This window comes from Bacillus sp. FSL L8-0358, from assembly GCF_038593095.1.
Taxonomy (GTDB): Bacteria; Bacillota; Bacilli; order Bacillales; family Bacillaceae; genus Bacillus; species Bacillus subtilis.
In genome coordinates, this window is sequence record NZ_CP151962.1 from 1,091,374 (window position 1) to 1,149,044 (window position 57,671).

The window sequence follows — 57,671 nt, forward strand, 5'->3', positions numbered from 1 at the left end:
AACGCCATCGTAAAGATTAACGTTAACGCAAACAACAAGCTGATCCACAATTTTTTGCTTCTCACTCTTTACCCTCTCCTTTTAAAAAATTCAGAGTAGACTTACTTAAAAGACTATTCTGTGAATTTATTGTAATAGATGGAATAATATTTTAGTAGACCCATTTTTTTGAGATGATTTTATCTCTATTTAGGTATATCATCTCTCGCTATTTCCGTAGAGACTCGAAATAACTACTTTCATACAGAAAAGAACGAAAATAGACATGAGTAAATGTTCATTATGCTGAAATGTCATGCTTTTTTAGGTTAAATGCTCCTGAGTCCCGGCAAAATCCTGTCGAAAAAATTCGTTCAAATGACCTGCATGTGTTTCCGTGAGAACAATGGATATTATCGTGATATTTTTTCAATGCATGATGATAAAAGTATTCTGGAAAATAAACTTTACAGAAAATTCTATTAGGGATAGAAGAGGGAGGAAGAAATGAGATGAACATTCGCCAAGCAAAGACATCAGATGTGGCCGCCATTGCGCCGTTGTTTAACCAATATCGGGAATTTTATAGACAGGCATCTGATTTGCAAGGGGCAGAGGCTTTTTTGAAAGCTCGTTTGGAAAATCACGAGTCTGTTATTTTGATAGCAGAAGAAAATGGAGAATTCATAGGCTTTACCCAGCTCTATCCAACGTTTTCTTCTGTGTCAATGAAAAGGATCTACATATTAAATGACTTATTTGTCGTTCCTCAGGCGCGTACAAAGGGAGCCGGTGGCCGGCTTCTTTCTGCCGCAAAGGATTATACAGGGGGGCAAAATGTTTAGCACTTCAGACTGAGCACCACAACCGGAAGGCAAGAAGCTTGTATGAGCAAAACGGCTATGAAGAGGATACCGCATTTGTCCATTATCGTCTCAATGTGCCGGCGAAGTGAAAATGGCGGCTTGATGATTTGGTTTTTTGAACGTTCTTCGGTTACGATATAAATGAAAAGGAGTGTGCCGAATGTCAACGTTATTTCAAGCATTGCAGGCAGAAAAAAATGCCGATGATGTTTCAGTCCATGTGAAAACCATATCAACAGAGGATTTGCCGAAGGATGGTGTCCTGATTAAAGTTGCTTATTCCGGCATCAATTACAAAGATGGTCTGGCCGGAAAAGCAGGAGGCAATATTGTCAGAGAGTATCCGCTTATTTTAGGCATCGATGCTGCGGGTACGGTCGTCTCTTCCAATGATCCGCGTTTTGCGGAGGGGGATGAGGTGATCGCGACAAGCTATGAGCTCGGTGTCTCCCGTGATGGCGGATTAAGTGAATACGCTTCGGTGCCTGGTGACTGGCTGGTGCCTTTGCCACAGAATCTTTCGTTAAAAGAAGCGATGGTGTACGGAACGGCGGGATTTACTGCGGCGTTATCAGTGCATCGGCTTGAACAGAACGGTCTGTCTCCGGAAAAAGGCAGCGTGCTAGTCACAGGAGCAACTGGCGGTGTCGGCGGAATTGCGGTATCGATGCTGAACAAGCGGGGCTATGATGTGGTGGCAAGCACCGGAAACCGGGAGGCGGCTGATTATTTGAAACAGCTCGGTGCAAGCGAAGTAATCAGCAGGGAAGATGTCTATGACGGAACGCTTAAGGCGCTGTCCAAGCAGCAATGGCAGGGAGCGGTTGATCCAGTCGGCGGAAAACAGCTTGCCTCGCTTTTAAGCAAAATTCAATACGGCGGATCTGTCGCGGTGAGCGGCTTAACCGGAGGAGGAGAAGTTCCGGCAACGGTGTATCCTTTTATTCTTCGCGGAGTAAGCCTGCTCGGAATCGATTCAGTATACTGTCCGATGGACGTCAGAGCCGCTGTTTGGGAGCGCATGTCTTCTGATCTCAAGCCTGATCAGCTGCTGACCATCGTAGACAGGGAAGTATCATTGGAAGAAACGCCGGGTGCGTTAAAAGATATTTTGCAAAATCGCATTCAAGGAAGAGTGATTGTGAAGCTTTAACAGGATCAGCTTGCAGAGAATGTTATTTTTCTGCAAGCTTTTTTGTGGACAGGATGATCAGCTGCTGAACTGCTGTGTCGCGAAACAAGATTTTCCTGTAAGCCGAACTTTCTCTTCTCATTTTAAAATAATTGGTGATAATGATTCTCATTCCGTGTTATACTACTCTTGGACATCTTAACCATAGAAACTACCAACAGGAGAGACTGGAACATATGAAAAAAACACTGATTATTCTTACAGTTTTACTTCTTTCTGTCTTACCGGCTGCTTGCTCGTCTTCAAGCGGCAATCAAAACAGTAAAGAACATAAAGTGGCGGTAACACATGATTTAGGGAAGACAGATGTGCCTGAGCATCCGAAGCGGGTTGTTGTTCTTGAGCTTGGTTTTATTGATACACTGCTTGATCTCGGCATTACGCCTGTCGGGGTTGCCGATGACAACAAAGCGAAGCAGCTGATCAACAAGGATGTGCTGAAGAAAATTGACGGCTACACATCTGTCGGCACTCGCTCACAGCCAAGCATGGAAAAAATCGCTTCATTAAAACCCGATTTAATTATTGCCGACACGACCCGGCATAAGAAGGTGTACGATCAGCTGAAAAAAATAGCGCCGACGATTGCGCTTAATAATTTAAATGCTGATTATCAGGATACAATTGACGCTTCACTTACGATTGCAAAAGCAGTCAGCAAGGAGAAGGAAATGGAGAAAAAGCTGACGGCGCATGAAGAAAAGCTTAGCGAGACAAAGCAGAAAATCAGCGCGAACAGCCAGTCCGTGCTTTTGATCGGAAATACAAATGATACGATTATGGCCAGGGATGAAAACTTCTTTACATCAAGACTTTTAACACAGGTCGGCTATCGATATGCAATCAGTACGTCAGGTAATAGCGATTCAAGCAATGGCGGCGACTCTGTGAATATGAAAATGACACTGGAGCAGCTGCTGAAAACAGATCCGGATGTGATCATCCTGATGACAGGAAAAACAGATGACCTCGACGCCGACGGTAAACGCCCGATCGAAAAGAATGTCCTTTGGAAAAAGCTGAAGGCAGTGAAAAATGGGCATGTATACCACGTGGACCGTGCGGTGTGGTCTTTGCGCCGCAGTGTAGACGGGGCGAATGCCATTTTGGACGAGCTTCAAAAAGAGATGCCGGCTGATAAGAAATAAAAGAAAAGACAGGCAAACACCTGTCTTTTTCTTATTTGATAAAGCCGGATAAGTGGCTGTTGATATTATAGTCTTTTATCCGCCATTTTTCTTCTGCAAATTCAATGTTGCTGAGGCAGGCGTTGACGAGGCGCGTGCTTTGAAGCTCCGGGTCACCGCCCGATATTTCCGTCAGCAGTGCGTGAATTGCCGCACCGTGCGCCACGATCAGTACCTTCTTGTTTGGGTACGCCTGGTTCACTTTTGCCAAACCGCCCATCAGCCTGTCAGTGAGTTCTTCTAACGTTTCCATATTCGGATAGATGTTATCCGGATAGCGCTTTGTCCGTTCCTCCAGCGGCATGCCCTCCGCGTCGCCGTAATCGCGCTCCTTAAAATCATCCATCTCGACAATCGGAAGATGCAGATATTCATTAATAATTTCCGCGGTTCTTTTCGCTCTTTTCAGCGGGCTCGTCACGATAATATCCCAAGAAAAGTCCTTTACATATTCTCCGGTTTCTCTTGCTTGGCGTTCACCTGTTGCGTTTAGCGGAATATCGGTTTTGCCTTGGCATTTTTGCTGCAGGTTCCAATCGGTTTCTCCATGTCTTACTAAGCAAACGGCTGTCATAAAATCCCCTTCCTGACTTTATTCATATCACTATTATACTAAATCGAAAGCGTGCATCCTATGAAAAAGCCTATGCAAGAACTTCAAATAATAACGCCAGCCCGATTCCGCCGCCGCTTCCGATGGCTGCAACAGCATATTGACAGTTTGTCCGTCTTTTCGCTTCATAAAACAATCTGGTTACCAGAGCTGCACCTGATGCACCGTATGGATGGCCAAGAGCTAATGCGCCGCCGCGCACATTGATTTTTGAAAAGGGAATTCCGAGTTCTTGCGAGCAGACACAAATTTTGACGGCAAAGGCTTCATTGATTTCAAATAAACCGATATCCTCAGGTGTTACATCGTGTGTATATAAGAGGTTACGGATCGCATCAACCGGTGCCGCGGGCGGATAGTTGGGGTGAATCCCGCTGACTGCGCTGCCGATAAACCGGAGAACAGGCTTAAGTCCCAGGGCTGCCGCTTTTTCTTCTTTCATTACCAAAAGAGCCGCTGCTCCGTCTGCTATGCCGCTGCTGTTGGCTGCTGTGACTGTTCCGGAGCTGGTGTCGAAAACCGGCTTTGCGCGGGGAATAATCGCTTTTATCGGACGTGTTTTCAAAAATGCTTCGTCTGTCTCCAATTCCCCGAGAGTAACAATTTCTTCACGGTAAAATCCTCCATCATGCGCGTTCCTGCTGCGTTGATGGCTGAGAAGCGCGTACTCATCCTGCATGTTTCTGCTGATGGAATAACGTGCTGCCGTATATTCTGCTGCGATTCCCATGTCGGGATCGCCGATGGCATCTGGAGAAAAGCGGGCCCGTTCTGAAAAAGGGGATTGGCTGCTGCTTTCTGAGCCGCCCGCGATATACATCGTGCCGGCTCCCGCTTGAATAAGGCTGCAGGCATAGCGCACAGCTTCAAGGCCGGAGCCGCACTGTCTGTCAATTGTCATTCCGGGAACCGATAAAGGCAGTCCGGCTTGAGGGGCTGACAGTCTGGCGAGGTTGCCGCCTCTGCCGGTAGCGTTTCCGAGAATGACCTCGTCAATTTGATCCTCTAGCTTTCGGCTGAGACAGCGGATGATGGGAGCCGCCAAATCCTCCGGCAGGAAGGGCTTCAGCAGTCCGTTTTGATTTCCAAAGATCGTTCGTTTTGCATCAACAATAACCGCATTCATTTATACTGTACACCCTTTTCCAGCCATTTTTTCACTCTGGAACGGGCAATTTTTCCGCTGCTCGTTTCCGGCAAGCTGTCTGCAAACACCCATTTTTTCGGGATTTTGTAGGAGGCTAATTTCTGTTTACACCAGGCTTTCAGTGTTCTGGCATTAGCGTTTCCAAGAATGACAGCTACAGCGATTTCTCCCCAATACTCGTCGGGAATGCCAACGACAGCCGCGCTTTCAACCTCTGGGCAGGCGAGAAGCACACGTTCAATTTCTTCTGGGAAAATATTTAATCCTCCGTACACGATCATCCCGTTTTCTCTTCCTGATATGTATAGAAAGCCATCCTCATCAACATAGCCCATATCATCCACAGTCATCCATTCATCTGGTGTGCTGCCGTTCACATAGCCGGAAAACCGCATCGGGCTTTTGACAAATATTTTTCCGACTTCCCCTGGCTGACAGCGTTCTCCTCCAGCGTTGCGGATTTCGATCCGGACATTATGAAAAGGGCGGCCCGCTGACTGCGGCTTCCGTTTGCTGTCTTCCGGTGAAGAAAACGTCACAAAACTAAGCTCTGATGTGCCGTAAAAATCGTACAGCTTGAGATGAGGCCATGCAGCGGCAAGCTTCTTCTTGGATTCTGCCGGCCAGTCTGCGCCGGATGAAATGATTTTGACGGGACTGTCGGGAAAACCCTCAATCCTTGCGAGGGCGTCTGTCATCGTCGGTACGGTATAGAGAACACTGATGGATTCACGGCACAGCCATTCCTTCGCTTTGGCAGGAGAAAACTTTTTCAGCAAACAAACGGTTCCTCCGAGAAACAAAGTGCTGACAGCCCCATATAGGAAGTGAGAGGACATTAACGTCCCGGGAATCAATACCGTGTCATTTGATGAAATTGAAAAATCTGTTTCTGTACAGGTAAAGCTCTCTATCCATGAGCGGTGAGATCGCGTAAAGGCCTTCGGTTTTCCTGTCGAGCCCGACGTAAATCCCATATAAAAAGGGTGCTCCGGATCAATGGTAGGCAAGGGATCAGCGGTTGCTTCAGAAATATCTGCCATACAGTTATCCAGCAAAACAACAGGTATCTGGCTATCTGTCAGTTTGTTTTTAAAAAAGGCTAAAGTAACCACAAGATCCGCATTGCTTATGGACAGCCTCTCCTTGCATTCAGCCGGGCTCCAGCGTGTGTCGATGGGAATTGCCGTACATCCAGCCGCTGCTGCTCCGGCAAACAGCTGTAAAAACGCCAGACTATTTGGGAGCAGGATCGCCACACGATTCGGCATGCTCGGCTGTGACCGCAGCCAATTTGCGGTTTGAAAGACAAGCCGATCCCAATCCTGGTACGTGATTTGCTCCGATTCAGTCTGGATCGCCACACGCCCGGGCGATGTTGCGGCAATAGATGAATAGGTATGAGTAATTGTCATAAAATCAGCCTCCTTTCGTAAACATCGTATCAGAAAGAGACAAGGCTTGAGTGATTTTTATCGCCAGAAATGCAGATACAGCCGCTTTTATCAAATCACCGGGCACATATGCAAGGCTCATGAAGGCGGCCTGTGACAAATCAATATGCATGATAAAAGCTTGTACCGGTATACCAAGCAGATAAATAAAGATGATGCCGAATACAATATGAGTGAAAAAGAGACGCAATACTGTCACCTTCCGCATCCTGTTAGCGGCTAAACTGATAAGCCATGAAGCGAGGGGATAAGCAATCAAAAAGCCTGCGCTCGGTCCGAAAAACACACCAAAACCGCCTCGTCCGCCGGGCAACAGCGGCGCTCCGAAGGCGACGAGCAGCAAAAAGACAAGCTGGCTTAAGAAAGCAGACTTTGGCCTGAGGATGCTGCCTGCCAGCATGACACCAAGCGTTTGCAATGTAATCGGAACAGGTGTAAAGGATAAGAAGAGAGGGGGCATAAAGCCGAGCACTGCCATCAGTGCGGTGAAAATAGCAATATGCATCATGTCGATTAATTTCAGCATGTGAAATCCTCCAAACAGTAATCAAATATGGTTATACAATAAATGCAGGTAATTATTATGTCAACTGATTTTTAATTTAAGTTTACATAATGAACGCAAAAAAACCGGCCGTATGGCAGACCGGTTTTTGATGGTTATTCTTCTGTCAGGATGACAAGCGAATCAACGGAAGCGGCCACATGGGAAACGGCGCGGCTGACTTCCTGAAGCCCTCCAAGAAAGGCTTGCAGATCGACGTCGATTTTGCCTGATTGCTCTTTGCTGATTTTCATGCTGTGGACGATTTCATCGAATAAGCGGTTAATTTGCGTCATTTTTTCTTTACTGTCGCTGACTAGCTCATTCACGTCTTTGATATGCTTGGATACAATGTTGATTTGTGTATTCGTATTGTTCACAAGCTCAGAAACAGTAGAGACGGTTTTTTTCGTGTCCTCAGAAAGCTTCCGTACTTCATTTGCCACGACAGCAAAGCCTTTGCCGTGTTCTCCGGCGCGGGCGGATTCAATAGATGCATTAAGCGAGAGAAGGTTTGTTTGTTCAGCTATGCCTGTGACGATGCCGAAGATTTTTTCAATTTGCTGCGCGATTTCATCCAGCTTGACCATTTCTTTTTCGATTTGGACAAGGCTTGTGTCAATTTTGTTCATCTGTTTTTGTTGGACTTCTAGCTCTTTTTTTCCGCCGATCGACTTTTCTTCAACAGTGCTGGATGTTACAGTGCCGGCTTTGGATGCTTGAGAAATGCCTTCAGATTTGTCCACAAGCTCTTGAACTGATCTGCTTGTTTCTGAAAACAGATTGGCAATCGATCCAGAGGTTTCTTGAATTTTCTGATGAAGAAGGTTTTTCTTTTCTTCTTGTTCATCGCGGGTTTGGTTGTACTCGCTTTGAAACGCTTCAAGGACAAGCTGCTGTTCTAAGTTCAAGATTTTTGTTGTTGCTTTAATGGCTTTCAGCAGTTCTTGCTGATTTATAATGGACGCTTCGCAAATGTCAATCATTGACAAAAGGAGCTCTTGAAACGCACCCATATACCATTTTGGCAAAAGGCCGATTCTTAAATGGATGGAGGCGATTCGGTTACGCTTTTCAATAAATTCATCATCGATAACGCCTGCAAACATTTCCTGAATATGCCGTTTTAACGTTTGTTTTAATCGGTCAACTGAGCTGTGATCATTAATGATATCCATCAATGAGCTTTCATGGTCAAGGTTTTTATAAAACGCATCAACGATGCATACGATATTTTCTTGAATGAGTGGCTGAAGCTGCTCTAACACGTAAAGCTCAGCATCTCCCAACCTGACCATTTTGAGCTGTTTTTTGACATCTGCATGTTTGTTTGTGAGCTGAATGCGGTTTTTTTGTTGTCCGTTTGAATCTGAAAAGTAAGCTGTTTCTTGTTTTCTGTCTTTTTTAAATAACAATACAATGATCCCCCTTGGGAAAAATATAATTTTTACTTTTTGGCTTTTTAAGCCTTTTTCTTTTTTATCGGCCAAGGGAAACATGAATGAAGCTGCAGATGAAAAATATTTGAAAAACCGTTCATTAAAATGAACGGTTTAATCGAGATCTATTTGTTTTAATGGTTTAATGGCCGGACCCTCTACAACTTCGCCAGATGGCTTAAAGCGTGATCCGTGGCACGGACAATCCCACGTATGCTCACTGTCGTTCCACTCGACCTCGCAGCCTAAATGGGTACAAGTCGTATCAACGAGATGGAGGCAGCCTGTCTCATCCCGAAATGCTCCCGCTCGCCTGCCGTTTATGGAGACGGCTTTCCCTTCTCCTGGCGAAATGTCTTCAAATTGGACATCAGGCTTTTCAAGCTTTCCTTTAATCAAATGCTTGGCGACATCGGCATTGTAGGAAATCACTTTCTGCAACCCGGGATTCAGATGGAAACGGGACGGAGTGAAAATGCTTTCGTATGGATTGTCTTTTTTCTCCACAAGGTCTGACAATAAAGTAGCTGCGACTGCTGAGGACGTCATGCCCCATTTTTTAAACCCGGTCGCTACTAGAATATTGTCCTCATTTTCCGACATCGGCCCGATAAACGGGATTTTATCGATCGTCACTAGATCTTGGGTGGACCAATAATATGGAATGCTTTCGATGCCGATGGTGCTTTCGGCCAGTTGTCTTAGTGTTTCATAATGTGTAGACATGGCTTTTCCCTGGCCTGTTTTATGGCTTACTCCGCTGAAGAGAATCAGCTTTTCACCGTTTACAACCGTATAGCGGAGCGCCACTGACGGTTGATCGATACTCAAATACATGCCCTCGGGATACTCGATCTTCGGCTTGATGGCAAGGACATAAGATCTGTCGGAGTACATTCTCGCAGCATATAATCCGCCTCCGTCATAAAAAGGGAAGTGGGAACAGCATATGATAAAGCGGCTCTTAATAGCGTGCCGGCTTTTTGTTACCACTTCGGGCCTTTCGCCTTTTTTGATATCAAGCGCAACGGTCTCTTCATAAATTCGGCCGCCTTTTTGAACAATTTGCTCCAGAAGCGCTTTTAAGTATTGAAGCGGATGAAATTGAGCTTGATTCTTCATGACAAGCGCCAGCTTAGAACCTAAGGGAATTGGAAGATCCTTGATAAGGTCTCTTTCAATTCCGAGTTTTGTGTATGCCTCATGCTCGGTGCGGATTTTTTGAACAGCGTTTTCATTTGCCGTATAAAGATATGCGTCTTGCTCGATCCATTCACAATCAATTTGATGTTCATCCACAATGCCTTTTATGTAATCAATTGCGTTTTGGTTTGCTTCATAATAAAGCCTCGCATGGTTTAATCCGAAATTGCGGATAAATTCGTCGTATATCATGTCATGCTGTGCGGTAACTTTAGCAGTTGTATGCGCAGTGGTTCCGTTAAGAACCTGATTTGCTTCAATCAAAACGACACGGAAGCCTCTCTTCGTAAGTTCATATGCCGTTGTGATTCCTGTAATCCCGCCTCCGATAATGGTGACGTCACATTCAGTGTCCTCTTGAAGCGCATGAAAAGAAGGCAGGTCAGTTGATGTTTTCCAGTATGTTTCAGGTGCTTCCTTTGCAAAATGTTGATTAGCCAAGCCGTTATACCTCCAATCAGATTTATTCTTAATTTTTCCATATTCTATCTTTTCATACATAGGAAGCAGGCATTGTTCATAACATAATAAGGTTGAAAAGGAGTGATTTCATTGGCGAATCAAAAAAAGAAAACATTACCGCCTCAGCACCAGAACCAGCAGCCTGGTTTTGAATATCTCATGGACCCGCGTCCGGTTTTTGATAAGCCGAAGAAAGCGAAAAAATTAGAGGGCAAAACCGCTATTATTACTGGAGGAGACAGCGGGATTGGACGCGCTGTCTCGGTGTTATTCGCAAAAGAAGGGGCTAATGTGGTCATTGTGTATTTGAATGAACATCAGGACGCCGAGGAAACAAAGCAGTATGTAGAAAAGGAAGGGGTAAAATGCCTGCTGATTGCAGGAGATGTCGGGGATGAAGCGTTTTGCAATGATGTGGTCGCGCAGGCAAGCCAAGTGTTTCCATCCATTGATATATTGGTTAACAATGCAGCTGAGCAGCATGTCCAGCCCAGCATTGAAAAAATCACCAGCCACCAACTGATCAGAACCTTCCAAACAAACATTTTTTCCATGTTTTACTTAACAAAGGCCGTGCTGCCTCATTTAAAAAAAGGGAGCTCTATTATTAATACCGCTTCAATTACCGCCTATAAAGGCAATAAAACGCTGATTGATTATTCAGCGACAAAAGGCGCGATCGTTACGTTTACAAGGTCTCTTTCCCAGTCGCTTGTTCAGCAGGGCATACGGGTCAATGCAGTGGCACCGGGTCCCATTTGGACACCGCTTATCCCGGCCAGCTTTGCCGCAAAAGACGTGGAAGTGTTTGGTTCAGACGTGCCGATGGAACGCCCGGGACAGCCGGTCGAAGTGGCGCCAAGCTATCTATACCTTGCCAGCGACGATTCCACATACGTCACAGGACAGACGATTCACGTCAATGGCGGAACAATTGTGAACGGATAATAAAAAGCCAATCCTTGAAGGATTGGCTTATTCGCTCTGCTTGAGCGCTGCATATTCTTTAGAGAGCGTAAGAAACGCATCTTTATCTTTTTCGTCCAAGGCTTTGTTAATTTGGTCCGTCAGCATGGCAAGCCGACGGTTATACAAGGATTCATCGAGCACCATTTGAATGTAAATATCCGTCATTGTGACATCGAATTCTTTTGTTTTTTGCGTGTTGCGGGACTTCATGAGCTCAGTGTACGATTTTTTCTCTTTCATAAAGAATCCCCCCAATGCCTTTTTTATAGTATATGGATAACGGTCGAAAAAATCAATAAATTTTTATAATTTTTAGACAACTAATACTTGGCAATCTATCGACATATCCTGCAAAATGCCGTAAACCGGCAAGTCTTATGAAAGTAAAATCGGTTTATTACTAGTCATTTAGTACCATTAAATATCATTAAAAGATGATTTTATCTTAAATGTTAAAAAAACCTGTCGTTTTACAAAAACAGATGATAGATTATTAGTATAAATTTTGCAGAAAAAGGATGGAGGCCATAATATGAGTCAGAAAACAGACGCACCTTTAGAATCGTATGAAGTGAACGGCGCAACAATTGCCGTGCTGCCAGAAGAAATAGACGGCAAAATCTGTTCCAGAATTATTGAAAAAGATTGCGTGTTTTATGTCAACATGAAGCCGCTGCAAATTGTCGACAGAAGCTGCCGATTTTTTGGATCAAGCTATGCGGGAAGAAAAGCAGGAACTTATGAAGTGACAAAAATTTCACACAAGCCGCCAATCATGGTGGACCCTTCGAACCAAATCTTTTTATTCCCTACACTTTCTTCGACAAGACCCCAATGCGGCTGGATTTCCCATGTGCATGTAAAAGAATTCAAAGCGACTGAATTCGACGATACGGAAGTGACGTTTTCGAATGGGAAAACGATGGAGCTGCCGATCTCTTATAATTCGTTCGAGAACCAGGTATACCGAACAGCGTGGCTCAGAACCAAATTCCAAGACAGAATCGACCACAGCGTTCCGAAAAGACAGGAATTTATGCTGTACCCGAAAGAAGAGCGGACGAAGATGATTTATGATTTTATTTTGCGTGAGCTCGGGGAACGGTATTAGAAAAATAGGAAGGAGCTGACCGAACAGGGCAGCTCCTTTCATAAAGCTATGCCGTCGGAATTCCTCCGGTGATGCCATATACCTGAGATGTCACATAGCTTGAATTCTCTGAAGCTAGAAATACATAAACATCGGCCAATTCCACTGGCTGTCCAGCGCGATGTAATGGAGCTGGCGGCGTGCCTTGTCCGAATTTCGGGATGTTTTCCGTCGGCTGTCCGCCGGAAATTTGCAGCGGTGTCCAAATTGGTCCGGGCGCAACTGAATTTACTCTGATGCCTTTGGAAGCAAGCTGTTTTCCCAGTCCGACGGTAAAGCCGATAATGGCGTTTTTCGTTGCTGCGTAATCTAACAGCATCGGGCTTGGATGATAGCCTTCAACTGAGGTAGTTGTGATAATTGAAGCTCCCTCCGGCAAATACGGAAGCGCCGCTTTTACAACCCAGTAAAGGGAAAAGACGTTCACTTCAAATGTTTTATAGATTTGTTCAGTAGGCAGATCTTCGATGTTTTCGACCGCTTGCTGTTTGCCTGCAACGAGCGCTAGCACATCAAGTCCGCCGAGTTCGTGATGCGACTGTTTGACTAGATCTTGGCAAAAGGATTCGTCGCTCAAATCTCCGGGGATCAGCACTGCTTTTCGGCCTTCTGCTTCAATCAGTTCTTTTACCTCTTCAGCATCTGGCTGTTCCTCGGGCAAGTAGTTAATGGCCACATCGGCACCTTCTCTGGCGTAAGCAATCGCGGCAGCGCGGCCGATACCGGAATCGCCGCCCGTGACAAGCGCTTTTCGACCCGTTAGTTTACCTGATCCTTTGTAGCTTTTTTCTCCGCAATCAGGGACAGGCTTCATGTTCTTTTGCAGGCCTGGCGGTTCTTGATATTGTTCGGGAAATTCATCATGAAAAAATGCTTTTATAGGATTCGTAAGATTTGAATCAGACATCAGCAACGCTCCTTTTCTGTTTGGTGTACATTCGTATGTGTACCCCTGAGCATAAGCAGAAAAACATGTGTTGGCAGTTTGAACACTGAAGGACCAAAGAAAACAAGAAAAAACAAAGCCTTCTTCCATATTTATCTTGTCAAATAAGACTATATGAATTATGATAAATTCGAGCTATAAATCAACTAAATATTGGGTATTGGGAGAGTGAATCGTCATGAAAAAAGCGGCGGCGATTTTGCTGTCACTCGGTCTCGTTTTCGGTTTTTCATACGGAGCTGACCATGTGGCGGAAGCCAAAACAAAGGTGAAGGTTTATAAGAACTGCAAGGAGTTAAACAAAGTATACAAAGGCGGAGTGGCCCGCACTTCGAAGGCGAAAAACAAAGGCGGAAAAACAAAGTACAAGCCTTACGTCTCTAAGGACCTTTATGATGCCAATAAAAAGAAAGACCGCGATAAAGATCTTATCGCCTGTGAACGGTAAATAAGAAAAAGCAATCTGGTGTCCAGATTGCTTTTTCTATTGCTTAAGCTGCCTGATCGGCCGCAGCGCTTTTCGCCTTCCTTGTCATAAGGCTGACTGCCATCATGACCGTGATATTCAAAAGCAGGGCGACGATGCCTACATTCAAGTCTTTTGCGGCTTGCGGCAGCGCCGGAAATAAAGTGCCGATGGTCGTTTCCGTCATTGTAATATAAGTAACTGCTCCGACACCTGCAATAATGCCGGCGAAGGCTCCTTGCTTTGTCACCATATTATGCTTGAACAGGCTGAACAAAAGGGCGGGGAATAGCTGTGTGACAAGGCTGTAGCCCATCAAAAGCAACGTAACGATGGTATTCCCGCCTTTGAAGGTAAAATACACCGAAATCAGCGCAATCACCGGCACTAAAAACTTAGCAAGCGCCGATACTTGCAGTTCTGTCGTGCGGGGCGCGATTACCTTGTACACATTTTTTGCAAACAGCGTGGAGGCGGACATTAAGATCATAGACCCTGGCACAAGTGCTGTCAGCAGTCCGGCAGCACCGATAATTCCGACAAACCAAGGGTCAAATGTTTGCAGAGACAGTCTCAAAAGCGACAGATCCCCGTCTGCGCCTTTCAGATCTGGAACTTGCAGGATAGCCGCAAAGCCAACGAAAAGGACGAAGAGCAGGACCAGCTGGTACAAAGGCATGATGATGGCGTTTTTGCGAAAGACTTTTGGATTTTCAGCTGAATACGAGGCGGAAAAGGTGTGAGGCCACATGTAAAACCCGAGCGCTGTCAAGAGTACGGTTGAACTGAACCAGGCCACACTTTGTCCCGATTCGGGGAGCGTAAGAAAGCCAGGCTTTGCCGTTTCAATCTGCTGAAACATGTCTTGAAATCCGCCGTAGTAATGAATTGGCAAATACACACCTAAAAACAGAACGACAACCAGAATCATGATGTCCTTCACAACCGATATCCAGGCAGACCCGTGAATGCCTGAAACCATAACATAAACCGTGATGGAAACAGCGCCGATCCAGATGGCGGCGGTCGGGGTGATTTTGCCGTACGAGGTTTCCGATACAATCAGCCCGAGGCCTTTCAGCTGCAGTACAAGATAGGGAATGAGTGCGGCGATGCCGACCAGTGAAACGAGAATGCCGAGCAGCGGACTGTTGTATTTTTTTGTGAAAAAATCAGACTGCGACATCAGTTTATGCTGTTTCGCGTACGTCCAAACTGCCGGAAGAAGCCAGTAAGAAAGGATGTAGGCCAGACATCCGTAGGCGATGATATAAAAGGCTGGACCGCCTTTTCCGTAGGCCCAGCCGCTGCCGCCGAGAAACGTAAAAGTAGTATAAATTTCGCCTGCCATCAAAAGGAAGACGAAAACAGTTCCGAAGCCGCGCCCTCCGACCGTCCACTGCTCCAGGTTCATGTCTTTTCCTTTTTGGGCGCGTATACCGAGAAAAATACTCAAGAGCAGGACACCGAAAATGATGATGAGTGCTGCATTCATTCTGCTTCCTCCTTTTTATTTTCCTTGTCGAGGACATATACAATCGCCATCAGCGCAGAGGTCAAAAGAGCCCACATCACAATATAGGCAAGAATAAACGGCATGCCGAACACATAGGGGGTCACCTTATTTGCAAAAGGGATGCCGAGTAAGATTCCGATAAAGGGCAAAGCGGCAAGAACGTGAATCAGTTTCATAGAATCCTCCTTCTATTTAGGAATGGGGTGTACAAGCCCAAGCGTACTGAAAATGATGTCGCAGATATGGCAGTACATGTCACTTTTTAGGGTGAAAGGCTGTGGTTCGAATTATAAATAAATTTATTTTGTTTGCATAGTGTGAATTGTCTGAAATTAGTACTCTGAATCGCCCGAAGAGGGAACGGGCAGTATGATTCAAAAGGCTCAGAGTCTGTCTGGGGCAAATAGATAGTATGTTAATAATTCGCTGACCTGCTCACGGATTCGCGGATTAAAATAGCGGTGGTTTTCTTCATAACCGTCGATGACAAATGTATAGAGCGTAAAGGCCTCATCGCGTTCCGTCTCGCGGATTGCAATTTTTCTTTTCCTCAGTTCTTTTCTGACTTCCATCAAATCCTTTTGTGCTATTTTTAATGATTCGCTGATAAGCTGTTTATAAGGATGCTTCAATTTTAATGTGCTTTCTTCAATTCCGGCGAGATCACGGTTAAAAATCGTAATGGCCATGGGCAAAAAGAGAGCCCGTTCAATTAAATCGTATATTTCCTCCTGCAGATTTGGCATGTTGACTCCTTCCTTCTAAGGGAACGTTTGTTCTATTTGTATTCTATATCGGCTGGTGAAATGTTTCAAGACAGAAAAAATCACCAAAACTTTTTAGTTTTCTGCTGATAATGTGTAGAATAAGGATAGACAAACCTGGTAAGGAGTATAAATGTTGGAGCATTTTTTATCCTATTTGACACAAGAACATTTAACTGAATTATTTCAAAGCTATAGGGCTTTCGGTCCGCTCATTGCTGTGCTGCTGCCTTTAATTGAAGCATTTCTCCCGTTTTTGCCGCTAATCGTGTTTGTGGTGGCGAATACGAACTCGTTTGGCTTGTGGGAAGGATTCATCCTGTCCTGGGCGGGATCAACTGCTGGTTCCATTCTCGTATTTTTAATTGTGCGTCAATACGGACAGAGAAAATTGCTTGGATTTATCCGCAGTCATCCGTCTGTCAGAAAGCTGATGTTATGGGTGGAAAGACACGGCTTCGGTCCCATGTTTCTTCTGCTTTGTTTTCCATTTACACCGTCAGCCGCGGTGAATGTTGTTGCCGGTTTGTCAAGGATCGGAACGCGGCCGTTTATTTTGGCGGCAGCCTCGGGGAAGCTTGTCATGATTTTTATGATCAGCTTCATCGGATATGATCTGCACGCGCTGATTACACAGCCGATTCGAACGGTCATCGCCGTATTGGTGATCACTGTCTTATGGTATGTCGGCAAAAAGGTGGAGCGGTATCTGCATGTAAGAGCCAGTCAGCGTGAGCATGATGGAGGGAGACAGTAACATGAAAAAACGGTTTTGGTTTCTTGCCGGTGTAGTGTCCGTTGTTCTCGCCATTCAGGTTAAAAATGCTGTCTTTATTGATTACAAGGTAGAAGGCGTCAGTATGAACCCGACCTTCCAGGAAGGAAACGAATTGTTGGTCAATAAATTTTCGCATCGATTTAAAACCATCCATCGTTTTGACATCGTCCTTTTTAAAGGCCCTGATCATAAAGTGCTGATTAAACGGGTAATCGGCTTGCCCGGTGAAACGATCAAATATAAAGATGATCAGCTGTATGTGAACGGAAAGCAGGTTGCTGAGCCATTTTTGAAGCATTTGAAATCTGTTTCTGCCGGCAGCCATGTAACGGGTGATTTTTCTTTGAAAGATGTGACGGGAACAAGCAAGGTGCCGAAAGGAAAATATTTTGTCGTTGGAGATAATCGCATATACAGCTTCGACAGCCGGCATTTTGGTCCGATAAGAGAAAAAAATATTGTCGGTGTGATTTCTGATGCCGAATAAAAAGACGCTAATGGAAGAGGCGTCTTTTTGTATGCCGTTTGGAAAAATGTGTTGAAGAAAAATTTGTAAGGAGCTATAATCAATATTGTTACCTGTGTAACAAAATTTATACATTTTTTGATTGGGGGGCTGTTTTTATTGGTTTTTGTTCGTTTTTCATGAAACAAAAGGAGTGGTGAATGATGATGAAATATGAAGCAGTGATTATAGGAGGAGGGCCGGTTGGATTTATGCTGGCTTCTGAGCTTGCGATGGCCGGAGTGGGAACATGTATGATTGAACGGCTTGAAAAACCTGTTCCGCATTCCAAGGCGTTGACGCTGCACCCCCGAACGCTGGAGCTCCTTGAGATGAGAGGGATTTTAGAGCGGTTCGTATCCAAGGGAAGCAAGATACCTTCCGGACATTTTTCAATGCTGGATACCCGTCTGGATTTTTCAGGCTTGGATACGAGCTGTCCTTACACGCTTTTGCTCCCGCAGTCAAAAACAGAAAAGCTTCTTGAAGATCATGCGCGAAGCCTGGGAACAGAGGTGTTTCGGGGTGCCGAGGCGCTGGCGGTTACGCAAAACGGGGAAACGGTCCAAACGATTTTTAAGGATCGGGACGGCAGTGTACGGACGATCACAAGCAAGTTTGCCGTTGGGGCAGACGGCGCCGGAAGTACCGTCCGGAAACAGGCGAAAATTGAGTTTCCGGGAACAGACAGCACTGTCACCGCTGCGCTTGGGGATGTGGTGCTCCTTTCTCCGCCGCCGTCAGGCGTGCTGTCCCTTTGCACAAAAGAGGGCGGTGTTATGATTGTTCCGTTATCTTCAGACCGATATCGTGTCGTTGTGATCAGTCCTTATCGCACGCAAACGCCGAAAGATGTGCCTGTGACTGAGGAAGAGCTGAAAGCTGACCTCCTGCGAATTTGCGGAACTGACTTTGGTTTAAGCGACCCTTCGTGGATGTCGCGGTTCGGGAACGCCGCGCGCCAAGCGAAACGGTATCGGGACGGCAGAATCTTTCTTGCGGGTGATGCCGCGCATATTCATTTTCCGGCGGGCGGGCAAGGACTGAATGTCGGCCTTCAGGATGCAATGAACCTCGGGTGGAAACTGGCGGCGGCCATCAAAGGCTCTGCGCCTTCGTGGCTTTTGGACAGCTACCATGACGAGCGGCATCCGGCAGCTGAAGGGCTCCTCAGAAACACAGAGGCACAGACAAAGCTGATCGATTTCAGTCAAGCAGGCCTCCATTTGCGAAGCATGATGTCGGAGCTGCTGGCCTTCCCTGATGTGAATCGATATGTAGCAGGGCAAATTTCTGCACTCGATGTCAGATATGAAGCTGATCGTACCATGCCGCCGAATCGTTTGAACGGGGCAAGGCTCCCTGACATGGAGCTGATTCTTTCCGACGGCAATTCGGAACGGCTGTACAGCTTTCTCCAAAACGGGACATTCGTTTTGCTGTCATTGAGGCAGGAAGCTGATGATCATATCGCAGTGAAAGGCTTACGTACGGTAACCGCCTCGCTTGCAGAACCGAATGAAAAGTTGCGGGATGTGCATACCATATTGATTCGTCCCGATGGACATGTAGCCTGGGCGGTGGATGCATCAGCGCCCGATTGTGCCGAGGTGATTCAAAAAGGGATCAGCCGCTGGTTTTCCGTCACCAGCCGAGTATAATTCAATTCGATTGTTTCATCTGTAACAAAACGGTATGATAGAAGAAACAATCGAATGAAAAAGGATGGAAAACCCGATGAACACAGATCATACGAAACGCAATCTTTTTGAATTGTATGCGGAGCTCATTCATCAGCAGGAGAAATGGGAGGGGCTTATTAAAGCCTTTTTATCTGACGAATTGAGGAAGCTGGATGTAGAGCACGGGAGTAAATCTCAATTGACGATGACAGAAATTCATGTTCTATCCTGTGTCGGGGACAACGAACCAATTAATGTCACGTCGATAGCAGAAAAAATGAATACGACAAAAGCGACTGTATCACGCATCAGCACAAAATTGCTCGGCGCAGGCTTCCTTCACAGAACACAGCTCAGCGATAATAAAAAGGAGGTCTACTTCCGATTGACGCCTGCTGGAAAAAAGCTGCACAGTTTGCACAAATATTATCATCAGAAGGCTGAACAGCGTTTTCTGTCATTTTTTGACCGCTATACCGAGGAAGAGATTCTTTTTGCGGAACGGCTGTTTCGGGATCTGGTGACAAAATGGTATCCGTCGTCAGAAGAAATTGAAGGGGGGCTTCCTAGCATTTTTAAATAAAAAACACGCACTGCTGTGCGTGTTTTCGCTTTTTTCTATGTTTTTCAAGGCTGTAACGTAAATCAGATTTCCTCTTGAAGAATGAAATTCAAGATGTTCAGGAATTGCACTGCTTTTACGATATGTCTATTAGTATCTTTATTTTATACGTTTTCTACTGTGTTTTTGATGCTTTGTTTTCAAGTGAAATAGGGTCTTCTGTTTTAGTTCTCCTAATCTTTACAGAAATACCTACTAGAATGACCGCCATAGTTGTAAATATTCCCATGGTTAATAAGATCGTATCCTGGTTTAAACTCCATCCAATTAAGAAAGAGATGATCGCTCCTCCGAAACTTGCCGAGGCAATAAATAAACTTGTAACTTCGTCAACGTACTTCTGAATAATGATTGATGCTAGTGTTAAAGCAATGGGAAATATGCCTGCTATACTTAGGCCAATCAAAAATGTACCACCCAATTGAAGTATTGGGTTACTTATATAAGAGAAAGCAATCAACAAAACAATTAAACAACTACAACTAAAAAGGAGGTATTTGGAAAAATCAAGCCTTCTACTTACTAAACCAATCAGTATTCTCCCTATGATGATCCCTACCCAGAAAAAGGAGACACTTATAAGACTAATTTGTTCATTGTCTTGGTTTATCATGATTGAAGGTAAAAAGTTGGCAAAATTTGTTTCAATTCCAGCATATAGGAAAGCGAAAAATACAAAAAAGCCTAATTGCTTTGATTTTTTTCTATCTCCTATAAAGTATTGAAATGCTCCTCCATCTGGAAAGGTCACTTGTTGGTTGGCATTCTTAGCGTACTTTCGGTTCTTGGACAAGAAAATTAACCACCCTACGAATAGGACGAATAAAAAGGTGAATATACAGTAATACGGTAAAAACCAGTTATTGATATCTATGAAGGAATTAATTAATAATGGGAAAGATAAAGCGCCTAATCCAAAGAGAACTTCCAGCTTACTCATTTTTTCTGCATTACTTTCGAAATTAGCTATAACAAATGAACCAACTGTCGTTTCTAATGTGCCTGCTCCATATCCTAAGAGAAAAGCCATTACAATAATATAATACCAATCCTTAGTTAGAAAAAAGATACTTAACGCTGCAAGCATTATTGTCAAAGCTAAAGTAAGTGTCCTAAAATGACTGTATTTCTTAATCATTAACGGTGCGATTAATACTCCGCTTAGAAATCCGGTAAACTGAAAGAAGATTATGACTGAAATATCATCTGTTGTCTTGTTAAAAGACTCTAATAGAAATGGTGTCAAACTCCCTGTTGATATATGGATAATACCTACTGTAAAAAAGAAAGCATATCCAAATAAATATGTTCCTCTTAACATTCATTTCACCCCTATATGAAAAAGCAGGAAAATAAATTCCTGCTTTTTTAGTAACTTCTCTCTTTGAAATACTAGTTGACTGCTGAAACAGACATTGGTTGAGAGTTGCTGTCTTTCTCAAAGAACATTTCTAACACTTCCTGAGATCTAAAACCATCACTAAAAGAAGGGATCTCAACCCAATCATTCTGAGTTGATGCAATCCAATTGATTAACTCGCTTCTAAAAGAATCAGCCCATCCATAAAACTCGTTTGGCGGATCGTTTAATAGGCTTTGCGGTACTGGGCAGTCTACCACGTTCAAGCCATCTATGAGCTTGTAAACGTGAGGATTACCTGTGTGGTATTTAAACTCTTTTTTGTGTCCAACTACCTCAATGCTAAAACCACAGTCTTCAGGTACAGAACATTTTGATGTGATGATATTTACAAATACCTTGTTCTTCAGCTGGCCATAAATTTCTGCATAGTCATCTACGAGTACCTGTTTATCCTCTTTTGTTTTTACATTTGTGTTCATTTTTGCCCTTACTGATTCTGTGATGAAATCACTCTCAAACAAATACCATACCATGTCAATAAGGTGAATACCCAGATCCCCCAATGATCCACTCGTCTTCTTACTGTTAGCGTCATCTCTCCAAGTAAACTTCTTACGCCTAAGTGCACTATTTTTCTTGAAGTGTACTTTTATGGACAGGATGTTACCTAGTTCATTATTGATAATTAAGCTTTTTAAGATATTTACGTAAGATAAATATCTATAATTAAATCCCATACTGGCTCTTACGCTCAACCTTTCAGCAGTATCTTTCATTATGCTTGCTTCTTCAAGAGAAATAGCCATAGGCTTTTCACACAAAACATGCTTATGTTTTCCTAATGCTTGCAAAGCATGTTCTTTATGGCAAAAGTTTGGTGATGCTACAATTAAACCTTCTGAGGCATCAATTAGTTCATCTGCGTTTTCAAATGACTTCCCGCCGAAAGTTTTCACAAAGCTTTCCGCATTTTGTTGATTTATGTCATATACCCCTACTAACTCTGCATTTTTTATTGTAGATAAAGCAGTTGCATGCGCTCTTGCAATACCACCTGCACCTATGATGCCTATCTTCTTCATTTTTATTTCCTCCTCATGATCCAATTAATTTTTTTAGGGTATTAGTAATTCCTTTTGAGTACTCACTATCAGTTATAAGGTGGTGCAAGTTTTTGGCTTCCTGTGTTGCATTTTTTAGCAGATATCCATTCCCTACTGTCTGTAACATACGAACATCATTTCCACTATCCCCAAATGCGATAGCTCTTTCGGTATTTAAATTGTATTTCTCTAACATAAACGTTACAATTTCATTCTTTCCTGTTCCTATGGGGATAAAATCTACATCATAGCTGTCTTCTGGATCGCCTGCTAAGGGATTACACCGATTTATATTTACTGAAACGCCGTATTCCTCGCAGATTTTTTCAATTGCTAATAGGTTCTTCTTGTCGTTTATTTCATCTTGTTCCTGATAGTAGAAGTTATGCTTATACCGTGACTTTCCTAATTGAGTTTGAGGATTCAAAAGAATGTTATGATTTTCATGCAGCTGTTTCACAAGTTTTTCAACCTTTTCTTTACTAAACCCTTCATTTATGCGACTGTTCCACTTATTATCTTGCTGTCCGAAGTTATGCTCAGAAAAGTACGTAATTTCAGTTCCAAGATCACTAGCTATAAAATGCGGAAAATATCTAAATTTTCCTCGTCCCATTTTATCGAGAATAGATTCTATACTGCTCCCAGTAACCCATCCGATTATTAGTTCCCCATCTTTACTTTTTTGTTCTAGATAGTTTTCGAGTTCATAAATGTCTTTTTGTTTTTGTTCGTCGATTGTATGCGGAAAATACGTTTCATCAAAATCACAAAAAACAATATACTGAGGATGTTCAACCGTGGATAACGTTTTATACTCCGATTTCTTGCTTAATAACATGAAACAGTCCCTCCATTACTCTGTCTTGTTCTTCTAAAGTAAATGACGGATATAAAGGCAAATGCAGTACCTGACTATGAGCCTTTTCCGTATGAACCAATTGGAGTCCTGCATACTTGTCCTGTACTAAAGGAGTTTTTTGCATATGAGACAGTACTGGATAATATACATCTGTTTGAACACCAAAATCTTTATTTAATTTAGTCATGATATCTGCCCTATCTTCTGTTCTTACCTTAATAGGAAACAGATGCCATACATGATCTTCACTTAATTCTGGTAATTCAATAAAGCCTTTATTCTGTAACTCTGCTAATTGGGTAATGTATCTATCCGCCAAGAACAGTCTTTTGAAGTTGTTTAATGAAAGGTACTTCATTCTCTCTAAACCAATAGCTGCCTGTAAATTGTCCATTTTTGAATTAAATCCAAAATTGATGACTTTCTTATTTTTTACATTTACTTCAAAACCATGATAACTAAATTGAATGCATTTTTTAGCGAGTTCTTCATTATCAGTTGCTATTGCCCCAGCTTTGCCACATACACCAAAATTCTTATAAGGATTAAAACTTAATGTAGTGATGTCTGCATACTTTCCTAAGTCTGTCAGGCCAATTCCTTGGCAGGCATCTTCAATTACTTTCAATTTATAACGATTTGCGATTTGACGGATATGCTGCATGTCTGAATGTTTTCCGTATAAATGCACAGGTAGAATAAACTTTGTATAAGGAGTTATTGCTTCTTCAATTTTGTCAGGATCGATGCAGAATGTTTGTGGGTTAATATCTACATAGATAGGAACGCCTCCCAAAGCTAACACAGCATTTTCAGTAGCTGAAAAGCTATTAGCCGGCATGATCACTTCATCCCCTGGGTTTAACCCTAAAGCCAATAAACCTATCATAATAGCATCGGTTCCACTGCTGGTTGCAATTACATACCTTTTATGTAAATATGTAGATAAAACTTTTTCGAATTGCTCTAAATAGGGGCCACTCGTAAATTTTCCAGTTGGCAAAACTTCAGTTAATGTATTTAAGATATCTTCCACTTCATCATTGGTTATTAATCTGTCTACAGGCAAAAAAGGGACTTTACTGATTTCACGATTTTTTTGATAGTTGAAAAGATCATGTTCAATATCTATCTTTTCCTTTAATACTTGTTTCCACTGCTCGTTTACAATACTGTCTTCAATAACAAGTTCTTTTCCTTGTACGTCACCTTTTAAGTGTTTTAATAGTGACATGTTTTCTTTGCTTTTACCTGAAATCTTAACCTGTTTTTGCATGAACAGTACCTCCAATGATTTTATAATCTAAAAATTTATTACAAATTTATCCTAATTTCTGAAATCGGTAACATGTCAACAACTTTTTTAAGGAAGGGAAAATATGCCTACAATTGATGAAATAGCAAAATTATGCAACGTGTCTAAAACCACAGTGTCAAGAGTATTGAATAATCATCCTTATGTGTCGAAAGAAAAAAGAGATATGATCTTAAAGGCAATTAACGAACTTGACTACACTCCCAATTATTTAGCTCGGAATTTTAGGAGAAATAAGACACAAACGATAGCTTTATCGGTTCCGAGTATCGACCATCCATTTTTTGCTCAATTAATAAAAGGGGTCTCTCATGAAGCACTGTTTAAGAATTACAAGGTAATTGTATTTCAGACCTTTTATGACAAACAGACGGAGCTAGAATTATTAGAGTTATTGAAACATAAAGAAGTGGATGGTATTATTCTTGGAACTTTAGAAAATGAATGGGATCAGATATCCCCTTTCTTAAAGTATGGTCCTATCTTATTATGTAATGAATATCATCACTCAGCGGACATCACGATAATTGGGTATGATGAATTTGAAGCCGCATACATGGGGGTAGTACATTTAATTGAAAGAGGGCATAAAAAAATTGGGTTTTGTTTTGATACTCCATATAGCGAAGCTCAATGTCAGAGGAAAGAGGGTTACTTGAAAGCTTTACAAGATTACAATTTACATCATAGAAGCGAATGGATATTCGGCGAAATGTTTAATATCGAGGATGGCTTTCGAGTTTTTCATAAGTTAAAGGATCTAAAGGACAGACCCTCAGCAATATTTACAGGAAATGATCAAGTCGCCGCAGGGATTATTAAACAGGCAATGAAAAATGGCTTTAAAGTTCCAGAAGACTTAGCTGTAATTGGTTTTGACAACCAATTGATTTGCCAAGTCGTTACTCCGACCATAACAACAATTGATATCCCTGTAATAGAATTAGGCCAACAGGCTGTGTTGAAAATTATCGAGTCCATTTCGGGTAATGTCACTTTAAACAGAAGAATTATTAAACTGCCAACAAAGCTTATTATAAGAGAATCAACGTAATGATAGATTTCTCTTTATCATTTTATATCTTTATATAAGAAAAAGAGGTTATTCATTTTAACCTCTTTTTCAATTAGTAAGTCGTCAATTATTTCTTTGCCTTTCATTTCACCCTCTGGCAGCACTCACTTCAAATCTGATCCATTAACAACGAAATATCCACTTATATTTCCCCATCTCGATGGTTTGCGATTTAAAAGTTCTTGAACCCTTTTTTCAACTAGGCATTACTGCCGCTAATCGAGCTCTTTTTGTCTTTTTTTTCACCATGAAGATGGTGAAGCAGGCGATAAAACGGCGGCAGCAGGGCAATAACCAGAATGACGCGAATGACCTGAACCGCAACGACAAAGGTGGAATCAGCATGTAAGGTAACTGACGTCGTCGCCATCTCTGCAATCCCGCCGGGCGCAAATGCCAGAACAGAAGTGATGAGCGAAATTCCTGTCAGCTCAGAAACGATCACGGCGCTCAAAAACATTGCTGCGATTAAACCGACGGACGAGACAAACCCGACGATGATAATACGGGTGACACCGGCAAACATGCTTTTGTACATCTTAGAGCCGATCGTTGCCCCGAGAAATACTTGTGATACATGGTTAGCTTGTGATGGCCACCATGCCGTCATGTCGTGCCCTGTCACCGCAGCTCCGCCAACATGTACAATTGCTACACCGAGCATGCTGCCGAGCAGCCATGGAGCTGGAAATTTTAAAAATTTCGCAGCTTTGCAAGCTCCCCAGGCAGCGAGAATAAGAATGACGGTCCACAAAACGGGAGCGAGCCTAAAATCTGTCGTTGCAGAAGAAATCGTCTCTGCTGCGGCACTTGCGGTACGATCTTGTTTTGTATAGATCAGAATGACTAAAAACGGAATGGAAAGCACCACGAGCAGCACACGCATCATTTGAACGAGGCTGACTATAGCGGTATTAGCGCCTACTTCCTGTGCGATGCTCGGCATGGCGGAAAGCCCGCCGGGAGCGGTGCCGACAAAGCTAGTCATCATATCCGTTTTGCTGAAACGCCAAAGCACATATCCTGACAGCATAGCCAGCAGGATAGACAATATCAGCATAACGCCGACTGAAAACCAATGGTCTTTGAGAACAGAGAGAACGGATAAATTCAGCTTTTGGCCCAATTCGATGCCGAGGATCATCTGCCCAAGGGCGAGCCATCGTCGGTTAATTCCTTTTTGGTCTGGTGCCATCATCAGCCATGCCGGCCGTATCATAGCGAGGCAGCAGGCGACAATCAGTGTTCCGATCATCCATCCAATTGATATTCCGGTTAATGAAAGAATAAACCCCCCGGCTGCACTGATTGCGATAAACCATAGATCTTTGAGGAGATTTTCGTCTTTCTTCAATGTAAAACCCTTCTTCCTTTTTCACGTAACACTCCAATTGTTCACGTAGTGAATGTATTTATTACTATAGTATATTTTTGTTGATAAAGAAATTATGAATTATTTTCTATAAGCGATTCACTTTTCTTATGACCTTGTGTTCGATCTTCTCTATTGTGTAAGTCAGAGATAAACCCGCTGTCAGCAGACACACGGCAAGAGCGTAAAAAATCACTTCTCCGCCAAATGATGTCAGGATCAGCCCGCCTGCCAGCGGTCCGATTGAGCGGGATATATCCCAATGCAGACCATAGACAGCATAAAACCGGCCCAGCAAATGAGGCGGCGCCAATTTCGATATGAAGGTCTGGATGTGGGTTAGCCCGATGCTTTCGCCAACCGTCATCACCGCTGCCGTCACTAAAAGCATTGTCAGGGAGGTTGAGCATGCAAAACCGGCAGCCGCAAGGGAGTAGCAAATATAAGTAATGAAGAGGATCGTTTTCATTGAAAGCTTTTCGGTCCCTTTGACAAGAGGTACTTGGAGAACACAGCTGAATAAAGCTTTTGCTGCTGAATAGATGGTCAGCATGGACAGATAATCAGAAAACATGTTTTTGCTGAACAGCCTGTATGTTGTTTCTGTTTGTGCATATAACATGCTGATGGGGAGAGAAAGCAGCAAAAGAAGCAGGACAGGCCTGTATATCGTAAAGCTCGCGGACATTTTCGGGGTAACAGCTGGGCGTAGCGGCTTTGTCTCAGGTAGTTTCAGTGCAGCGATCAGAAAGTAGATAAACAATGCCGCAGCATCTAATGCGAATATCCACACGGGGTTATGTTTGTACAGAAGCATCCCGACAAGCGGCCCTGCCGTCAGGCCCGCCGAATAGATCGCATTGATGACCGCAAACACTTCCGAACGTCTGCTTTCCGGCGTGCTTTCAGCGATTTGGGCGCGGGAAGCGGGAATGTACAACGATCTTCCGATGCCATTCATGACATAGAGAATAGCGAAAACATACGCATGCTCAGCAAATACAAACCCTGTCATTGCCGCTGATTGAAGAAGCAATGCGGTCAAAATCGCTGTGCGCCGCCCAAGCCGGTCCGCCGCCTTTCCTGCAGCGAGCGTCAGGAAAATATCAGCAAATGGCTGAAGGCTGATGATCAGCATTGGCATCATGATACTGCCGTTTAATTGTTCATGCAGATACAGCACCATAAAAGGTCCCATCATTGCACCTGTCAAGCTTGTCAGCAATTCGCCGAAAAAGCGGAGCCGAACGGGAGCGGTATATCTCGATTTTATAGAGTGAAAACTGGTCAACATGTGATCGCCGCCTTTCGCTGTTTGATATAGTAGTAGTGTATAGAAGGGGCGGCGGCCCAAAAAGTGAAGAAAAGAAGAGATAAAAATTCCCCTTTTGTCGGGAGGTGCGGGGATTGAAGCTAATAGAGCACTACGTGGCGCTTGTAAAAACAGGCTGCGCCGAGTATGGGCAAATGAACGAAATGACGCTCACTGAGATTGCCGACTGTTTATTTTGTACAGAAAGAAATGCAAAGCTCATTTTACATAAGCTGGAGAACAGCAATTGGATTATCCGGGAAAGCGGGGCGGGGCGCGGCCGCAAATCTAAAATCGCGTTTCTTCGGAGGCCTGAGGAACTGCTTCTTCAAACTGCCAAGGAATATACCATGTCAGGAAAGCTTAAAAAGGCAAAGGAGCTGCTTCAGCAGTATCAGTCCGCGTTTCCAGGGCTTCAAAACGAATATAACATGTGGCTTTCAGAGGTATTCGGATTTGTGACGGAGACAGGCGAGAATGGGGCGAAGGATGTTCTGCGGCTGTTCATCACGCCTGAATCTGTCAGCAGTTTGGATCCATGCCAAATATTTTTACGGTCTGAGGGCCATTTCGTCAAACAGATATTTGATACACTCTTCACGTTTGATTCGGATATGCAGGAGCCAAAGCCTCATTTGGTTCATGGATGGGAAGAGGTCGAAAAAAAACAATGGAGATTTTTTCTTCGAAAAGGTGTGTCATTTCATAATGGACAGCCGCTGACATCGCGGGACGTTGCGTTTACATTTCAGCGCTTTTTGGAACTGGCTGACAACCCGTATAAATGGCTTCTGCACGGAGTGAAACAAGTCTTAGAAAAGGGCCCTTATTGTGTGGAACTCATACTCGATAAGCCGAATGCGCTTTTGCCGTATGCTCTTTGTGATGAACGGCTGTCCATACTGCCGGCAGAACAGGGCGGCGGGAAAAATGGAACAGGGCCTTTTCAGATGAATCAGCAACACAGCGGGATGCTTGTGCTTGAAGCCAATGAGCGCTACTTCAAGGGACGCCCCTATTTGGATCGCGTTGAGTTTGTTTTTTCTGAGCAAGCCGGAGAGATGAACGGTTTTACCATTCAAGAAAAACAAACATGTCCTGAGCAGCAAACTGTTTTTGATGAGCGGCATGTTCAGTATTTGTCGCTCAATCTGAAAAAGAAGGGGCCTCTTCAGCACCGAAGCTTTAGAAAAGCGCTCCGGCTGCTGATTTCCTCTGAACGGCTCGTTCGTGAAGCGGGAGGGCACCGAAGAATCCCGGTTACGTCCTTTTTGCATCCGAGTTCTTTTGAGTGGGAGGGCGTTTCACCATCTGAATTGTTGAAGAAAAGCGGATACGAGGGCGAAACAATCGTGCTTTATACCTTTTCGGAAACGGATCATCGTGAGGACGCCGAATGGATTCAAAATATTTGCGCCCAGCACGGTATCAGGCTTACACTTCAATTCTGTGATGCTGCTGATCTGCGACGGCCGGAAACTGTGCAGATGGCGGATATCATTCATGACAGTGCGACGTTTTATCAAGACAGCGAGTTTGGTTTTCTGCATTTGCTGCTGTCGGAGAACAGTTTCTTGTATCAGCATCTATCTGAAAAGTTGACACAGATTTGCTTAGGAATGACAGAGCGGATGTTTTCCATGTCTGACCGCTGTTCGAGAATCGACATCCTGCGTGACATTGACCGGCAGATGAAACAGGAGCTGAATGCGATCCCGCTGTATCAAAATGTTCTCCAGGTGACATCAAGTAAAAATGTAAAAGGCCTGGTGCTTGATGAAGAGGGATGGATTGATTTGTACTCCGTATGGCTGTCCAAATAAAAAGAGGGTTCTTTTTTGAACTCTCTTTTTTACGCTGCTATGCTGCGGCATTGTTCAGCACAGGTGAAGCAGGCTTTCGCACATGCTTGGCAATGATCATGATCGTGCTTTCCGCATTCAGTGCCGCATGCTTCACAAATATCGGCGCAAAGTGCACAAATTTCTTTCATAAACGGGCTGTCCGTTTGCATGGCTTTGACCGCCAGCGCGCAAATATCCGCGCATTCCCTGTCAAGCCGGATGCATCCGCTGAGATGATGCTGCACGCTTTCTTCCAAGCATTTAGTAAAACAATGATTGCAAGCCTTCATACAATCGATGCAAGCCTCAATACAAGCTTCAGAATATTGCTCCATGGTTGATTCCCCCTGTATGACAGTATATGGTTTTATGTTTCCCGGCTGCATTTGAAAAAAACAGGGGAGTGTGTTTTTAGCTAAGGGGATATGTACATATACCCTGAACGGGTATATCTAACGTTCCATCAGATAGTATAGGAACCAGACAGCGTGATTTTGTTCATCACGTGCTGCGCGCGTAAAGACGCCTTTTGCTTTTAAGTTTGACGTTTCCTCGGCCGCACGCAAGTAAAAGTCGACGGTTTCTTGTTCATCTTTAAAAGCGGCGTCCAGTCCTCTTGTGAAATCGTCCGGGCATTCTTCCGTTTGTTTCGGCATGATGTGTTTGCCGGTAATTGAACCATATAGTGTGGAAAATTCACGGAGGTGGCGAATCTCGTCACGCCTGATTTCTTCAATCTGTTTTCTGACCTCATCGCTGTGGGCGAGTTCGGCAAGCTTGCGGTAGCATTGAATTGCACTGAATTCTCCGTTGATGGCCTTCTGCAAATTCCGAATCAAAACAGGATCTTCCCTGTATGGCACCGGATAGGGATAGTAGCTGTAATGCAAGGGGGTTCAACTCCATTCTTAGGAATTGGGCTTCTGTAAAAGTATATGTTGGGCAGGGAGAGATGTGCGGAGATAATCAGCTTTTTATATGTGAAAAGGCCGTTTTTACCAATAGATCAGATTGGTCATTTTCGTCAACATTCGATAAAATATATAGAGATAAAAAGAGAGGGGTCTTCTAATTTGGGAGCAGAGTTTTTAGTAGGCAGGTCCGGGAGTGGAAAAACGAAGCTGATCATCAACAGCATTCAGGATGAATTGCGCCGGGCTCCATTCGGGAAGCCGATCATTTTTCTAGTCCCGGATCAAATGACGTTTTTAATGGAATACGAGCTTGCTAAAACGCCAGATATGGGCGGGATGATACGCGCTCAAGTGTTCAGTTTTTCACGATTGGCTTGGCGCGTCCTCCAGCATACGGGAGGAATGAGCAGGCCGTTTCTGACGAGCACCGGCGTACAAATGCTCCTGCGGAAGCTCATTGAGGAGCATAAACAGGAGTTCAAAGTCTATCAAAAAGCGAGTGACAAAAGCGGGTTTACCGCACAGGTTGAGCGGATGCTGACAGAGTTTAAGCGCTATTGTCTGGAACCGGAGGATATCCGCCGGATGGCGGAAAGCGGAACGGCTTCCGAGTATCGCGGAGAACGTGTTTTATCTGAAAAGCTCCATGACTTATCAATTCTGTATCAGCAAATGGAAAAAAGCCTCGCAGACCAATATCTTCACTCTGAGGATTATTTGACATTGCTGGCAGAGCATCTCCCGCTTGCGGAAGATATAAAAGGCGCCCATATCTATGTGGATGGCTTTTATCAGTTTACACCGCAGGAATTCAGGGTGTTGGAGCAGCTTATGGTTCATGCGGAGCATATCACGTTTTCGCTCACAGCGGACAAGCCGTCATATGAGCGGGAGCCGCATGAACTGGAATTGTTCAGAATGACGGGGAAAACCTATTACCGCCTGCATCAGAAGGCGAAGGAACTGAATTTGGACATTACGTATAAAGAGCTGAGCGGGACTGAGCGGCATACAAAGACGCCGGAATTGGCGCATCTAGAGGCACAGTATGAAGCGCGTCCGGCCGTTCCATACGCAGAAAAACAAGAAGCCCTTACTGTGATGCAGGCCGCAAACAGACGAGCTGAGCTGGAAGGCATTGCCCGGGAAATTCACGCCCTAGTCAGAGAGAAGGGATATCGCTATAAGGATGTAGCAATTCTTGCGCGCCAGCCGGAAGACTACAAGGATATGGTGAAGGAAGTTTTCGCAGATTACGAGATTCCTTATTTCATTGACGGAAAAGCATCTATGCTGAACCATCCGTTAATTGAATTTATCCGGTCAAGCCTTGATGTTCTGAAAGGGAATTGGCGTTATGAAGCGGTGTTTCGCTGCGTGAAAACCGAACTGCTATTCCCGCTCAATGAACCGAAGGCCAAAGTGAGAGAACAGGTCGATCAGCTCGAAAATTACTGTATCGCCTATGGTATTAAAGGCGACCGCTGGACAAAGGGCGATCGGTTCCAATACAGGCGTTTTGTGTCATTGGATGATGATTTTGCGCAGACTGATCAGGAAATCGAAATGGAAAACATGTTGAATGACACCCGCGATTGGATTGTTCCGCCGCTTTTTCAGCTTCAAAAACGCATGAAAAAAGCGAAGACGGTTCAAGAGAAGGCAGAGGCGCTCTATCGTTATTTAGAAGAGACGGATGTGCCGCTGAAGCTGGATCAGGAAAGGCAGCGTGCTGAGGATGACGGCAGAATCATTGAAGCGCAGCAGCATCAGCAGGCGTGGGACGCAGTCATTCAGCTGCTTGAGGAGTTTGTTGAAATGATGGGAGATGATGAGATTTCTCTTGATTTGTTTCAGCAAATGATAGAAGCCGGCGCGGAGTCGCTTACATTTTCTCTTATTCCGCCCGCGCTTGACCAGGTGTTTGTCGGCAATATGGATTTGTCCAGAATGTATGGCACCTCCTGCACCTTTGTGCTCGGGGCAAACGACGGCGTTCTGCCGGCACGCCCTGATGAAAACGGGGTCCTGTCGGATGATGACCGGGAATGGCTGAAAACGATTGGGGTTGAGCTATCCTCAGGCGGACGGGAGCGTTTGCTTGATGAGCATTTCCTCATCTACATGGCGTTTTCAAGTCCGTCTGACCGGCTTTACGTATCGTATCCGATTGCTGATGCGGAAGGAAAAACGCTTTTGCCGTCGATGATCGTTAAGCGGCTGGAAGAACTGTTTCCGCATCATAAGGAGCGCCTGTTAACAAATGAACCTGAACAGGTCAGCGATGAGGAACAGCTGATGTATGTCGTGAATAAAAGCGTGGCACAGTCCTTTACCGCGAGCCAGCTCAGGTTATGGACACGGGAATACGACATCAGCGACGTCTGGTGGAGCACGTACAATGTGCTGATGAGTGAGCCGGACAGGCTGCAGTCGAAAAAGCTGTTCTCAAGCCTGTTTTTCCGGAATGAAGTGAAGCAGCTTGAACGCAGCGTGTCGAGACAGCTCTATGGTGAACGCATTCAGGGCAGTGTATCGAGAATGGAAACCTTTAACGCATGCCCGTTTTCCCATTTTGCGTCACACGGGCTGCATTTGAAGGAACGGCAATTCTTCAAGCTTGAAGCACCGGATATCGGCCAGCTGTTTCATTCCAGCTTAAAGCTGATTTCTGACAGGCTGCGTGAGCAAAAGCTGGATTGGCGCGATTTAACGAAGGAGCAGTGCGAGCTGTTTTCCTATGATGCGGTAGAGCGGCTGGCACCGAAACTGCAAAAGGAAATTCTGCTCAGCTCAAACCGGCATTATTATGTGAAGGAAAAACTGCAAAAAATTGTGACACGTGTGTCCGGCATTTTAAGCGAGCATGCGAAAGCGAGCGGATTCGTACCGATCGGGCTTGAACTGGGCTTTGGAGGAAAAGGGCCGCTTCCGCCGCTGACCTTTCAACTGAAAAACGGCTGTACGATGGAACTCGTCGGGCGAATTGACCGTGTTGATAAGGCTGAAAGCTCAAAAGGCCTGCTCCTCAGGATTGTCGATTATAAATCAAGCGACAAAGGCCTTGACTTAGCGGAAGTATATTACGGATTGGCACTGCAAATGCTGACGTACCTTGATTTATCGATTACACATTCAGCTGACTGGCTCGGGATGAGGGCGACGCCTGCCGGAGTGCTGTATTTCCATATTCATGACCCGATGATTCAATCTAATCTCCCGCTTGGGCTTGACGAGATTGAACAGGAGATCTTTAAGAAATTTAAAATGAAGGGCTTGCTCCTCGGTGATCAGGAAGTGGTTCGCCTCATGGATACAACCCTTCAAGAGGGACGGTCAAATATCATAAACGCCGGCTTGAAAAAAGACGGATCTCTTAGATCAGACTCGGCAGCAGTCGGTGAAAAGGAATTTGATCTTTTGACAAAACATGTGCGCCGCACCTTCCAGGAAGCGGGCGAACAAATCACCGACGGGCGCGTATCCATTGAGCCGTACAAAATGAAGAACAAGACGCCGTGCACATACTGTGCGTTCAAATCAGTATGCCAATTTGATGAATCACTGGAAGAAAACGAGTATCGCCCATTAAAGGCTGAAAAGGACAAGACAATACTTGAGTGGATAAAAAAGGAGGCGGATGGCAATGAACATTCCTAAACCGGCAGACAGCACATGGACAGATGACCAATGGAATGCCATTGTTTCAACCGGCCAGGATATTCTTGTGGCAGCGGCTGCGGGCTCTGGTAAAACCGCTGTGCTCGTTGAACGAATGATTCGGAAAATCACTGCGGAGGAAAACCCAATAGATGTAGACCGTCTTCTCGTTGTGACATTTACAAACGCCTCAGCGGCAGAGATGAAGCACCGAATCGCAGAAGCCTTGGAAAAAGAGCTTGTACAGCGCCCCGGCTCGCTGCATATTAGACGCCAGCTGTCTCTTTTAAACCGGGCCAGCATTTCGACGCTCCATTCCTTTTGCCTGCAAGTGCTGAAGAAATATTACTACTTGATTGATCTTGATCCGGGCTTTCGGATAGCTGATCAGACGGAAGGCGAGCTGCTCGGGGATGAAGTGCTTGACGAGCTGTTTGAAGACGAATACGCAAAGGGTGAAAAGGCGTTTTTTGAGCTTGTTGACCGCTATACGACAGACCGGCACGATCTGGATCTGCAATTTCTCGTTAAACAGGTGTACGAGTATTCCCGATCCCATCCCAACCCGGAGACGTGGCTGGAAAGCTTTGTTCATTTGTATGATGTATCAGAAAAGAGCGCCATCGAGGAGCTGCCGTTTTATCAATATGTCAAAGAAGATATTGCAATGGTGCTTAACGGGGCGAAGGAAAAGCTCTTGCGCGCGCTTGAGCTGACGAAAGCGCCGGGCGGCCCGGCGCCGCGTGCTGACAATTTTCTTGATGATCTTGCGCAGATTGATGAACTGATTCAGCATCAGGACGATTTCAGTGAACTATATAAGCGGGTGCCCGCCGTCTCTTTTAAGCGTGCCAAAGCAGTAAAAGGGGATGAGTTCGATCCAGCGCTCCTTGATGAGGCGACAGATATGAGAAACGGCGCAAAAAAACTGCTTGAAAAGCTCAAAACCGACTACTTTACGAGAAGTCCTGAACAGCACTTGAAAAGCCTAGCCGAGATGAAGCCTGTCATTGAAACGCTCGTACAGCTTGTCATCAGCTATGGAAAACGATTCGAAGCTGCGAAACAGGAAAAATCAATCATCGATTTTTCTGATTTGGAGCATTACTGTTTAGCGATTTTGACAGTTGAGAATGACAAAGGTGAACGTGAGCCGAGCGAGGCTGCAAGGTTTTATCAGGAACAGTTTCATGAAGTGCTCGTTGACGAATATCAGGATACCAACCTCGTGCAGGAATCGATTCTGCAGCTCGTCACAAGCGGGCCGGAGGAGACTGGTAACCTGTTTATGGTAGGAGACGTCAAACAGTCGATTTATCGATTCAGGCTCGCGGAGCCGCTTCTTTTCCTTTCTAAATACAAACGGTTTACAGAGAGCGGAGAAGGCACGGGGCGGAAAATCGATTTAAATAAAAATTTCCGAAGCCGGGCTGATATTTTAGACAGCACAAACTTTTTATTTAAACAGCTGATGGGCGGCAAAATCGGTGAGGTCGATTATGACGAGCAGGCTGAGCTGAAGCTTGGTGCAGCGTATCCGGACAATGACGAGACGGAAACAGAGCTGCTGCTGATCGACAACGCAGAAGATACGGATGCAAGCGAGGAAGCAGAAGAGCTTGAAACGGTGCAGTTTGAGGCAAAAGTCATCGCTAAGGAAATCCGCAAGCTGATTTCATCGCCATTTAAGGTGTATGACGGAAAAAAGAAAACACATCGCAATATTCAATACCGAGATATCGTGATTTTGCTCCGTTCGATGCCGTGGGCTCCGCAAATCATGGAGGAGCTGAGAGCACAGGGCATACCGGTTTACGCCAATTTAACGTCAGGCTATTTTGAAGCGGTCGAAGTCGCCGTCGCGCTTTCTGTGCTGAAGGTGATTGATAATCCGTATCAGGATATACCGCTTGCCTCTGTGCTGCGCTCACCGATTGTCGGAGCAGATGAAAACGAGCTGTCTTTGATCCGGCTTGAAAATAAAAAAGCGCCGTACTATGAGGCGATGAAAGACTACCTGGCTGCTGGTGACCGGAACGATGAGCTTTATCAAAAGTTAAATACGTTTTACGGACATCTGCAAAAATGGCGCGTTTTTTCGAAAAACCACTCAGTATCTGAGCTGATTTGGGAAGTGTACCGCGACACCAAATATATGGATTATGTCGGCGGCATGCCGGGCGGAAAACAGCGCCAGGCCAATTTGCGTGTTCTTTATGACAGGGCGCGTCAATATGAATCAACGGCATTTCGCGGCTTGTTCCGTTTCCTGCGGTTTATCGAACGCATGCAGGAGCGGGGCGATGATCTTGGTACGGCGAGAGCGCTCAGCGAGCAGGAGGATGTTGTCCGCTTAATGACGATCCACAGCAGCAAAGGGCTCGAATTTCCAGTCGTGTTTGCAGCAGGTCTCGGCCGGAATTTCAACATGATGGATTTAAATAAATCGTACCTGCTGGATAAGGAGCTCGGATTTGGCACGAAGTATATTCATCCGCAATTACGCATCAGCTATCCGACACTTCCGCTCATTGCGATGAAGAAAAAAATGCGCAGGGAGCTGCTGTCAGAGGAATTGCGTGTTCTCTATGTTGCATTAACGAGAGCGAAGGAAAAGCTGTTTCTGATTGGCTCATGTAAGGATCATCAGAAACAGCTTGCAAAATGGCAGGCATCCGCGTCCCAAACTGATTGGCTTCTGCCGGAATTTGACCGCTATCAGGCGAAAACGTATCTAGATTTCATCGGGCCGGCTCTTGCCAGGCACAGAGACTTGGAGGATTTGGCTGGTGTGCCAGCTCACGCTGATATCTCAGATCACCCGGCTCGTTTTGCCGTTCAAATGATCCATTCCTATGATTTGCTTGATGATGATCTGGAAGAAAGAATGGAAGAAAAAAGCGAGCGCCTAGAAGCGATCCGCCGAGGTGAACCAGTTCCCGGCTCGTTTGCGTTTGATGAAAAAGCCCGCGAGCAGCTGAGCTGGACATACCCGCATCACGAGGTGACGCAAATTCGGACAAAGCAATCGGTTTCTGAGATCAAAAGAAAAAGAGAGTACGAGGATGAATACAGCGGCAGGGCCCCTGTAAAACCGGCTGATGGAAGCATTCTGTACAGACGTCCCGCTTTTATGATGAAAAAAGGCCTGACAGCTGCAGAGAAAGGGACTGCCATGCATACGGTTATGCAGCATATCCCGCTGTCACATGTACCGTCGATAGAAGAAGCTGAGCAGACGGTTCAAAGGCTTTATGAAAAAGAGCTTCTCACTGAAGAACAAAAAGACGCTATTGATATAGAAGAAATCGTGCAATTTTTCCATACAGAAATCGGCGGACAGCTGATCGGCGCTAAGTGGAAGGACCGGGAAATACCATTCAGCTTAGCGCTTCCGGCCAAGGAGATCTATCCTGATGCACAGGAGGCGGATGAGCCGCTTTTAGTTCAGGGTATCATTGACTGTCTCTATGAAACTGAGGACGGATTATATCTATTGGATTATAAGTCGGACCGGATTGAGGGCAAATTCCAGCATGGATTTGAAGGAGCGGCCCCGATCTTGAAGAAACGATATGAAACGCAAATTCAGCTGTACACAAAGGCAGTTGAGCAAATTGCAAAAACAAAGGTAAAGGGATGTGCGCTTTATTTCTTTGACGGGGGGCACATTCTCACATTATAGCGAGATCCATAAGCTCCGGAATTTTAGGCGGAGCGGGTCTCGTTTTCTATATAAAAGAGAGGTGAAAGCATTTGCGGATTTTACATACGGCTGACTGGCATCTTGGAAAAACGCTTGAAGGAAGAAGCAGGCTGAGTGAACAGGCCGATGTGCTGGATGAAATGAATACGATTGTAAAGGATGAGCAGATCGATGCCATTGTAATGGCGGGGGATGCATTTGACACCGTAAACCCGCCAGCTTTAGCCGAGCAGCTGTTTTATGAAAGCCTGTCTGCGCTTAGCGACAGAGGAAAGCGCCCGATCGTCGTCATTGCCGGAAACCACGATAATCCTGACCGTTTGTCCGCCGCTTCACCGCTGACACATGAAAACGGCATTCATTTAATCGGTTATCCGACAACAGAGCCGATTCATATTGAAGTGCCTTCAGCAGGAGAGCTTTTGGCGGTTGGAGCACTGGCGTACCCATCTGAAGCGCGGTTAAATGAAGTGCTATCCGATACGTTTGATGAAAAGCTGCTCCGTGATCACTATGATGTGAAAATCAGGCAGGCGTTTGAGCATATGACAAGCCGGTTCCGGAACGATGCAGTGAAGATTGCCGCCAGCCATATTTATGTGGCAGGCGGAAACCAAACCGATTCAGAGCGGCCGATTGAAGTCGGCGGTGCATACACGGTGGCTGCTGAAAGCCTGCCGGCAGATGCCGCTTACGTTGCGCTCGGCCATTTGCATCGCCCGCAAACGATCAAGCGGGCGCGGACGCTTGCGCGTTATTCAGGATCTCCGCTCGCCTACAGCTTTTCTGAAGCGGGCTACGCTAAATCAGTGACGATTGTGGACGCAAAGCCTGGGGAAGAGGCCACTTGGCAAGAGGTGTTATTATCAAGCGGCAAGCCACTTGTGAAGTGGAAAGCGGCAAATGGATTGAGTGAGGTATATAGCTGGCTGGATGAAGGCAGAGATCAGAATGCTTGGATTGACCTGGAAATCCGTGTCGCGGACCAGCTGTCACTTGAAGAGATTCACAGGCTGCGGAAGGCGCACCCGGGCTTTATCCATATCAGGCCGGTTTTTGAAGAACAGAACAAAGACCGGGAACGGATCGAGGTTAAACATGTCTCAATCGAGGACCGCTTTAAGAAATTTTATGAAAAACAAACTGGCGGTGCGATGCCGGATGAAGAAATGGTGAAGCTGTTTTTAGAGCTTGCATCAGGCGTTGAAGAGGAGGATGCGAAATGAAGCCGATCGCTTTAAGCATTAAGGGGCTCCATAGCTTTAGAGAGGAGCAGACGATAGATTTTGAAGGCCTTTCCGGTGCCGGTGTTTTCGGCATTTTCGGCCCGACAGGAAGCGGTAAATCCTCTATTCTCGACGCAATGACGCTTGCTTTATACGGAAAGGTGGAACGGGCGGCGAATAATACGCACGGTATCTTAAACCAGGCGGAAGATACGCTGTCTGTTTCCTTTACCTTTGCGCTTCAGACGAATCACCAAATCTCATACAAAGTCGAGCGTGTGTTTAAGAGAACGGATGAAATGAAGGTGAAAACGGCACTTTGCCGCTTCATCGAAATCAAGGATGAGCATACGGTGCTGGCTGATAAAGCCAGCGAAGTGAATAAAAGAGTTGAGGAGCTCTTAGGGCTGACGATCGACGATTTTACGAGAGCGGTGGTGCTGCCCCAAGGGAAATTTGCTGAATTTCTGTCTTTAAAAGGGGCAGAGCGCAGGCATATGCTTCAGCGTTTATTTAATTTGGAGCAATATGGAGACAGGCTTGTGAAAAAGCTGAGACGGCAGGCGCAGGAAGCCAATGCGAGAAAAAATGAAATGCTTGCTGAACAGTCCGGTCTCGGTGAGGCGAGTTCAGAGGCAGTTAAGCAGGCTGAAAAGGCTCTCGAACAAGCTGAAGCCCGGCTGGAAGCGATGAGGAAGAACCGTGATCAGGCGAAGGAGCGGTTTACAGAGCATCAGGAGATATGGAATGTCCAAAAGGAAAAATCCGCTTATGAAGAAGAGGAAAAACGTCTCGCAGAAGAACAGCCGCATATAGACAGTATGCAAAAACGCCTGCTGGAAGCAGAAACAGCAGCAGCCCTTAAGCCCTATGCGGACCGGTACGCAGAAGCGATCCAGCATGAGGAGCAAGCTGAAAAGGAACAAACGCTAGCCCAAAAGGATTTAGCGGACCGGACAGCTTTCTTTCAGCAAAAACATGAAGAGTATGAAGCGTGGCGCCAGCATAAAAGCGAGAAAGAGCCTGAGCTTTTAACCAAACAGGAACAGCTTTCCCGCTTGCAGGACATCGAAATCAAACTGAGTGAGGCCAAGCAAGAGGAAGAGCGCAAAAAGGCTGACCTCCGGCAGAAAGAAGAGGCTCTTCAATCTGTCATGAATGAATTAGAGACCGTAACAGACCGCCTGACACGAGGGCAAAACAGACAGACAGAATTGAAACAGCAGCTCAAATCCCTGCAGGTGACATCCGATGAGCGAAAAAGCTGCCAGCAGGCCGCAGAAATGGCATTGCGCATCAGACAAACCGAGGAACAAATCAAAAAAGAGAAAAAACGAAGTGACGAATTGAACCTCGTGCTTCAGAAGATAAATGAAGAGAAGAATACACTCGTTCAAAAGACGGAAGCAGAAGAAAACAACATCATTCGGGCATATGAGGCTGTACAAACTGTGTACCATTTGGTGTGCGAAACGGAACGCTCATTAACACGTATGACGGAAGAGGCTAGAAAGAGTCAACACACGCTTCATTTACAGCGTGAAAAAGCAAGGGTGGCACTGCTGACAAAAGAGTTAGCCCAAAAGCTGACTGCCGGAAAGCCTTGCCCGGTATGCGGTTCAACCGATCATGATCCATCTGCCTCAGTACATGAAACATATGAAGCCGACAGCCATCTTGAAGAGGACATCAAACGGACAGATGTGTTATTGACGGAAGCTGCTGCTCTCAGCCAGGAGATTCTTTCAGCCAAAATTACGCTTGAAGAACAGTCCGCGCGCTTTATTGAACAGTGCCCGTTTTTGCAGACAATTCAAGCGCAGAACCTTGAAGCGGCAGCTTCCTTCGAAAATCAGCCGGTGTATGAAGCATTTGAAACTGCCAAATTTGAATGGAAACGAATCAAGCAGGACATTCTTTCTGTTAAGACACGAATGGCACAAATGATTGGCGCCTATCAGGAGTCTTTAAAAAAGGCCGAGCAGCTTAATGAAAAAATCGGTTTTGAAAAAAGAGAAGCTGACCGTATTGAAAGCATCATCAGCGAGCTTCAATCCTCAATGGACGGCAGTCTGAACATGTTTAAAGAAGCATTTCAGAATCAATCTGTGGACGAAGCAGAAAAATGGCAGCAAGCCATTGAAGAAAAGGACCGGGCTGCAGAAGAATGTGAAAAACGAATTGAGAAGAGTATCGCGTTTCTTGCTGAGCATGAAGCACAAAAGGAAAAACTGCGGGAATCTGGACACCGGCTTGAACGGGAAAAGCTGGAGCTTCATTATGCGGCTGAACGCATCAAGAGCGTGATAGCTGATTATGAGCACGAACTCGGAGATTATGCAAAAGGAGATTCGATTCAAATCAAACTCCGCTCTGTCCAGCAGGATCTAAAGCTGTTAAAGGAAAAAGAACAATCTTTATATGAAGAACTGCAAAGCGCCCAAATGAAGCTCAACCAGGCGAAAAGCCGCGCTTCTGCAAGCGAGCTCACTCTTCAAGAGGCGAAGGGCAGATTGGAAAAAGCAAAAGCTGCTTGGCTTGAGCATACAAAAAACACCTCCATTACCCGGACTGAGGAGGTTGAACAAAGTCTCATCCCAGCTGATGAACTTGAAAAGATGAAAACCGGCATAGACCAGTTTATGGATAAAATGAAGCAAAATGCTGCAAACTTAAAACGAGTAGCAGAGATACTTGCCGGCAGAGCATTATCAGAGAGCGAATGGAACGAAACCGTTGCAGCATTACAAGAAGCTGAGGACGCATTTGGCATTGCTATAGAGGAAAAAGGCGCGGCAGCAAAAGCACTGGCTGTCATTCGCGAACATCATAAACGGTTTAATGAAATTGAAGCTGAACTGAAAAAATGGCAGACGCATATCGACAGGCTGGACAAGCTGCAAGCTGTGTTTAAAGGCAATACCTTCGTCGAATTTTTAGCTGAGGAGCAGCTTGAAAGCGTTGCGAGGGACGCCTCAGCAAGACTCAGTATGCTGACAAGACAGCGCTATGCCATCGAAGTAGATTCAGAAGGCGGCTTCGTGATGCGGGATGACGCGAATGGAGGCGTAAGACGCCCGGTTTCCAGTTTGTCTGGAGGAGAGACCTTCCTCACCTCGCTTTCACTTGCTCTTGCGCTGTCTGCGCAGATCCAGCTTCGCGGGGAATACCCGCTTCAGTTCTTTTTCTTAGATGAAGGCTTCGGCACACTGGATCAAGATCTGCTTGATACGGTTGTAACGGCCTTGGAAAAACTTCAGTCAGACAATCTGGCTGTCGGTGTCATCAGCCATGTGCAGGAACTGCGTGCACGGCTTCCGAAAAAGCTGATCGTCCATCCGGCTGAACCGAGCGGCCGCGGTACGCGGGTATCACTTGAGTTGATGTAAGGGAGGAGCGGATATGGCAAAGCAGACTGCCGGAATATGTGAGCTGTGCGGCCGGAGCGATGTTCTGCTGACAGAGCATCATCTCACACCGAAAGAGGAAGGCGGAACGTTTTTGCCGACAGCAATGCTCTGTATTCCTTGCCATAAACAGATTCATGCCTTATATACCAATCAAGAGCTCGCTGTACGTTTAAACGGAATGGCTGAACTCAGAAGCGATCCAGAGCTTGCCCGGTTTGTCAAATGGATCAGAAAACAGCCGCCTGAGAAGCTGATCAAAACAAAGAAATCAAATGAACGAAAAAAGAAAAAATGACTAAAAAGCAGCCCTCTCTTTGCAGAGCGGCTGCTTTTATCCGTTTCCAACCATATCCTGATCGTTGACATCGGGGTCTATATAATTTGTCGCGTTGACTGCGTTATTTAATAGAAGGAAATCTCCCGTGTTTCCTGCTCCCGAACCGAGCGCAGATTTTGAAGAGCTTTTCGGAGAAAGGTAAAAGGAATCACCAAAGTTTACGACTCCGCCCGATATGGAATTGATAGCTATAGGCCCGACAATTGCTGGCATAAACGACACCCTTTATCGAAGTCTCTGTTTATTATATGTTCTTGGCGGGCGATTGTGAGCGCGGAGACTGAATCTGTCTGATATGTTTGATTCTCGCATCACCGCGGATAAGCGAAGCTGAACCAGCATGTAAAACAGAAGAGGCGGACACCCCTTGAATTTTGATGCTGCGAACATAAATAGCCGGCACCTCGTGGCAAAATGCGCTTTGTACACCTGTTTCGGGAATCGGCTTCACTGCCTGCTGCTGAAAGATCTGATACTCCTTTTTGTTAAATGAGCCTTCATTATGGTAAAACGTGGACCGAGAACGCTGAACAGCAAATACTTTTACACTCATATCGATTTCATTTGTGTCGCCAACTTGAAACACACTTGCGATCCCGAGGGAATTAAACTTAACTAGTCTGATGCGTGATATGCGTTTAAGCATTATTCTGGCGCAATCGGAGCAAACGGCCCGATGATAAGAGATTCAGGCGGTGTATCAAAAATAGAAGACAGGTAGATGGATTCAGTGTCTCCGATGTGGAAAACGGAGGAACTGGACACACCGTTCATCCGGATGTCCCCGACTTCCAAGCTGCGGTTGATGACTGTAAAGATCATGCTTGCTCATCTCCTTTCATTTCTGATGGAATATGCTCCAGAAAGTGTTCTACAGCGCGGATGACATCACGCTTCACATGCTCAGCGATATGTTCTGCATATTGTGCAGGCGGTGTATTTTCTTCTTTTTTGATATGGGACATATAATAGTGAATCCGGCTGTCCATTTGTTTTCTGATGTCTTCAATGACATGATGTCTGTTTGTATCGTCAAGTCTGCTGTCATATTGGTTTTCAAGCTGTTCCAAAATATCTGGGATTTCCTCGGTTAAGTACATGTCGACATTCTGGCGGATCTGCTGCATGAGCTGAGCGCTCTCTTCCTGCTGCATCATCCCGATTTGCGGTGTCGACTGGCTGACTTCAAAGTTTTGGACGCTGTTCGGGTCAGTCGGATTTAAGCCGATATTCAAAGTCCCGTCGAGCCTTTCGATTTTCAGCTGATCAAATTTATACTCCACACGCTCAATGGTAGTGGCCGGCCGCTGTTTCATCGTATTCATTTCAGTTTGAATCTCTTTCAGCTGACGTTCGAGCTGCTGAATGTGAATCGCCTGCTGCTGAACGAAGGAATTCAAGTTTTGCAGGTAAGAGGAAACAGATTGATCATACATGTTCTTTCACCTCTTTCATATGATTAACGGCCAGGAGGCTGGAGCGGGACCAATGAACCTGTAGAAGGCCCCTGTAATTCAACTGGCTGCCCCGCGGAGGCTACCTCAGGTGCGGCCTCTACATAACTCCCTGTATTATACAAATTTGACAGAGACTTGATTGATCCGGCGCTCCCGATTTGCAGAATGGAGGAGTTGCTGATTGATTCCAGCCGGAGATAGTTGATTTGAATGGTTTGATTAATATAGAAGTTCATGAGCCTCACTCCTTTTACGCATTGGCCACGATCGGCTGATCAACCGCATCATTGTCATACACATTCGTCGCGTTTTGATAATTCATCACCTTGAGGCTGTCGCCGGTATTAAAGCTGCCAGCACCGGCAAACGTTCTGACCTGAGCCTGAGGAGAAATCGTAATGCAGTCCCCGATGTGAACGACTCCGCTCGTACCAATCGCATTAATTTTAAACGCTCCGACAATGGCCGGCATACGAGCACATCCTTTGTTGAAAAATTAAAAAAAGACAGGTAAAGTGAAATGACAATTCTGATTTCAATTGGGCTATTCACGATAGCTTATGACAAACGCACATATGTGTGAGAGAAATTTAAAGGGGACATATCGGCTCTTGATGAAAGCGTTTTATTTTTCGTGCCGTTATGTTTAAACATGGCAAAAGAGGATGTTGGGTATAAATTGAGCGGAAATGCGGCGAAGGATGCCGCTATCCGCCTATGGTGATTTTTGTTTATTTCTTTGGTGTTTTTGCGTGTAGAATGCTTTTTGGAGTATGTCGTGCTGCGGTATTCGATTTTTGGGCGGGCACATTCTCGCCCTGAGGTATATCTCAGAAGTGCTGAGCAAAAAGCGGAGTTACATGTGGTGTATTCTAATCGTTATAGAAAATGATTTACATACGGGAGTTTTCAAGATATCTCCCAAAAATCATTTCTTCTTTAATCCGGGTATTCAGCAGGATATCCAGCTCTTGGCTGCATTGAATCGTTTCTTTTGAATTCATGCCGTATTTTTGTGCGGTTTCAATTAGTGTGATCCTCATTTCTTCAATTTTACTGTTCATTACGCTATCTCCAATTCTAGATTTTATTTTGATATAAATACAGGATATCGTTAGTATAACCTATTTTGGCTCAAAAGGTTGCCTTTCGTCAATTTGACTAAAAAAGCGACAATTTTTGCTGCGGCCTTTTTTAATGGAGAAAGGACTAAAGTCTTGCTAAGTGTGCTTGCAAAAAGTCCTGCCGTTCCTCAATTTCTCTAAGTATGTTTGTCTGCTCCTTTTCGATCTGAAAGGGGCTTTTTTTGATAAAAGGATCATCAGCAGCACTTTGACAAATGTCAAGGTGCCATTCGTTGATGAGAGGAGATAATCGTTCAATAGTAAACGACCGCTTCAGCACGTTTTTCATTAAGGTGTGATATTGCGACCGGAAGGCGGGAATGGATAGAAGCCTTGAGGAAAGCGTCTTTCCTTTTGTCAGAAGCGGGTCTTCTTCATACCATTCTTGTACGGCAAGCGATCTTGTCTCCATCGGGGAAACGTAAAGCCGACCGGATTCGTTTAAACAAAATGTGTAGTAAAAGCCTTGATTGGTGCAGGCGTTGCCGATCAGCCACAAAAAAAACAGCTTGACATCCAGATACAATTTAATCCTTTCAGCTAATTCGTCATCTCCGGCTGTGCGGATCAGTATGAAAAATTCATGTAAGAATGCCGAGGAATCATTGTTAAAAAGGGACAACGGAACCCTTGGATCGGCCGTCTTTGCTCCGTAACTCGTTTTACCGGCTGGCTGATGGTTCTTGATGTTCAAATAAATGCCTTCAGGCTGGCCATTGATTGTCAGAAAGCTGTACGAGGCAGCGGGAGCAGGTACGCCGATCTGGTCAAAAAAACAATAGGCGAGTCTGCGCCGCATCAGGGACGGATCATCCTGTTCTGCATTCAAAAAAAGTGTCCTTTCACCAAGCAGAGACTTTTCCCAGCTGATTTCATAGGATGCCTTTTCCGCTCTGTCACGCTGTGTGAGAAGAATGGGAGAAACAGATCGATCTGTTACGAAAAGCCCCTTGGCAGTACCTTTCCTTTTCAGCTGCTCCCGATGAAAAAATAAATGCACGCGCTCCATATTCTTTCCTCCTTCTCAAAACGACATTTGTATGATATGTAGAGCAAGCCCGTCCTGAAACGAAATGAAAACGGAATTGAGAAAAAGGGATTTCAGCATTCGACAGAGAATACATGAAGGAGCATTCTGATTTAAAAGATGATGGAGGAATAACATGAAATTTGCGACAGGGGAACTTTACAACCGAATGTTTGTCGGCCTGATCATTGACGATGAGAAAATTATGGATTTGCAAAAGGCTGAAAAAAAACTGTTTGAACTTGAGACGATTCCGGGATCGCTGATTGAATGTATCGCAGAAGGGGATAAATTCGTTGCGCATGCAAGGCAGCTGGCCGAGTGGGCAAAGAAACCGAATGATGAGCTGGGATCATTTATGTATTCATTATCTGAGGTGAAGCTCCATGCACCCATTCCGAAGCCATCAAAAAATATCATCTGCATCGGCAAAAACTACCGGGATCACGCGATTGAAATGGGAAGCGAGGCTGATATTCCGGAGCATCCGATGGTATTTACAAAATCGCCGATAACGGTTACGGGGCATGGTGATATCGTAAAGAGCCATGAAGAGGTTACCTCTCAGCTTGATTATGAGGGAGAACTTGCTGTCGTGATCGGAAAAAGCGGGACCCGCATTTCAAAAGAAGATGCATATGACCATGTTTTCGGATATACGATTGTGAATGATATCACGGCGCGTGATCTGCAAAAAAGGCATAAGCAGTTTTTTATCGGAAAAAGCTTGGATACGACATGTCCGATGGGGCCCGTGCTTTTACATAAATCATCTATTCAGGAGCCAGAGCGCCTCAAGGTTGAAACAAGAGTCAACGGCGAGCTGCGCCAATCCGGTTCGGCAAGCGATATGATCTTTTCCATTCCGGAATTAATTGAAACCCTCTCAAAGGGGATGACGCTTGAAGCGGGCGACATCATTGCCACCGGTACGCCGTCTGGTGTCGGCAAGGGGTTTACGCCTCCAAAATTCTTGCGGTCAGGTGACAAAATTGATATTACAATTGATCCGATCGGAACGCTGTCAAACCAAATTGGCTGAATAAAACTGGAGGGCGGACCCGGACCCGCCCGTTTTTTCTGATAATCATCTTTGTGGCAGAGGACAAGTTCATGGTACTATAAGTGGGGTAATTTATCTGATAGGGGGAACATATATGACACACCTACATATTACGACATGGGTGGTAGCGCTGATTCTGCTTTTCGTCAGCTACTCGCTGTATTCGTCAGGAAGTGCAAAGGGCGCAAAAATCACTCATATGATTCTGCGGTTATTCTATATCCTTATTATTTTGACAGGAGCTGAGCTGTTTGTCCGTTTCGCCAACTGGAACGGAGAATACGCCGGCAAAATGATTCTGGGCATTATCACCATCGGCCTGATGGAAATGCTCCTCATCCGCAAGAAAAAAGAAAAATCAACAGGAGGCCTGTGGGTCGGCTTCGTCATTGTCCTTTTGCTGACAGTGCTGCTCGGTCTGCATTTGCCAATTGGTTTTCAATTGTTTTAATAGAAAAACCTATGAACCCGGCTCTTTGATAGAGTTGGGTTTTTTTATATTTATCCCCTCATATTCCAAATCATTTAAAATAACCTTAAAATTCCCTGTAAGCGGTATCTCGTCCTATGAAATTATGATACCTTCAAGGAGATTCATTATTTTGCAGGAGGGATAACATGAAACGCAGAAAATTCAGCTCGGTTGTGGCGGCAGTGCTTATTTTTGCACTGATTTTCAGCCTTTTTTCTCCGGGAACCAAAGCTGCAGCGGCCGGCGCGATCGATCAGGCGGCTGCTCTGGAAAACGGCAAAGAGCAGACAGGCGCCATGAAGGAGCCGGAACAGGTGAAATGGTACAAAGTGACCCCGGGAGCAACGGATATTCAGAAAAACTCACATATGGCACTGACCGTAAAGAGTGATTCAGTACTGAATGTATCTGTATATCCAAGTAAGGAAAAAGCGCTTAAAGATGAAACGTTTGAGATGTACCGTTCTTTCACAGCGGAGGATGGAAAAAGCGAAGTCATTTTTCCATACGCGTGGAGCGGCCCTTACTATGTAAAAGTTGAATACCTCGGAGAAGAACCAGAGGACGGCGGAACGGCAGAAGCAGCTACAGAAGCCAAGTATACGATCGGGTATAAAGGCACCAAAAAACAGCCGTCAGATTTAGAAGAGGAAGAAGCTTGTCCGGTTGAAATGAGTGTCGATCAGAAGAAATCAGGAAAAGGCATCCTGGATAAGTTGAGAGCGATTCGTGATGAGCAGCTGAGCCAAACAGCAGAAGGCAAAGAACTGACAAGCCTTTATTACAAGGCAGCACCGTTTATCGTTGCAAAGCTCGCACTCAATAAAACAGCAAGAAATGAAATCTATCGGGATCTTGTGACATTAAAGCCGTTATTTGACGATGTGTCAGAAAACGGAGCATCATCTTCGTATAAGGTCACTGAAAAGGATCAAAAAGCGATCAACCGGCTATATGATAAAGCTTTACAATCAGTCCCGTCATTCCTTAAAGAGGAGATAAAGAAACAAGCAGACCGACTAAATATGAAGCAGCTGCAAGGCAAAACAGCAGGAGCCATTTTAACAGAAAACAATATTGCAGCAAAAAGTGAAGTTCAGACAACAAAGGTTATTTTCAAGGTGAAGGACAATAAAAGCCTCTCATCCGTACATAATGAAATGAAGGGCTTTTCTGCAAGCGCGCAATCGAAAAAAGACATATCCAATGTGAAAAAGGCAAAGAAACTGTTTGACAATCTGTATTCATTTGAACTTCCGAAAGATGAGAAACAGAACGGCGCATATACGGCAAGCGCCAAAAGGGTCAAAAGCGCTGCTGCGACACTATCCAAGATGTCCAATGTAGAGTTTGCGGAACCCGTACAGGAATACAAAAGCCTGGCAAACGATATTCAGTACCCTTATCAATGGCCGCTTAAAAACAACGGTGAAAACGGCGGTGTCAAAAACGCGGATGTGAAATATGAGCCTGCCAACACATTGCTGTCCAAACGCAAGCTTAACGATACACTCATTGCAGTAGTAGACACAGGCGTAGACAGCACGCTTGCTGATTTAAAAGGAAAAGTAAGAACAGATCTCGGACACAATTTTGTCGGACGAAATAACAATGCAATGGATGATCAGGGGCATGGGACGCATGTCGCAGGCATTATTGCGGCCCAAAGCGATAACGGCTATTCAATGACAGGATTGAATGCCAAAGCAAAAATCATCCCTGTAAAAGTGCTTGATTCCGCAGGTTCCGGAGATACTGAACAAATTGCTCTCGGCATCAAATATGCTGCTGACAAAGGAGCAAAGGTGATTAATTTAAGTTTAGGCGGAGGCTACAGCCGCGTGCTTGAATTTGCTTTGAAGTACGCAGCTGACAAAAATGTGTTGATTGCCGCAGCCAGCGGGAATGATGGAGAAAATGCCTTATCTTATCCTGCATCTTCTAAATATGTGATGTCGGTCGGCGCAACGAACCGCATGGATATGACCGCTGATTTCTCTAACTATGGAAAAGGTCTGGACATCTCTGCTCCAGGGTCGGATATCCCGAGCTTAGTGCCGAACGGAAATGTCACGTACATGAGCGGAACGTCTATGGCGACGCCGTATGCTGCCGCTGCTGCAGGATTGCTGTTTGCTCAAAATCCTAAACTGAAAAGAACAGAAGTTGAGGATATGTTGAAAAAGACGGCAGATGATATTTCCTTTGAAAGTGTCGATGGCGGAAAAGAAGAGTTGTATGACGATTATGGCGATCCGATTGAAATTCCGAAGACACCTGGTGTAGACTGGCATTCAGGCTACGGGCGGCTGAATGTCATGAAGGCTGTCAGCGCAGCTGATTTACAACTTAAGGTCAACAAGCTGGAAAGCACTCAAACAGCTGTCAGAGGAAACGCGAAGGAAGGCACACTTATCGAGGTGATGAACGGCAAAAAGAAACTCGGCAGCGCCAAAGCCGGAAAAGACAATGCGTTCAAGGTTAATATCGCGACTCAAAAACAGGATCAAGTACTGTATGTGAAAGCAACAAAAGGCGATGCGAAAACATCGTATAAAGTTGTCGTCGTCAAAGGAAAACCTTCCGGCACACCGAAAGTAAACGCGGTGAAAACGAAGGATACGGCAGTAAAAGGGAAGGCAAACAGCAAAGCGATGATCAGAGTGAAAAACAAATCAAAGAAAGTCATTGCTTCTGCCAAAGCTGACGCAAAAGGAACGTTTTCGGTGAAAATCAAAAAACAAAAAGCCGGAACGGTGCTGTACGTCACGGCTGCGGATACAGATAAAAAAGAAAGCAAGGAAGCAAAAGTTGTTGTTGAAAAGTAACCAAAAAGCGGTGCTCGATGCACCGCTTTTTTATTTGCGCCCCCGTTGGACTGCTGAATACATAATGGATCGCTTTCCGTTTGAAGCCGTCCATTCAAAACGGTCTCCTGTCCCTTCGCTGCTGTAGTGATGCTGCATCGCGCATTGTGCGGTGTCATTTGAAAAGTGATAAAAGGACACACCCTGCCCCGCCGAAGTATTCGAAAAGACTCCTTTATTATAAGAAAAGACGCAATCGAATACCGATAAGCCGAAGCTGTGCAAGTGCTGTAGAAATGCGAGAAAGGTTTCGTCGTCAAGCGAATCCAAAAGCGCCATGAGCGGCCGCTTGACTGATTTCTCATAGCGGATGCGTTCTCCGCCGGAAAGGGAGATGTTTTCTGCCCCGCATGCCAAAACCAACTTGTCCTGAAAGCCGGCTTGTTCCCACTTTCCTTTATGATGGATCCAGATTGGGCTGTGTTGGAGACTGTCCGCCAGCAGTATATCGCCTTCACCGTTTTCGATTAAGCAGATGCCGTCTTCAATGAGGATGGTGCCGTATTCCCACTTTCGTTCCTCTGTATATAACAATTGTTTCCGTTTCATCCATGCTGTCTCCTTTTTCTTCATTCCTCTCTTTTCTTTCCAATTCAAGCCTGTCCCATACAACTCTTTTATGGACAAATCAACTATCTGCCTATAGATGCATAAACTTACTAAGGTGCTGAAAGAAACGAAATTGTTACGAAAGAAACGGGATTGGAGCTGATGTCACATGTGTGGAATCACGGGTTGGGTCGATTTTAAAAAGCAGCTCGTCCAGGAAAAACAAACGATGGACAGAATGACAGACACTCTTTCCAAACGAGGGCCTGATGATTCAAACGTTTGGGGGGAGCACCATGTTTTATTCGGACATAAAAGACTTGCGGTTGTTGATATTGAAGGCGGACGCCAGCCGATGGCGTGTACCTATAAAGGGGATACGTACACCATTATTTACAATGGCGAGCTTTATAACACGGAAGATTTGCGCAAAGAATTGCGGGCGCGGGGCCATCAATTCGAACGTACGTCAGATACCGAGGTGCTTCTGCACAGCTACATCGAATGGCAGGAAGACTGTGTCGACCATCTCAATGGCATATTCGCTTTCGCTGTGTGGGATGAAAAGCGTAATCTGCTGTTTGCCGCGAGAGACCGTCTCGGCGTAAAGCCGTTTTTTTACACGAAGGAAGGCTCTTCATTTCTCTTCGGATCAGAAATTAAGGCAATCCTCGTGCACCCTGATATAAAAGCGCGAGTGGACAGAACGGGACTTTCTGAAATTTTCGGTCTTGGACCGTCCAGAACCCCGGGCACTGGCATATTTAAAGGCATAAAAGAAATCCGCCCGGCTCACGCGCTGACATTTTCCAAAGACGGACTTAATATTTGGCGTTATTGGAATGTTGAAAGCGAAAAACATACGGACAGTTTTGATGACACGGTTGCCAATGTCAGATCGTTATTTCAGGACGCGGTGACGCGGCAGCTTGTGTCGGATGTGCCGGTTTGCACATTCCTATCAGGCGGTCTGGACTCAAGCGCAATTACAGCGATTGCGGCGGGCCATTTTGAAAAGGAAGGAAAAGCACCGCTTCATACTTATTCGATTGATTACGAAGAGAACGATAAATATTTTCAAGCAAGCGCTTTTCAGCCGAATGATGACGGACCATGGATTGAAAAAATGACAGAGGCTTTCGGCACAACGCACCACAAATGCGTCATCAGCCAAAAAGATCTCGTTGATCATTTGGAGGAAGCTGTACTGGTCAAAGACTTGCCGGGAATGGCGGATGTCGACTCATCCCTGCTGTGGTTTTGCCGGGAAATCAAAAAGGACTTTGTCGTCAGCCTATCGGGAGAGTGCGCGGATGAGATTTTCGGCGGGTACCCGTGGTTCCATACGGCAGATGTTGAGTCTGGCTTTCCATGGATGAGATCAACGGAGGAGCGGATCAAGCTGCTTTCTGACTCATGGCAGAAAAAATTGAATCTGAAAGAATACGTAAATGCCAAATATGAAGAAACCTTGGCAGAAACGCCATTATTAGACGGAGAAACGGGTGTGGATAAAGCAAGAAGACAGCTGTTCTATTTAAATATGCTTTGGTTTATGACGAACCTTTTGGATCGGAAGGATCGCATGAGCATGGGGGCGAGCTTGGAAGTGCGGGTGCCGTTCGCCGATCACCGGCTTGTGGAATATGTTTGGAATATTCCGTGGGAAATGAAAATGCATGATAATCGGGAAAAAGGCATTTTGCGCAAAGCGCTTGAAGGCATTTTGCCTGATGACATTCTGTATCGCAAAAAAAGCCCGTATCCGAAAACACATCATCCGGAATATACAAAAGGCGTCAGCGAATGGCTGAAAACGATCAGAAGCCAAAAGGACTCCGTGCTCCATACCTTGCTGGACAGAAAACAATTAGATCAGCTTTTAGAAACGGAAGGCTCCTCCTTCAAGGTGCCGTGGTTCGGGCAGCTCATGAAGGGGCCTCAGCTGATCGCCCATCTTGCTCAAATTCATACATGGTTTGAAGCGTATCGCATTGATATTGATGAAGGATAAAGAAAAAGCCGATTCTGCTCAAAGGAATCGGCTTTTTCTTCATATACAATTGCGAGAAAACATAATAGACTTGAAGAAGCAGTGATACATAGGAGTGAAAAGAAATGAAAGAGATAAAAGAAGCCTATCAGCAATGCGGCCAGATCGTCAGCGCCCGCGAACCAGCCTGTTACAAAGCATTTTCGTTTCTTCCGCTGAAGCAAAGGCAGGCGGCTTGGGCGGTTATGGCGTTTTGCCATACGGCAGCCAATGCGGATGAGAAGGCGTTATCTGCCATTGAAGCTGAGGCGGAAGATGTTTTTTCCGGTACGTATAACGGGAATCATTTTTTGTGGAAGGCTTTCGGCCATGCGTACCAAACCTTTACACTGGACAGCGAGCCATTCCGTGAGTTCATTGCCGCACAGAAAGCGGAAGATAAACCGTTTGGAAACCTTGATGAATTGCTCATGCACGCATACCAGACAGGCGGCGCAGCCGGATTGATGCTGCTCCCGATTATGGCGCGCCGGCATCAGAACCAGCTGACACATGCAGCTGGTTCTCTCGGTTTAGCGATTCAGCTGATTCGGATTCTGAGAGATTTCGGCACTGGCCAACAGCAAAAAAGCCGTATCCCTCGGGAAGTAATGCAGCAATTCGGCTATACAGAGGCTGATCTCCAAAAAGGCACCGTAAATAAAGCGTTCACAATGACGTGGGAGTATATCGCTTTTGAAGCAGAAGCCTACCTTGAAGAGTGTCAGGATGCCTTGCCGCTATTTCCGCAGTATTCTCAAAAAACGGTGAAAGCCGCTCTTCATTTGTACCGGGCTATTTTAGAAAAAATCCGGGCGAAGCAGCACGATGTATTTCAACATCACTTCGCTCTCACAGAGACCGAAGTGAAGCAGATTCTCTCTGATATCTAAAAAACACCCGGGCTTGATTGAGCCGGGTGTTACGCCATACCTTTTTGAATCCAGATACGTGAGCGCCATCTTCTGTACATTAAGATTCCCCGGACCCATTCATCCGCGATAAAAGAAATCCAAATGCCGGCAAGACCGAAACCGAGGTGGATGCCAAAAAGATAAGCAAGCGGGAGGCCGATGCCCCACATTGAAATCATTGCCATGTAAACTGGGAATTTCGCATCCCCCGCGGCCCGCAGAGAGTTAATGATAATGACATTAAACGAGCGGCCTGGTTCAAGGATAATGGTCATGGCAATCAATAGGCTTGCAGTTGCTATAATGTCAGGGCTTTGTGTGAAGAGTCCGATCAGGTCTTTTGAAAAGATCGTCATCAAAACAGAGGTAGCCGCAGCAATTCCGAGTGCCCAATATAAGCTCTTCATGCAGCGCTCATAAGCGGCATCAAATTGTTTGCCGCCGATATAACGGCCGATTAAGATTTGTGTACCCTGGCTGATCGCAGTGCCGAACAGCAAAATAAACATCGTAATATTTTGCGTATACACTTTTGTTGTCAACGCCTGCGCGCCCATGATGGCGATAAAATACGTGACAATCATTTGCGAAAGGTTGTATGAAAGCTGCTCTCCCGCAGAAGGAATGCCGATTTTCAGCAGCTTGCGCAAATGCTCTTTATGCATATGAAAGACTTTTTTCAGCGACATCTTCAGCTGAATGCGTTTGTTGACAATCACAATCATCGCGATTAATCCGATGACGCGGGCGATAGATGTGGACATGGCCACACCGGCAACGCCGAGAACAGGAAAGCCGAACAAACCGAAAATCACAACAAAGTTTCCGGCAATGTTTAAAATGTTCATGCCGATAGTGACAAACATTGTATCTTTTGTGTAGCCGTAGCTTTTTAAGATCGCGCTGAATGTCATGATTAAAGCCTGAATAAAGGACAGACCTCCGACAACTTGTAAAAAGACTTTCGCATCAGGCATCAGTGCGTTTGATAATCCCATCATATGAAGCAGAGGGACAGCCGCGAAAAAGACGACGGCGCTGATGGCCAGGCTGATGAAGAAGTTGGCGCCGATTGACACATAAGCGACTTCCATGGCTTCTTTCTTTTGCCGTGAGCCTAGAAATTGTGAAATGATAACGGTCGTTCCTGTTGCGATAAAGCTGAACATCACGATAATTAAATTTAAAATCTGGTTGCTGACGCCGACTGCTGCCACGCTGTTATCCGAGTATTGGCTGAGCATCAGTGTATCGGCATTACCCATAAACATATATAATGAGACCTCAATAAAGATCGGCCAAGTAAGCGAAAATAATGAGAACGTTTTGTCAGCGGGTTTTTTCAAAGCAGTTGATTTGAAGACAGCTTGTTTCATAGTGTCTAACCCCTTTCGTAAATAAAATCAACGTTTTAAAGTGTACCTCCATTTCCTTATAATAAAAAGGGATAGAAACGATACTTCTTGTAAAAATCCGACTTAAAAAGGAGGATGATTCAAATGCCTCGCATCCTGTTTACAGTCCCGCCTTTTCCGGTATTTATCGCAGCTGGGGAAGGGGTTTTTAAAAAAGGAGAAACCCATGTGAAACGTGTATTCTCCGTGTTTGATCTGATATATGTCAAACAGGGAACGTTATATATAACGGAAAATGAAACATCGTTTTCTGTTGAAGGCGGCGAGTACATCTTGCTTTCTCCCGGTCTTGAACACTACGGGACGAAGGGCAGTGATGAAGCAACCTCCTACTATTGGCTTCACTTCGATGAACATCGATATGAATTTACGGCAAAGGGAGGCAGCAACTGGTCTGAGCTTCAGCAGGAAAAAGGGAGCTTCGAAGAGCCGGCCCGCTACGGATTGGCCTTGCCGAGAAAAGGCAAGGTGCAGCGCCCGCAGTTTATGGCGCAGCAGTTTGAAAAGCTGATCGATTACTCCGCGGAAAACTCTGATTTGCCGCTCAGAAAGCAAATCTTATTTGAGGAGCTGATGCTGCATCTTCAAAAAGAAGCGTTCCAAATACCGTCTGCGAAAGAGCGGGTAGCCTGGGAGGCGGCTCGGTACTTACAGGAGCACTATAAGGAAAAGACGACAATCAAGGATCTGTCGCTCGCCCTTCACTATCATCAGGATTATGTGAGCCGCTGCATGCAGCAGGTGCTCGGCGTAACTCCGGCACAATACACGAACCGGGTGAGAATGACAGAAGCGAAGCGTCTTTTATCCTCTACAAATGATAAGATGGGCGTTATTGCGGAAACGATCGGAATGGAAGATCCGACATACTTTTCAAAACTCTTTAAGCAGATAGAAGGCATTTCACCAATTGAATACCGGAAAATTGTCAGCCGGAAAGTTCAATAACCAGACGAGGGATGAACATGAAAACAACAATTTACGATGTGGCAAAGGCGGCGGGTGTCTCGATCACAACTGTGTCGCGTGTAATTAACAATACGGGGAGAATCAGCGACAAAACACGGCAGAAGGTCATGAATGTCATGAATGAAATGGCATACACGCCCAATGTCCACGCCGCGGCGTTAACGGGAAAACGAACGAATATGATTGCTCTCGTGGCGCCTGATATTTCAAATCCGTTTTACGGCGAACTGGCCAAAAGCATTGAGGAAAGAGCGGATGAGCTCGGTTTTCAAATGTTGATTTGCAGCACCGATTACGATCCGAAAAAAGAAACAAAGTATTTTTCTGTGCTGAAACAGAAAAAGGTGGATGGCATTATTTTTGCAACAGGGATTGAAAGCCATGACAGTATGTCTGCTTTGGAGGAAATCGCCAGTGAACAGATTCCGATTGCCATGATTTCTCAGGATAAGCCGCTGCTTCCGATGGATATTGTTGTGATAGATGACGTTCGTGGCGGATATGAGGCTGCCAAGCATCTTCTGTCACTCGGCCACACGAACATCGCCTGCATTATCGGAGACGGGTCAACGACAGGCGAAAAAAATAGAATCAAAGGCTTCCGTCAGGCGATGGAGGAAGCGGGCGTGCCCATTGATGAATCACTTATCATCCAGACGCGGTTTTCCTTGGAAAGCGGCAAGGAAGAAGCGGGAAAATTGCTCGACAGGAACGTTCCGACTGCTATTTTTGCCTTCAACGACGTATTGGCCTGTGCCGCCATACAAGCTGCGAGAATAAGAGGCATAAAAGTGCCGGA

52 protein-coding genes and 2 pseudogenes (2 of these 54 only partly in view) are annotated in these 57,671 nt (G+C 45.2%); 24 read left to right on the plus strand and 30 right to left on the minus strand.

The features are described from left to right. Positions 1–65, minus strand: partial view of a subtilisin AprE gene (aprE, locus tag NYE49_RS05640; RefSeq protein ID WP_046340224.1) — the 5' portion only. The gene continues 1,081 nt to the left of window position 1, outside the view; the window shows 65 of its 1,146 coding nt (coding positions 1–65); the start codon lies at positions 63–65; the stop codon falls past the left edge of the window. Positions 66–491: 426 nt separating this feature from the next. On the opposite strand from aprE, the pseudogene NYE49_RS05645 reads away from it, so the two are divergent. From NYE49_RS05645 to NYE49_RS05655, 3 genes and pseudogenes are all read left to right on the plus strand, one after another. After that, positions 492–934 (plus strand): annotated as a pseudogene (locus NYE49_RS05645) (GNAT family N-acetyltransferase). Positions 935–1,005: 71 nt separating this feature from the next. After that, positions 1,006–1,998, plus strand: a complete 993-nt coding sequence (locus tag NYE49_RS05650; protein WP_003233163.1) for an acryloyl-CoA reductase — start codon at positions 1,006–1,008, stop codon at positions 1,996–1,998. A gap of 215 nt (positions 1,999–2,213) precedes the next feature. After that, complete coding sequence (locus NYE49_RS05655; RefSeq protein ID WP_047182379.1) at positions 2,214–3,185, plus strand: ABC transporter substrate-binding protein; 972 nt, start codon at positions 2,214–2,216, stop codon at positions 3,183–3,185. A gap of 31 nt (positions 3,186–3,216) precedes the next feature. Here NYE49_RS05655 and phoE read toward each other — a convergent pair whose 3' ends face one another. The 6 genes from phoE to NYE49_RS05685 form a co-directional block, all read right to left on the minus strand. Continuing rightward, positions 3,217–3,798 carry a phosphatase PhoE gene (gene phoE / locus NYE49_RS05660; RefSeq protein WP_003233157.1) on the minus strand — a complete coding sequence of 194 codons (582 nt, stop codon included), beginning with the start codon at positions 3,796–3,798 and terminating at the stop codon, positions 3,217–3,219. A 70-nt stretch (positions 3,799–3,868) separates the two neighbouring features. Then, positions 3,869–4,963 carry an acetyl-CoA C-acyltransferase gene (locus NYE49_RS05665; protein WP_047182380.1) on the minus strand — a complete coding sequence of 365 codons (1,095 nt, stop codon included), beginning with the start codon at positions 4,961–4,963 and terminating at the stop codon, positions 3,869–3,871. Then, entirely contained in the window at positions 4,960–6,399 is a 1,440-nt protein-coding gene (locus NYE49_RS05670) for an acyl-CoA synthetase (protein WP_047182381.1), read from the minus strand. Before NYE49_RS05670 ends, NYE49_RS05665 begins: the two co-directional genes overlap by 4 nt. A 4-nt stretch (positions 6,400–6,403) precedes the next feature. Beyond that, the gene (locus NYE49_RS05675; protein ID WP_015383271.1) at positions 6,404–6,964 is read right to left on the minus strand and encodes a biotin transporter BioY; all 561 of its coding nucleotides are present in this window, start codon (positions 6,962–6,964) and stop codon (positions 6,404–6,406) included. Positions 6,965–7,098: 134 nt separating this feature from the next. After that, positions 7,099–8,397 (minus strand): heme-based aerotactic transducer HemAT, encoded by a 1,299-nt coding sequence (gene hemAT, locus NYE49_RS05680; protein ID WP_174616632.1) that lies wholly within the window; start codon positions 8,395–8,397, stop codon positions 7,099–7,101. 138 nt (positions 8,398–8,535) lie between these two features. Beyond that, positions 8,536–10,065, minus strand: a complete 1,530-nt coding sequence (locus NYE49_RS05685) for an FAD-dependent oxidoreductase (RefSeq protein ID WP_174616631.1) — start codon at positions 10,063–10,065, stop codon at positions 8,536–8,538. A 111-nt stretch (positions 10,066–10,176) separates the two neighbouring features. On the opposite strand from NYE49_RS05685, the gene NYE49_RS05690 reads away from it, so the two are divergent. Then, positions 10,177–11,034, plus strand: a complete 858-nt coding sequence (locus NYE49_RS05690) for an SDR family oxidoreductase (protein WP_015483049.1) — start codon at positions 10,177–10,179, stop codon at positions 11,032–11,034. A gap of 27 nt (positions 11,035–11,061) precedes the next feature. On the opposite strand, the gene NYE49_RS05695 is transcribed toward NYE49_RS05690, so the two are convergent. Then, entirely contained in the window at positions 11,062–11,295 is a 234-nt protein-coding gene (locus NYE49_RS05695; protein ID WP_003233142.1) for an IDEAL domain-containing protein, read from the minus strand. Positions 11,296–11,587: 292 nt separating this feature from the next. Here NYE49_RS05695 and comK point away from each other — a divergent pair, with 292 nt between their 5' ends. Then, a complete protein-coding gene (comK, locus tag NYE49_RS05700) occupies positions 11,588–12,166 on the plus strand; it encodes a competence transcription factor ComK (protein ID WP_015483050.1) in 579 nt (192 codons plus the stop codon). Positions 12,167–12,212: 46 nt separating this feature from the next. Here the strand turns inward: comK and NYE49_RS05705 are convergent, their stop codons facing one another. Beyond that, positions 12,213–13,112: an SDR family oxidoreductase gene (locus NYE49_RS05705; protein WP_047182383.1), complete on the minus strand. Its 900-nt coding sequence runs from the start codon at positions 13,110–13,112 to the stop codon at positions 12,213–12,215. Between the two features lie 217 nt (positions 13,113–13,329). Here NYE49_RS05705 and NYE49_RS05710 point away from each other — a divergent pair, with 217 nt between their 5' ends. After that, positions 13,330–13,599 carry an excalibur calcium-binding domain-containing protein gene (locus NYE49_RS05710; RefSeq protein WP_015483052.1) on the plus strand — a complete coding sequence of 90 codons (270 nt, stop codon included), beginning with the start codon at positions 13,330–13,332 and terminating at the stop codon, positions 13,597–13,599. A gap of 43 nt (positions 13,600–13,642) precedes the next feature. Here the strand turns inward: NYE49_RS05710 and NYE49_RS05715 are convergent, their stop codons facing one another. The 3 genes from NYE49_RS05715 to NYE49_RS05725 all read right to left on the minus strand — a co-directional run bounded on the left by NYE49_RS05715 (position 13,643) and on the right by NYE49_RS05725 (position 15,879). Further along, on the minus strand, positions 13,643–15,112 hold the full coding sequence (locus tag NYE49_RS05715; RefSeq protein WP_015383277.1) for a sodium:solute symporter: 1,470 nt from the start codon (positions 15,110–15,112) through the stop codon (positions 13,643–13,645). Beyond that, positions 15,109–15,309: a DUF3311 domain-containing protein gene (locus NYE49_RS05720; protein ID WP_003224377.1), complete on the minus strand. Its 201-nt coding sequence runs from the start codon at positions 15,307–15,309 to the stop codon at positions 15,109–15,111. The genes NYE49_RS05715 and NYE49_RS05720 overlap by 4 nt, the downstream gene beginning before the upstream one ends. A gap of 207 nt (positions 15,310–15,516) precedes the next feature. Then, positions 15,517–15,879, minus strand: coding sequence for a hypothetical protein (locus NYE49_RS05725; protein WP_003233132.1), 363 nt, complete (start codon positions 15,877–15,879; stop codon positions 15,517–15,519). A 151-nt stretch (positions 15,880–16,030) separates the two neighbouring features. On the opposite strand from NYE49_RS05725, the gene NYE49_RS05730 reads away from it, so the two are divergent. From NYE49_RS05730 to NYE49_RS05745, 4 genes are all read left to right on the plus strand, one after another. Further along, positions 16,031–16,654 carry a VTT domain-containing protein gene (locus NYE49_RS05730; protein ID WP_010886465.1) on the plus strand — a complete coding sequence of 208 codons (624 nt, stop codon included), beginning with the start codon at positions 16,031–16,033 and terminating at the stop codon, positions 16,652–16,654. Between the two features lies 1 nt (position 16,655). Continuing rightward, a complete protein-coding gene (gene lepB / locus NYE49_RS05735) occupies positions 16,656–17,162 on the plus strand; it encodes a signal peptidase I (RefSeq protein WP_003233128.1) in 507 nt (168 codons plus the stop codon). A 179-nt stretch (positions 17,163–17,341) separates the two neighbouring features. Continuing rightward, positions 17,342–18,841 (plus strand): monooxygenase, encoded by a 1,500-nt coding sequence (locus NYE49_RS05740; RefSeq protein WP_080344182.1) that lies wholly within the window; start codon positions 17,342–17,344, stop codon positions 18,839–18,841. Between the two features lie 76 nt (positions 18,842–18,917). Further along, positions 18,918–19,445, plus strand: a complete 528-nt coding sequence (locus NYE49_RS05745) for a MarR family transcriptional regulator (protein WP_003245853.1) — start codon at positions 18,918–18,920, stop codon at positions 19,443–19,445. Positions 19,446–19,599: 154 nt separating this feature from the next. Here the strand turns inward: NYE49_RS05745 and glcP are convergent, their stop codons facing one another. The 4 genes from glcP to ntdA all read right to left on the minus strand — a co-directional run bounded on the left by glcP (position 19,600) and on the right by ntdA (position 24,088). Further along, on the minus strand, positions 19,600–20,805 hold the full coding sequence (gene glcP / locus NYE49_RS05750) for a glucose/mannose transporter GlcP (protein ID WP_015383281.1): 1,206 nt from the start codon (positions 20,803–20,805) through the stop codon (positions 19,600–19,602). Positions 20,806–20,876: 71 nt separating this feature from the next. Then, complete coding sequence (gene ntdC / locus NYE49_RS05755; protein ID WP_015383282.1) at positions 20,877–21,929, minus strand: glucose-6-phosphate 3-dehydrogenase NdtC; 1,053 nt, start codon at positions 21,927–21,929, stop codon at positions 20,877–20,879. A gap of 13 nt (positions 21,930–21,942) precedes the next feature. Beyond that, positions 21,943–22,791 (minus strand): kanosamine-6-phosphate phosphatase, encoded by an 849-nt coding sequence (gene ntdB, locus NYE49_RS05760; RefSeq protein ID WP_047182384.1) that lies wholly within the window; start codon positions 22,789–22,791, stop codon positions 21,943–21,945. Then, positions 22,763–24,088 (minus strand): 3-dehydro-glucose-6-phosphate--glutamate transaminase, encoded by a 1,326-nt coding sequence (ntdA, locus tag NYE49_RS05765; RefSeq protein ID WP_047182385.1) that lies wholly within the window; start codon positions 24,086–24,088, stop codon positions 22,763–22,765. The genes ntdB and ntdA overlap by 29 nt, the downstream gene beginning before the upstream one ends. A gap of 103 nt (positions 24,089–24,191) precedes the next feature. On the opposite strand from ntdA, the gene ntdR reads away from it, so the two are divergent. Beyond that, entirely contained in the window at positions 24,192–25,181 is a 990-nt protein-coding gene (gene ntdR / locus NYE49_RS05770) for an NTD biosynthesis operon transcriptional regulator NtdR (RefSeq protein ID WP_015383285.1), read from the plus strand. Positions 25,182–25,401: 220 nt separating this feature from the next. Here ntdR and NYE49_RS05775 read toward each other — a convergent pair whose 3' ends face one another. Together NYE49_RS05775 and NYE49_RS05780 are read right to left on the minus strand one after the other, a co-directional pair. Continuing rightward, positions 25,402–26,556, minus strand: coding sequence for an AbrB family transcriptional regulator (locus NYE49_RS05775; RefSeq protein ID WP_015383286.1), 1,155 nt, complete (start codon positions 26,554–26,556; stop codon positions 25,402–25,404). A gap of 106 nt (positions 26,557–26,662) precedes the next feature. Next, positions 26,663–27,868: an MFS transporter gene (locus tag NYE49_RS05780; RefSeq protein ID WP_047182386.1), complete on the minus strand. Its 1,206-nt coding sequence runs from the start codon at positions 27,866–27,868 to the stop codon at positions 26,663–26,665. A gap of 113 nt (positions 27,869–27,981) precedes the next feature. Here NYE49_RS05780 and NYE49_RS05785 point away from each other — a divergent pair, with 113 nt between their 5' ends. After that, positions 27,982–29,709 (plus strand): SgrR family transcriptional regulator, encoded by a 1,728-nt coding sequence (locus NYE49_RS05785; RefSeq protein WP_047182387.1) that lies wholly within the window; start codon positions 27,982–27,984, stop codon positions 29,707–29,709. 29 nt (positions 29,710–29,738) lie between these two features. Here NYE49_RS05785 and NYE49_RS05790 read toward each other — a convergent pair whose 3' ends face one another. Together NYE49_RS05790 and NYE49_RS05795 are read right to left on the minus strand one after the other, a co-directional pair. Continuing rightward, complete coding sequence (locus NYE49_RS05790) at positions 29,739–30,065, minus strand: four-helix bundle copper-binding protein (protein ID WP_047182388.1); 327 nt, start codon at positions 30,063–30,065, stop codon at positions 29,739–29,741. Between the two features lie 117 nt (positions 30,066–30,182). Beyond that, entirely contained in the window at positions 30,183–30,620 is a 438-nt protein-coding gene (locus tag NYE49_RS05795; RefSeq protein ID WP_047182389.1) for a ferritin family protein, read from the minus strand. 183 nt (positions 30,621–30,803) lie between these two features. Between NYE49_RS05795 and addB the strand changes: the two genes are divergently transcribed. The 5 genes from addB (at position 30,804) to hlpB (ending at position 42,941) form a co-directional block, all read left to right on the plus strand. Continuing rightward, positions 30,804–34,304 (plus strand): helicase-exonuclease AddAB subunit AddB, encoded by a 3,501-nt coding sequence (gene addB / locus NYE49_RS05800; RefSeq protein ID WP_047182390.1) that lies wholly within the window; start codon positions 30,804–30,806, stop codon positions 34,302–34,304. After that, positions 34,291–37,989, plus strand: a complete 3,699-nt coding sequence (gene addA, locus NYE49_RS05805; RefSeq protein WP_047182391.1) for a helicase-exonuclease AddAB subunit AddA — start codon at positions 34,291–34,293, stop codon at positions 37,987–37,989. Before addB ends, addA begins: the two co-directional genes overlap by 14 nt. A 71-nt stretch (positions 37,990–38,060) precedes the next feature. After that, a complete protein-coding gene (gene sbcD, locus NYE49_RS05810) occupies positions 38,061–39,236 on the plus strand; it encodes an exonuclease subunit SbcD (RefSeq protein ID WP_047182392.1) in 1,176 nt (391 codons plus the stop codon). After that, positions 39,233–42,625 carry an exonuclease subunit SbcC gene (gene sbcC, locus NYE49_RS05815; RefSeq protein WP_047182393.1) on the plus strand — a complete coding sequence of 1,131 codons (3,393 nt, stop codon included), beginning with the start codon at positions 39,233–39,235 and terminating at the stop codon, positions 42,623–42,625. The genes sbcD and sbcC overlap by 4 nt, the downstream gene beginning before the upstream one ends. A gap of 13 nt (positions 42,626–42,638) precedes the next feature. Continuing rightward, positions 42,639–42,941 (plus strand): HNH nuclease-like protein HlpB, encoded by a 303-nt coding sequence (hlpB, locus tag NYE49_RS05820; protein ID WP_047182394.1) that lies wholly within the window; start codon positions 42,639–42,641, stop codon positions 42,939–42,941. A gap of 36 nt (positions 42,942–42,977) precedes the next feature. Here hlpB and NYE49_RS05825 read toward each other — a convergent pair whose 3' ends face one another. The 8 genes from NYE49_RS05825 to NYE49_RS05860 form a co-directional block, all read right to left on the minus strand. Then, a complete protein-coding gene (locus tag NYE49_RS05825; protein ID WP_003233096.1) occupies positions 42,978–43,196 on the minus strand; it encodes a spore germination protein in 219 nt (72 codons plus the stop codon). A gap of 31 nt (positions 43,197–43,227) precedes the next feature. Then, positions 43,228–43,629 (minus strand): spore germination protein GerPE, encoded by a 402-nt coding sequence (locus NYE49_RS05830; RefSeq protein WP_046340225.1) that lies wholly within the window; start codon positions 43,627–43,629, stop codon positions 43,228–43,230. Beyond that, entirely contained in the window at positions 43,629–43,805 is a 177-nt protein-coding gene (gerPD, locus tag NYE49_RS05835) for a spore germination protein GerPD (RefSeq protein ID WP_014476380.1), read from the minus strand. The genes NYE49_RS05830 and gerPD overlap by 1 nt, the downstream gene beginning before the upstream one ends. Continuing rightward, positions 43,802–44,419, minus strand: a complete 618-nt coding sequence (locus tag NYE49_RS05840; RefSeq protein WP_014476381.1) for a spore germination protein GerPC — start codon at positions 44,417–44,419, stop codon at positions 43,802–43,804. The genes gerPD and NYE49_RS05840 overlap by 4 nt, the downstream gene beginning before the upstream one ends. Before the next feature lie 23 nt (positions 44,420–44,442). Beyond that, entirely contained in the window at positions 44,443–44,676 is a 234-nt protein-coding gene (locus NYE49_RS05845) for a spore germination protein GerPB (protein ID WP_015483061.1), read from the minus strand. 14 nt (positions 44,677–44,690) lie between these two features. Beyond that, positions 44,691–44,912 carry a spore germination protein gene (locus tag NYE49_RS05850; protein WP_003233088.1) on the minus strand — a complete coding sequence of 74 codons (222 nt, stop codon included), beginning with the start codon at positions 44,910–44,912 and terminating at the stop codon, positions 44,691–44,693. Between the two features lie 421 nt (positions 44,913–45,333). Continuing rightward, complete coding sequence (gene yisI / locus NYE49_RS05855) at positions 45,334–45,504, minus strand: aspartyl-phosphate phosphatase YisI (protein WP_003233086.1); 171 nt, start codon at positions 45,502–45,504, stop codon at positions 45,334–45,336. 145 nt (positions 45,505–45,649) lie between these two features. Then, on the minus strand, positions 45,650–46,573 hold the full coding sequence (locus NYE49_RS05860) for a CotH kinase family protein (RefSeq protein ID WP_015383296.1): 924 nt from the start codon (positions 46,571–46,573) through the stop codon (positions 45,650–45,652). Between the two features lie 154 nt (positions 46,574–46,727). Here NYE49_RS05860 and NYE49_RS05865 point away from each other — a divergent pair, with 154 nt between their 5' ends. The 3 genes from NYE49_RS05865 to wprA all read left to right on the plus strand — a co-directional run bounded on the left by NYE49_RS05865 (position 46,728) and on the right by wprA (position 50,954). Next, the gene (locus tag NYE49_RS05865) at positions 46,728–47,633 is read left to right on the plus strand and encodes a fumarylacetoacetate hydrolase family protein (protein ID WP_174616629.1); all 906 of its coding nucleotides are present in this window, start codon (positions 46,728–46,730) and stop codon (positions 47,631–47,633) included. A gap of 115 nt (positions 47,634–47,748) precedes the next feature. After that, positions 47,749–48,105, plus strand: coding sequence for a YisL family protein (locus tag NYE49_RS05870; protein WP_003244937.1), 357 nt, complete (start codon positions 47,749–47,751; stop codon positions 48,103–48,105). 167 nt (positions 48,106–48,272) lie between these two features. Then, complete coding sequence (gene wprA, locus NYE49_RS05875) at positions 48,273–50,954, plus strand: cell wall-associated protease WprA (protein WP_047182397.1); 2,682 nt, start codon at positions 48,273–48,275, stop codon at positions 50,952–50,954. 30 nt (positions 50,955–50,984) lie between these two features. On the opposite strand, the gene NYE49_RS05880 is transcribed toward wprA, so the two are convergent. Then, a complete protein-coding gene (locus tag NYE49_RS05880; protein ID WP_072692655.1) occupies positions 50,985–51,566 on the minus strand; it encodes a DUF2777 domain-containing protein in 582 nt (193 codons plus the stop codon). Positions 51,567–51,711: 145 nt separating this feature from the next. Here NYE49_RS05880 and asnB point away from each other — a divergent pair, with 145 nt between their 5' ends. Together asnB and NYE49_RS05890 are read left to right on the plus strand one after the other, a co-directional pair. Then, complete coding sequence (gene asnB / locus NYE49_RS05885) at positions 51,712–53,556, plus strand: asparagine synthase (glutamine-hydrolyzing) (protein ID WP_047182398.1); 1,845 nt, start codon at positions 51,712–51,714, stop codon at positions 53,554–53,556. Between the two features lie 81 nt (positions 53,557–53,637). Continuing rightward, positions 53,638–54,467: pseudogene (locus NYE49_RS05890) on the plus strand (phytoene/squalene synthase family protein). A gap of 29 nt (positions 54,468–54,496) precedes the next feature. Here the strand turns inward: NYE49_RS05890 and NYE49_RS05895 are convergent. Further along, positions 54,497–55,864, minus strand: coding sequence for an MATE family efflux transporter (locus NYE49_RS05895; protein WP_014476390.1), 1,368 nt, complete (start codon positions 55,862–55,864; stop codon positions 54,497–54,499). 123 nt (positions 55,865–55,987) lie between these two features. On the opposite strand from NYE49_RS05895, the gene NYE49_RS05900 reads away from it, so the two are divergent. Together NYE49_RS05900 and degA are read left to right on the plus strand one after the other, a co-directional pair. Then, positions 55,988–56,851 carry an AraC family transcriptional regulator gene (locus NYE49_RS05900; protein ID WP_015483064.1) on the plus strand — a complete coding sequence of 288 codons (864 nt, stop codon included), beginning with the start codon at positions 55,988–55,990 and terminating at the stop codon, positions 56,849–56,851. A 17-nt stretch (positions 56,852–56,868) separates the two neighbouring features. Continuing rightward, positions 56,869–57,671, plus strand: partial view of a transcriptional regulator DegA gene (degA, locus tag NYE49_RS05905; protein ID WP_047182399.1) — the 5' portion only. It continues 211 nt past the right edge of the window; 803 of the gene's 1,014 nt are visible here — the first part of the coding sequence; its start codon is at positions 56,869–56,871; its stop codon lies beyond the right edge, outside the window.

Coding starts and splice junctions, on each gene's coding strand:
- NYE49_RS05730 (WP_010886465.1), top strand. CDS start 16,031: ATGTTGGAGCATTTTTTATCCTATTTGACACAAGAACATTTAACTGAA.
- NYE49_RS05705 (WP_047182383.1), bottom strand. CDS start 13,112: ATGTCTGATTCAAATCTTACGAATCCTATAAAAGCATTTTTTCATGAT.
- NYE49_RS05780 (WP_047182386.1), bottom strand. CDS start 27,868: ATGTTGACCAGTTTTCACTCTATAAAATCGAGATATACCGCTCCCGTT.
- NYE49_RS05840 (WP_014476381.1), bottom strand. CDS start 44,419: ATGTATGATCAATCTGTTTCCTCTTACCTGCAAAACTTGAATTCCTTC.
- NYE49_RS05650 (WP_003233163.1), top strand. CDS start 1,006: ATGTCAACGTTATTTCAAGCATTGCAGGCAGAAAAAAATGCCGATGAT.
- wprA (WP_047182397.1), top strand. CDS start 48,273: ATGAAACGCAGAAAATTCAGCTCGGTTGTGGCGGCAGTGCTTATTTTT.
- NYE49_RS05710 (WP_015483052.1), top strand. CDS start 13,330: ATGAAAAAAGCGGCGGCGATTTTGCTGTCACTCGGTCTCGTTTTCGGT.
- gerPD (WP_014476380.1), bottom strand. CDS start 43,805: ATGATCTTTACAGTCATCAACCGCAGCTTGGAAGTCGGGGACATCCGG.
- NYE49_RS05850 (WP_003233088.1), bottom strand. CDS start 44,912: ATGCCGGCCATTGTCGGAGCGTTTAAAATTAATGCGATTGGTACGAGC.
- phoE (WP_003233157.1), bottom strand. CDS start 3,798: ATGACAGCCGTTTGCTTAGTAAGACATGGAGAAACCGATTGGAACCTG.
- lepB (WP_003233128.1), top strand. CDS start 16,656: ATGAAAAAACGGTTTTGGTTTCTTGCCGGTGTAGTGTCCGTTGTTCTC.
- yisI (WP_003233086.1), bottom strand. CDS start 45,504: ATGAACAGTAAAATTGAAGAAATGAGGATCACACTAATTGAAACCGCA.
- NYE49_RS05715 (WP_015383277.1), bottom strand. CDS start 15,112: ATGAATGCAGCACTCATCATCATTTTCGGTGTCCTGCTCTTGAGTATT.
- NYE49_RS05825 (WP_003233096.1), bottom strand. CDS start 43,196: ATGCCAGCAATTGTCGGGCCTATAGCTATCAATTCCATATCGGGCGGA.
- NYE49_RS05720 (WP_003224377.1), bottom strand. CDS start 15,309: ATGAAACTGATTCACGTTCTTGCCGCTTTGCCCTTTATCGGAATCTTA.
- NYE49_RS05860 (WP_015383296.1), bottom strand. CDS start 46,573: ATGGAGCGCGTGCATTTATTTTTTCATCGGGAGCAGCTGAAAAGGAAA.
- NYE49_RS05695 (WP_003233142.1), bottom strand. CDS start 11,295: ATGAAAGAGAAAAAATCGTACACTGAGCTCATGAAGTCCCGCAACACG.
- NYE49_RS05900 (WP_015483064.1), top strand. CDS start 55,988: ATGCCTCGCATCCTGTTTACAGTCCCGCCTTTTCCGGTATTTATCGCA.
- NYE49_RS05880 (WP_072692655.1), bottom strand. CDS start 51,566: ATGAAGAAAAAGGAGACAGCATGGATGAAACGGAAACAATTGTTATAT.
- ntdB (WP_047182384.1), bottom strand. CDS start 22,791: ATGTTATTAAGCAAGAAATCGGAGTATAAAACGTTATCCACGGTTGAA.
- asnB (WP_047182398.1), top strand. CDS start 51,712: ATGTGTGGAATCACGGGTTGGGTCGATTTTAAAAAGCAGCTCGTCCAG.
- NYE49_RS05870 (WP_003244937.1), top strand. CDS start 47,749: ATGACACACCTACATATTACGACATGGGTGGTAGCGCTGATTCTGCTT.
- NYE49_RS05865 (WP_174616629.1), top strand. CDS start 46,728: ATGAAATTTGCGACAGGGGAACTTTACAACCGAATGTTTGTCGGCCTG.
- glcP (WP_015383281.1), bottom strand. CDS start 20,805: ATGTTAAGAGGAACATATTTATTTGGATATGCTTTCTTTTTTACAGTA.
- NYE49_RS05675 (WP_015383271.1), bottom strand. CDS start 6,964: ATGCTGAAATTAATCGACATGATGCATATTGCTATTTTCACCGCACTG.
- ntdA (WP_047182385.1), bottom strand. CDS start 24,088: ATGCAAAAACAGGTTAAGATTTCAGGTAAAAGCAAAGAAAACATGTCA.
- NYE49_RS05655 (WP_047182379.1), top strand. CDS start 2,214: ATGAAAAAAACACTGATTATTCTTACAGTTTTACTTCTTTCTGTCTTA.
- NYE49_RS05745 (WP_003245853.1), top strand. CDS start 18,918: ATGAACACAGATCATACGAAACGCAATCTTTTTGAATTGTATGCGGAG.
- NYE49_RS05895 (WP_014476390.1), bottom strand. CDS start 55,864: ATGAAACAAGCTGTCTTCAAATCAACTGCTTTGAAAAAACCCGCTGAC.
- ntdC (WP_015383282.1), bottom strand. CDS start 21,929: ATGAAGAAGATAGGCATCATAGGTGCAGGTGGTATTGCAAGAGCGCAT.
- hlpB (WP_047182394.1), top strand. CDS start 42,639: ATGGCAAAGCAGACTGCCGGAATATGTGAGCTGTGCGGCCGGAGCGAT.
- addA (WP_047182391.1), top strand. CDS start 34,291: ATGAACATTCCTAAACCGGCAGACAGCACATGGACAGATGACCAATGG.
- NYE49_RS05830 (WP_046340225.1), bottom strand. CDS start 43,629: ATGCTTAAACGCATATCACGCATCAGACTAGTTAAGTTTAATTCCCTC.
- sbcC (WP_047182393.1), top strand. CDS start 39,233: ATGAAGCCGATCGCTTTAAGCATTAAGGGGCTCCATAGCTTTAGAGAG.
- NYE49_RS05845 (WP_015483061.1), bottom strand. CDS start 44,676: ATGAACTTCTATATTAATCAAACCATTCAAATCAACTATCTCCGGCTG.
- comK (WP_015483050.1), top strand. CDS start 11,588: ATGAGTCAGAAAACAGACGCACCTTTAGAATCGTATGAAGTGAACGGC.
- NYE49_RS05740 (WP_080344182.1), top strand. CDS start 17,342: ATGATGATGAAATATGAAGCAGTGATTATAGGAGGAGGGCCGGTTGGA.
- ntdR (WP_015383285.1), top strand. CDS start 24,192: ATGCCTACAATTGATGAAATAGCAAAATTATGCAACGTGTCTAAAACC.
- NYE49_RS05725 (WP_003233132.1), bottom strand. CDS start 15,879: ATGCCAAATCTGCAGGAGGAAATATACGATTTAATTGAACGGGCTCTC.
- NYE49_RS05790 (WP_047182388.1), bottom strand. CDS start 30,065: ATGGAGCAATATTCTGAAGCTTGTATTGAGGCTTGCATCGATTGTATG.
- NYE49_RS05665 (WP_047182380.1), bottom strand. CDS start 4,963: ATGAATGCGGTTATTGTTGATGCAAAACGAACGATCTTTGGAAATCAA.
- NYE49_RS05670 (WP_047182381.1), bottom strand. CDS start 6,399: ATGACAATTACTCATACCTATTCATCTATTGCCGCAACATCGCCCGGG.